52 protein-coding genes, 1 tRNA gene and 1 pseudogene (2 of these 54 only partly in view) are annotated in these 56,046 nt (G+C 63.1%); 28 read left to right on the plus strand and 26 right to left on the minus strand.

Annotation, left to right across the window (positions count from 1 at the left end; genetic code table 11):
* Together DNK59_RS06330 and DNK59_RS06335 are read right to left on the minus strand one after the other, a co-directional pair.
* Nucleotides 1-442, minus strand: the 5' end (the start) of a protein-coding gene (locus DNK59_RS06330; protein WP_110722631.1) for an alpha/beta fold hydrolase. It extends 527 nt beyond the left edge of the window; the window shows 442 of its 969 coding nt (coding positions 1-442); the start codon lies at nt 440-442; its stop codon lies off the left edge, out of view.
* A gap of 48 nt (nt 443-490) precedes the next feature.
* Nucleotides 491-820, minus strand: a complete 330-nt coding sequence (locus tag DNK59_RS06335) for a hypothetical protein (RefSeq protein ID WP_092318731.1) — start codon at nt 818-820, stop codon at nt 491-493.
* Nucleotides 821-942: 122 nt separating this feature from the next.
* On the opposite strand from DNK59_RS06335, the gene DNK59_RS06340 reads away from it, so the two are divergent.
* From DNK59_RS06340 to DNK59_RS06360, 5 genes are all read left to right on the plus strand, one after another.
* Nucleotides 943-1,263 carry an isochorismate lyase gene (locus DNK59_RS06340; RefSeq protein ID WP_110722632.1) on the plus strand — a complete coding sequence of 107 codons (321 nt, stop codon included), beginning with the start codon at nt 943-945 and terminating at the stop codon, nt 1,261-1,263.
* Nucleotides 1,264-1,319: 56 nt separating this feature from the next.
* Nucleotides 1,320-1,901, plus strand: coding sequence for a hypothetical protein (locus DNK59_RS06345; protein ID WP_110722633.1), 582 nt, complete (start codon nt 1,320-1,322; stop codon nt 1,899-1,901).
* A 258-nt stretch (nt 1,902-2,159) separates the two neighbouring features.
* Nucleotides 2,160-2,618 (plus strand): hypothetical protein, encoded by a 459-nt coding sequence (locus tag DNK59_RS06350; protein WP_092318737.1) that lies wholly within the window; start codon nt 2,160-2,162, stop codon nt 2,616-2,618.
* A gap of 212 nt (nt 2,619-2,830) precedes the next feature.
* Nucleotides 2,831-3,871, plus strand: coding sequence for a DMT family transporter (locus DNK59_RS06355; protein ID WP_110722634.1), 1,041 nt, complete (start codon nt 2,831-2,833; stop codon nt 3,869-3,871).
* Nucleotides 3,872-4,166: 295 nt separating this feature from the next.
* On the plus strand, nt 4,167-4,445 hold the full coding sequence (locus tag DNK59_RS06360; RefSeq protein WP_110722635.1) for a hypothetical protein: 279 nt from the start codon (nt 4,167-4,169) through the stop codon (nt 4,443-4,445).
* Between the two features lie 75 nt (nt 4,446-4,520).
* Here DNK59_RS06360 and DNK59_RS06365 read toward each other — a convergent pair whose 3' ends face one another.
* The 5 genes from DNK59_RS06365 to DNK59_RS06385 form a co-directional block, all read right to left on the minus strand.
* Complete coding sequence (locus DNK59_RS06365) at nt 4,521-5,675, minus strand: Fic family protein (RefSeq protein ID WP_092318742.1); 1,155 nt, start codon at nt 5,673-5,675, stop codon at nt 4,521-4,523.
* A 321-nt stretch (nt 5,676-5,996) separates the two neighbouring features.
* Nucleotides 5,997-6,072: transfer RNA gene (locus DNK59_RS06370), tRNA-Phe, on the minus strand.
* A gap of 104 nt (nt 6,073-6,176) precedes the next feature.
* Nucleotides 6,177-6,449 (minus strand): oxidative damage protection protein, encoded by a 273-nt coding sequence (locus DNK59_RS06375; protein WP_047301095.1) that lies wholly within the window; start codon nt 6,447-6,449, stop codon nt 6,177-6,179.
* Nucleotides 6,446-7,513 (minus strand): A/G-specific adenine glycosylase, encoded by a 1,068-nt coding sequence (gene mutY / locus DNK59_RS06380; RefSeq protein WP_110722636.1) that lies wholly within the window; start codon nt 7,511-7,513, stop codon nt 6,446-6,448. Before mutY ends, DNK59_RS06375 begins: the two co-directional genes overlap by 4 nt.
* Nucleotides 7,510-9,735, minus strand: a complete 2,226-nt coding sequence (locus tag DNK59_RS06385; protein WP_110722637.1) for an AsmA family protein — start codon at nt 9,733-9,735, stop codon at nt 7,510-7,512. The genes mutY and DNK59_RS06385 overlap by 4 nt, the downstream gene beginning before the upstream one ends.
* Before the next feature lie 343 nt (nt 9,736-10,078).
* Here DNK59_RS06385 and DNK59_RS06390 point away from each other — a divergent pair, with 343 nt between their 5' ends.
* From DNK59_RS06390 to DNK59_RS06420, 7 genes are all read left to right on the plus strand, one after another.
* Nucleotides 10,079-11,740 carry an OFA family MFS transporter gene (locus DNK59_RS06390; RefSeq protein WP_092318747.1) on the plus strand — a complete coding sequence of 554 codons (1,662 nt, stop codon included), beginning with the start codon at nt 10,079-10,081 and terminating at the stop codon, nt 11,738-11,740.
* Nucleotides 11,741-11,932: 192 nt separating this feature from the next.
* Nucleotides 11,933-12,526 carry an imidazoleglycerol-phosphate dehydratase HisB gene (gene hisB, locus DNK59_RS06395; protein ID WP_011058736.1) on the plus strand — a complete coding sequence of 198 codons (594 nt, stop codon included), beginning with the start codon at nt 11,933-11,935 and terminating at the stop codon, nt 12,524-12,526.
* Complete coding sequence (gene hisH / locus DNK59_RS06400; RefSeq protein WP_092318749.1) at nt 12,526-13,164, plus strand: imidazole glycerol phosphate synthase subunit HisH; 639 nt, start codon at nt 12,526-12,528, stop codon at nt 13,162-13,164. Before hisB ends, hisH begins: the two co-directional genes overlap by 1 nt.
* A complete protein-coding gene (locus tag DNK59_RS06405) occupies nt 13,165-13,428 on the plus strand; it encodes a DUF2164 domain-containing protein (RefSeq protein WP_092318751.1) in 264 nt (87 codons plus the stop codon).
* Between the two features lie 93 nt (nt 13,429-13,521).
* Nucleotides 13,522-14,271, plus strand: coding sequence for a 1-(5-phosphoribosyl)-5-[(5-phosphoribosylamino)methylideneamino]imidazole-4-carboxamide isomerase (gene hisA / locus DNK59_RS06410; protein WP_092318753.1), 750 nt, complete (start codon nt 13,522-13,524; stop codon nt 14,269-14,271).
* 92 nt (nt 14,272-14,363) lie between these two features.
* A complete protein-coding gene (gene hisF / locus DNK59_RS06415; RefSeq protein WP_020299543.1) occupies nt 14,364-15,134 on the plus strand; it encodes an imidazole glycerol phosphate synthase subunit HisF in 771 nt (256 codons plus the stop codon).
* A gap of 63 nt (nt 15,135-15,197) precedes the next feature.
* On the plus strand, nt 15,198-15,953 hold the full coding sequence (locus tag DNK59_RS06420; protein ID WP_110722638.1) for an ABC transporter substrate-binding protein: 756 nt from the start codon (nt 15,198-15,200) through the stop codon (nt 15,951-15,953).
* Nucleotides 15,954-16,043: 90 nt separating this feature from the next.
* On the opposite strand, the gene DNK59_RS06425 is transcribed toward DNK59_RS06420, so the two are convergent.
* From DNK59_RS06425 to gpmI, 5 genes are all read right to left on the minus strand, one after another.
* Nucleotides 16,044-16,850: a divergent polysaccharide deacetylase family protein gene (locus tag DNK59_RS06425; protein ID WP_110722639.1), complete on the minus strand. Its 807-nt coding sequence runs from the start codon at nt 16,848-16,850 to the stop codon at nt 16,044-16,046.
* A gap of 114 nt (nt 16,851-16,964) precedes the next feature.
* Entirely contained in the window at nt 16,965-18,275 is a 1,311-nt protein-coding gene (locus DNK59_RS06430; RefSeq protein WP_060842223.1) for a S41 family peptidase, read from the minus strand.
* 31 nt (nt 18,276-18,306) lie between these two features.
* Nucleotides 18,307-19,593 (minus strand): murein hydrolase activator EnvC, encoded by a 1,287-nt coding sequence (locus DNK59_RS06435; protein ID WP_110722640.1) that lies wholly within the window; start codon nt 19,591-19,593, stop codon nt 18,307-18,309.
* Nucleotides 19,594-19,755: 162 nt separating this feature from the next.
* The gene (locus DNK59_RS06440; RefSeq protein WP_110722641.1) at nt 19,756-20,673 is read right to left on the minus strand and encodes a DUF1460 domain-containing protein; all 918 of its coding nucleotides are present in this window, start codon (nt 20,671-20,673) and stop codon (nt 19,756-19,758) included.
* Between the two features lie 169 nt (nt 20,674-20,842).
* Nucleotides 20,843-22,384: a 2,3-bisphosphoglycerate-independent phosphoglycerate mutase gene (gene gpmI, locus DNK59_RS06445; protein ID WP_110722642.1), complete on the minus strand. Its 1,542-nt coding sequence runs from the start codon at nt 22,382-22,384 to the stop codon at nt 20,843-20,845.
* Nucleotides 22,385-22,550: 166 nt separating this feature from the next.
* Between gpmI and DNK59_RS06450 the strand changes: the two genes are divergently transcribed.
* The 3 genes from DNK59_RS06450 to secB are packed head-to-tail and all read left to right on the plus strand — an operon-like array spanning nt 22,551 to nt 23,740.
* Nucleotides 22,551-22,964, plus strand: coding sequence for a rhodanese-like domain-containing protein (locus DNK59_RS06450; protein WP_047283556.1), 414 nt, complete (start codon nt 22,551-22,553; stop codon nt 22,962-22,964).
* Nucleotides 22,964-23,218 carry a glutaredoxin 3 gene (gene grxC / locus DNK59_RS06455; protein WP_110722643.1) on the plus strand — a complete coding sequence of 85 codons (255 nt, stop codon included), beginning with the start codon at nt 22,964-22,966 and terminating at the stop codon, nt 23,216-23,218. Before DNK59_RS06450 ends, grxC begins: the two co-directional genes overlap by 1 nt.
* Before the next feature lie 42 nt (nt 23,219-23,260).
* Entirely contained in the window at nt 23,261-23,740 is a 480-nt protein-coding gene (gene secB / locus DNK59_RS06460) for a protein-export chaperone SecB (protein WP_092318769.1), read from the plus strand.
* A 70-nt stretch (nt 23,741-23,810) separates the two neighbouring features.
* Here secB and trmL read toward each other — a convergent pair whose 3' ends face one another.
* A complete protein-coding gene (trmL, locus tag DNK59_RS06465; RefSeq protein ID WP_110722644.1) occupies nt 23,811-24,266 on the minus strand; it encodes a tRNA (uridine(34)/cytosine(34)/5-carboxymethylaminomethyluridine(34)-2'-O)-methyltransferase TrmL in 456 nt (151 codons plus the stop codon).
* Between trmL and DNK59_RS06470 the strand changes: the two genes are divergently transcribed.
* Nucleotides 24,265-24,705 (plus strand): hypothetical protein, encoded by a 441-nt coding sequence (locus tag DNK59_RS06470; protein WP_092318773.1) that lies wholly within the window; start codon nt 24,265-24,267, stop codon nt 24,703-24,705. The two genes, trmL and DNK59_RS06470, sit on opposite strands and share 2 nt — an antisense overlap.
* A gap of 691 nt (nt 24,706-25,396) precedes the next feature.
* On the opposite strand, the gene ntrC is transcribed toward DNK59_RS06470, so the two are convergent.
* A complete protein-coding gene (gene ntrC / locus DNK59_RS06475) occupies nt 25,397-26,833 on the minus strand; it encodes a nitrogen regulation protein NR(I) (protein ID WP_110722645.1) in 1,437 nt (478 codons plus the stop codon).
* Nucleotides 26,830-27,915 (minus strand): nitrogen regulation protein NR(II), encoded by a 1,086-nt coding sequence (glnL, locus tag DNK59_RS06480; RefSeq protein WP_060837111.1) that lies wholly within the window; start codon nt 27,913-27,915, stop codon nt 26,830-26,832. The genes ntrC and glnL overlap by 4 nt, the downstream gene beginning before the upstream one ends.
* Nucleotides 27,916-28,278: 363 nt before the next feature.
* Between glnL and DNK59_RS06485 the strand changes: the two genes are divergently transcribed.
* Nucleotides 28,279-29,373: a bifunctional transcriptional activator/DNA repair enzyme AdaA gene (locus DNK59_RS06485; protein ID WP_110722646.1), complete on the plus strand. Its 1,095-nt coding sequence runs from the start codon at nt 28,279-28,281 to the stop codon at nt 29,371-29,373.
* On the opposite strand, the gene DNK59_RS06490 is transcribed toward DNK59_RS06485, so the two are convergent.
* Together DNK59_RS06490 and DNK59_RS06495 are read right to left on the minus strand one after the other, a co-directional pair.
* Complete coding sequence (locus DNK59_RS06490; RefSeq protein ID WP_110722647.1) at nt 29,356-30,777, minus strand: MFS transporter; 1,422 nt, start codon at nt 30,775-30,777, stop codon at nt 29,356-29,358. The genes DNK59_RS06485 and DNK59_RS06490 overlap by 18 nt on opposite strands.
* A gap of 116 nt (nt 30,778-30,893) precedes the next feature.
* Nucleotides 30,894-31,832 (minus strand): LysR family transcriptional regulator, encoded by a 939-nt coding sequence (locus DNK59_RS06495; protein ID WP_110722648.1) that lies wholly within the window; start codon nt 31,830-31,832, stop codon nt 30,894-30,896.
* A 111-nt stretch (nt 31,833-31,943) separates the two neighbouring features.
* Between DNK59_RS06495 and DNK59_RS06500 the strand changes: the two genes are divergently transcribed.
* Nucleotides 31,944-33,665 (plus strand): acyl-CoA dehydrogenase family protein, encoded by a 1,722-nt coding sequence (locus DNK59_RS06500; RefSeq protein WP_110722649.1) that lies wholly within the window; start codon nt 31,944-31,946, stop codon nt 33,663-33,665.
* A 34-nt stretch (nt 33,666-33,699) separates the two neighbouring features.
* Nucleotides 33,700-34,887, plus strand: coding sequence for a CaiB/BaiF CoA-transferase family protein (locus tag DNK59_RS06505; RefSeq protein WP_110722650.1), 1,188 nt, complete (start codon nt 33,700-33,702; stop codon nt 34,885-34,887).
* A 9-nt stretch (nt 34,888-34,896) separates the two neighbouring features.
* On the opposite strand, the gene DNK59_RS06510 is transcribed toward DNK59_RS06505, so the two are convergent.
* The 3 genes from DNK59_RS06510 to glnA all read right to left on the minus strand — a co-directional run bounded on the left by DNK59_RS06510 (nt 34,897) and on the right by glnA (nt 37,420).
* On the minus strand, nt 34,897-35,247 hold the full coding sequence (locus tag DNK59_RS06510) for a hypothetical protein (RefSeq protein WP_256596301.1): 351 nt from the start codon (nt 35,245-35,247) through the stop codon (nt 34,897-34,899).
* Between the two features lie 75 nt (nt 35,248-35,322).
* On the minus strand, nt 35,323-35,877 hold the full coding sequence (locus tag DNK59_RS06515; RefSeq protein WP_092318786.1) for a chorismate mutase: 555 nt from the start codon (nt 35,875-35,877) through the stop codon (nt 35,323-35,325).
* A 136-nt stretch (nt 35,878-36,013) separates the two neighbouring features.
* Entirely contained in the window at nt 36,014-37,420 is a 1,407-nt protein-coding gene (glnA, locus tag DNK59_RS06520; protein WP_016965623.1) for a glutamate--ammonia ligase, read from the minus strand.
* 331 nt (nt 37,421-37,751) lie between these two features.
* On the opposite strand from glnA, the gene thiI reads away from it, so the two are divergent.
* The gene (gene thiI, locus DNK59_RS06530; protein WP_092318790.1) at nt 37,752-39,206 is read left to right on the plus strand and encodes a tRNA uracil 4-sulfurtransferase ThiI; all 1,455 of its coding nucleotides are present in this window, start codon (nt 37,752-37,754) and stop codon (nt 39,204-39,206) included.
* Nucleotides 39,207-39,345: 139 nt separating this feature from the next.
* A complete protein-coding gene (gene typA, locus DNK59_RS06535; protein ID WP_016965621.1) occupies nt 39,346-41,166 on the plus strand; it encodes a translational GTPase TypA in 1,821 nt (606 codons plus the stop codon).
* A 189-nt stretch (nt 41,167-41,355) separates the two neighbouring features.
* On the opposite strand, the gene DNK59_RS06540 is transcribed toward typA, so the two are convergent.
* Entirely contained in the window at nt 41,356-41,799 is a 444-nt protein-coding gene (locus DNK59_RS06540; protein ID WP_173655882.1) for a YkgJ family cysteine cluster protein, read from the minus strand.
* A 267-nt stretch (nt 41,800-42,066) separates the two neighbouring features.
* Here DNK59_RS06540 and DNK59_RS06545 point away from each other — a divergent pair, with 267 nt between their 5' ends.
* From DNK59_RS06545 to DNK59_RS06565, 5 genes are all read left to right on the plus strand, one after another.
* Nucleotides 42,067-44,517: a glycogen/starch/alpha-glucan phosphorylase gene (locus tag DNK59_RS06545; protein WP_110722652.1), complete on the plus strand. Its 2,451-nt coding sequence runs from the start codon at nt 42,067-42,069 to the stop codon at nt 44,515-44,517.
* Between the two features lie 195 nt (nt 44,518-44,712).
* The gene (locus tag DNK59_RS06550) at nt 44,713-48,342 is read left to right on the plus strand and encodes a DUF2339 domain-containing protein (RefSeq protein WP_110722653.1); all 3,630 of its coding nucleotides are present in this window, start codon (nt 44,713-44,715) and stop codon (nt 48,340-48,342) included.
* A complete protein-coding gene (locus tag DNK59_RS06555; protein ID WP_110722654.1) occupies nt 48,339-49,718 on the plus strand; it encodes a DUF3999 domain-containing protein in 1,380 nt (459 codons plus the stop codon). The genes DNK59_RS06550 and DNK59_RS06555 overlap by 4 nt, the downstream gene beginning before the upstream one ends.
* A gap of 161 nt (nt 49,719-49,879) precedes the next feature.
* Complete coding sequence (locus tag DNK59_RS06560; RefSeq protein WP_110722655.1) at nt 49,880-50,890, plus strand: class 1 fructose-bisphosphatase; 1,011 nt, start codon at nt 49,880-49,882, stop codon at nt 50,888-50,890.
* A 3-nt stretch (nt 50,891-50,893) separates the two neighbouring features.
* Nucleotides 50,894-51,496, plus strand: a complete 603-nt coding sequence (locus DNK59_RS06565; protein ID WP_110722656.1) for a DUF924 family protein — start codon at nt 50,894-50,896, stop codon at nt 51,494-51,496.
* 13 nt (nt 51,497-51,509) lie between these two features.
* Here DNK59_RS06565 and DNK59_RS06570 read toward each other — a convergent pair whose 3' ends face one another.
* The 4 genes and pseudogenes from DNK59_RS06570 to DNK59_RS32405 all read right to left on the minus strand — a co-directional run.
* Nucleotides 51,510-51,842: a type II toxin-antitoxin system RelE/ParE family toxin gene (locus DNK59_RS06570; protein ID WP_110722657.1), complete on the minus strand. Its 333-nt coding sequence runs from the start codon at nt 51,840-51,842 to the stop codon at nt 51,510-51,512.
* Complete coding sequence (locus DNK59_RS06575; protein WP_110722658.1) at nt 51,839-52,111, minus strand: type II toxin-antitoxin system Phd/YefM family antitoxin; 273 nt, start codon at nt 52,109-52,111, stop codon at nt 51,839-51,841. The genes DNK59_RS06570 and DNK59_RS06575 overlap by 4 nt, the downstream gene beginning before the upstream one ends.
* 169 nt (nt 52,112-52,280) lie before the next feature.
* On the minus strand, nt 52,281-53,045 hold the full coding sequence (locus DNK59_RS32400; protein WP_371826192.1) for a methyl-accepting chemotaxis protein: 765 nt from the start codon (nt 53,043-53,045) through the stop codon (nt 52,281-52,283).
* Nucleotides 53,046-53,138: 93 nt separating this feature from the next.
* A pseudogene (locus DNK59_RS32405) lies at nt 53,139-54,173 on the minus strand (cache and HAMP domain-containing protein); the annotation flags it as partial.
* 282 nt (nt 54,174-54,455) lie between these two features.
* On the opposite strand from DNK59_RS32405, the gene DNK59_RS06590 reads away from it, so the two are divergent.
* Nucleotides 54,456-54,710: a hypothetical protein gene (locus DNK59_RS06590; protein WP_011058771.1), complete on the plus strand. Its 255-nt coding sequence runs from the start codon at nt 54,456-54,458 to the stop codon at nt 54,708-54,710.
* A 33-nt stretch (nt 54,711-54,743) separates the two neighbouring features.
* Nucleotides 54,744-55,313 carry a lipocalin family protein gene (locus DNK59_RS06595; RefSeq protein WP_092318809.1) on the plus strand — a complete coding sequence of 190 codons (570 nt, stop codon included), beginning with the start codon at nt 54,744-54,746 and terminating at the stop codon, nt 55,311-55,313.
* A gap of 84 nt (nt 55,314-55,397) precedes the next feature.
* Here the strand turns inward: DNK59_RS06595 and DNK59_RS06600 are convergent, their stop codons facing one another.
* A protein-coding gene (locus DNK59_RS06600) for a formimidoylglutamate deiminase (protein ID WP_110722660.1) crosses the window boundary here: on the minus strand, nt 55,398-56,046 show its end. Its footprint extends 716 nt past the window's final position; only the last 649 of its 1,365 coding nucleotides appear in the window; its start codon lies beyond the right edge, outside the window; its stop codon occupies nt 55,398-55,400.

Raw genomic sequence — 56,046 nt, forward strand, 5'->3', positions numbered from 1 at the left:
GGATCGCCCCGGCGGAGGCTGCCAGGCCCACGGCGCAGCCGCCGAAGCTGTGGCCCACCACATCGATCGGCTGCCCGGGAAATTCGCGCCGGGCCCGTTGCAGCATGGCTTCGAAATCCAGCGCGCCCCAATCGGACCAGGACGCCTTGAGCCCCTTGAGCGAGGCCGGACGCGACTCGCCGATGCCGCGATAGTCATAGGTCATCACATCGAAGCCATTGGCGAACAGGTAGTCGGCGAAGCGCAAGTAGTAGCGGCAGCGCACCGAGGTGGCGGCGTTGATGATCACCACCGGCCTGCTCGGATCGGCTTGCGGGTGACGCCAGGCAAAACCGCCAAGCACAAAGCCATCCGCCGCCGGTTCGCTGAAGGTTTCGCTGGGGCCTGGGCGGGCAGCGGCGAGGCGGGTGGCAGGCAGGTCGGGAGGAGACAGCAGGGACATGGGCGCTTGTTCCTGGGCGGCTGCACCGTGCCGGATTGGCATTCGGCATCAGCGATGTTTTTTTTGTGCGCCCATTAATACCCGGCCGATCCACAGCGCGGCAACGGCCAGTGCACCCAGCAACAGGGTGCCGGCGCCTTGCCAGAGCAGCTCGAAATAGAACTGGGTGGGCTGTTGTACCAGGCTGTAGGCGAGTTTCGGTCCGGCGCGGTTGCGGGTGACGATTAGGCCGTCCAATACCGCGCTGACTAGCGTCCAGCCCAACAGGGTCGTTGCTGCCAGCAGCACGCCGCCGAACAGCAGGAATATCCAGGCGCCCCTGCCGGTCTTTGCGGGCGCGGGGTGGGGCAGGCGTACCCGGGTTCTTTTCTGGTTCACGCGAGCAGGTCCTTGGCAGTCGAATGGGCGCGAGTTCGCAACTTTACTCCGATGCGCTGCCATGGGAATAATCCGGACCCGGTCGAAGCCGGGTATCCCTGGACGTCGATGGAGCCTTGAGCATGGAAGTGAAGCAACAGATGAGCCCGGAACAATGCCAGGGCATGGAAGATATCCGCCGGGAGATCGACACCCTGGATCGGGCGGTCATTGCCCTGCTGGGCGCGCGCTTCAAGTACGTGCTGGCGGCCTCGAAGTTCAAGACCTCGGCGGCCACCGTAAGGGCCGAGGAACGCTTCAAGGCGATGCTCGCCACCCGCCGCCAATGGGCCGAGGCCGAAGGCCTGAGCGCGGATGCCATCGAGAAGCTGTACAGCGATCTGGTGCAGCACTTTATTGCCGAGGAGATGAAGCATTGGCAGGCGGCGCAGGCGCCTGCTTGAGCTTGTAGGCCGGCGTATGCTGGCGACCTTTTTTTGATCGATCAGGAACGACAACCATGCAATTTCGCTCACGGACAGGGCTGGCGCTGGCGGCGCTATTGGCAGCGACCGGGCAGGTACAGGCGAGCGAGCCTTCCTCGGTGTATCTGCGTTGCAGCATGACCCCCGAGCAGTACGCCAAGGCCATGGCTGCGCCGCCACGCCCGGCGATTTCCTACAGCGATTGGCAGAAGTGGTTCGACAGCAAGGACATGTACGGCTCGGCCCGGGTCGGTGCCGAGTGGTTGCAGGACTCCGGTGCGAAGAGCCTGCAGGAAGTGGCGCAGATGTGGACGGGAGCGGGCGGTACTTCTCGCTATGACCCACAGACCGGCCGCTGGCAGTTCGCCCTGCTGGAGTTCACCGACAACTATGGCGAGATGATCCAGCTGCTGGCGCCGCTGCGCAGCGTTGCCCCTTACTGCCAGCCCGATTCCGACAGTTTCCTGCTGATCTATTCCTACATCTGGGGTGATGGCGATAACGCCTACCTGACCCTCGATAAGCAGCGCAGCCGATTTGCCGATAAGCCCACCAAGGCCCAGCGTGCCGAGGCCGATGCGGCGCTCAAGGTGTTGATGGACGCCAGTTCGCAGTGACGAAGTGACTGGGCGGGCAAGGTATCCGAGTTGGCGAGCCTAGATTCCTTTGGTTAAAGGCTTCACGCCGAATCGATCTAAACCGCTCTCTGTCGCGGCATACACTGAAAACAGGAGCTGCAAGCGCAAGGCCGCTTGCCTGAGAGAGGCTGGTCATTCAGAGACAGTAGGGGAGACCCAGTCACCGCCATCCTGGGGCTGAAGATATGGCGGTGATGTTCTGTTCACCGGTTCGAGACGAACCCGGGAGTGGTCATCATGAAATCCTTTCCTGTGAGTGTCATATCCGGCGTTGTGGCGGTGTTGTTGTCAGTGACGCCACTTGGCCTGCAGTCCGCCAGCATCAGCAGCGAGCCGATCGATCCGGCCGGCGTGCAGTTGGAGCCGCAACAGCAGAATGGCATCACCTACCTTTGCGGCGGTATCGGCCTGGACGAGTCGCGGGCTATCCAGCTGGTCAAGGGTTACAACCTGCACATGATCTTTTCCGTGGGACCGCAAAACCAATACACCTCGGATATCGATGTGGCGATTCAGAACCTGCAAGGGCGGTCGGTGCTGAACCTGAACCAGGTGGGCCCGTTCGTCTATGTGCAGTTGCCGGCCGGAAAATACCAGGTCGTCACCACTCGCAACGGGCATGCGCAACACAGCATGGTCGATACGCGAATGGCTGCCACGCGTGACCTCAACCTTCACTGGAGTGACGCCTACTGAGTGAAGGCAGGGGTGTTGCCCGGCGTTGAGCGGGGACAATGCCCAATTCCAGGCCTGAAAGACCCTGGATCGAATGATCCAGGGTTTTTTCTATTGGCGGGCAGAAAAGGGGGGGGCATGCGCTGGTCCGTTGCAGGGGATTCACATCATTTCCACACGGGCAGCGCCATCATGCACCACCGCATGCCGCGAGCCTGAAAGGCGATCCGAATATGAATCCGAGTGTTCTCTATGCCTTGGCCGCCGCCGCCTTGTTCGGTGCCAGCACGCCCTTGGCCAAGCTGTTGGGGGTGGGTGTTCCGCCGATGCTCCTGGCTGGGGTTTTGTACCTGGGCAGTGGCCTCGGCCTGGCCATTGTTCGTTTCGCTCGGGATCGAGGTTGGCGACGTTCGGGGCTGACGGTGCGCGAGTGGCCATGGCTGATGGGAGCCATCTTCTTTGGCGGCGTGCTGGCACCGGTTGCCCTGATGTTCGGTTTGACACGAACTGCGGGTGCGACGGCCTCGTTGATGCTCAACCTGGAGTCGGTGCTCACGGCGGTGCTGGCGTGGCTGGTGTTCAAGGAGAACGTCGATCGCCGGATCGTCATCGGCATGCTCGCCATCGTGTTGGGCGGAGTCGTCCTGTCATGGCCGCAGCAGCATGCCGCTACTGATGGCTGGCTGGGGCCGCTGGCCGTGGCCTTCGCCTGCCTGTGCTGGGCCATCGATAACAACCTGACCCGCAAGGTCTCGGCGTCCGATGCGTTGTTCATCGCCGGCAGCAAGGGGGTGGTGGCGGGTGTGGTCAATGCCGGCCTGGCGCTGCTGATCGGTGCGCAACTGCCCGCCGTCGCCACGTTGGGGTCGATACTCCTGGTGGGGTTCCTGGGCTATGGCGTGAGCCTGGTGTTGTTCGTCCTGGCCCTGCGAGGGTTGGGCAGTGCGCGCACTGGGGCCTATTTTTCCACGGCGCCCTTTCTTGGCGCGGCGCTGTCGATTCTGATCCTCGGCGAGTCGGTTTCCCTATGGTTCATGGTGGCGGCGGCACTGATGGCCATCGGCGTCTGGATTCACCTGCTGGAGCATCATGCCCACGAGCATCAGCATGAGCCCCTGACGCACAGCCATTGCCACCGGCACGACGAGCACCACCAGCATCAACATGACTTTGAGTGGGACGGTACGGAGCCCCACAGCCACCCTCATGAGCACGCGCCGATCCGGCATAGCCATGCGCACTTTCCCGATGTTCATCATCGGCACCGGCATTGAGTCGGCTGGTTACTTTCAGTCACCAGGTCAGGGCTTGCGCTGACCCGACCTGCTCTTTACTCTGCGCCGGTCGCTGCCAAATCAGCGGCCGGGTGTAGGAGCCCGAGAGTCGCACCGTGCACAGGCGCCCAGTTCTTCTTGGGCGCTTCTTGCTGCCCTGTGTTTTATGGCGGCTGTGCGCGGGCACGCTTCGGCGTGGCCGGGTTGTGCGACCGGTCTCCTACCCCGCGTACAGCTGCCACCCAGCTTGTAGGAGAGCTTGGGGGGGGCTTCCCTAACGCACGGAGCTACATCAATGAACGGATATATCCCTCTTCCGCACACGCCAGCGGACAACCCCGTCCTGCTGATCAATCCCCATGCGCCGCTGGTCGAACTTCTGGCCTGCGCCGATCAGCGCATACGTGCCCTGCACAAGCTGATGAACAGCCTGTCCTGCATGACCGCGCAAACGGCTGACGCCAGCGACCTGTTCCAGATTGCCGACATCGCCTCGCTGTTGCTCGGCGACGGCGTGGCCCTGCTCGATGTGGCCCAGGGGCAGGCGATGGAACGGGCGGATAAGGCCTTCTGATCGGCGCGGGCAGTGCGCGTGGGTACGGCCAGGATCAGTTTGATTCTGGTCGCCCTCGCAGAGCCTGAGGGCCTTTCATGGCGCCTCAAGCGGTGCCGGTATGAACCCTTGTTCGCGGAGCGCCTTGATCATGCCTCTGATGAGGTAGCTGTTGGAGAAACCGATGGTGTATTGCCGGGCCTTGGCGCTGATGGGCAATAGCATGCCTTGGTCCACCAGTTTCTTGATCTGGTAAGTCCTTTGCCCGGCGGTCAGCTTGGGCAGTGCATGGGCGATGTCGCTCGATTTGACAACGCCCGACTTGATCGTTGTGGCCAGTACGGTTTCTTCCGCTGCCGTGATCCATTGCCGATCCCGGGCAAAGGTAATAGCGGGAGCCAGTATGTGCCGGGCCAGGTGGCGATAGTCGGTGAGGCGGTTGACCTTCTCAAGGTCGTCCCTGATGCCCTCCAGAACGTAGGTGCACCAGGTCTCCAGCCCGGCCTTGGTGCCTGGGTCCGCGGTGGCGAGCATGGCGTAGTAACGTTCCCGGTCATTGAAGAAAACAGCTGTGGGGTTGAGTACGCGGCCACCCGTATCGACGTTGAAGCCATATTTCATCAGCTGTGCATAAGTCAGGAGGCGCACCACGCGGCCGTTGCCGTTGCCAAATGGATGAATCCAGGCAAACCGGTGATGGGTCAGGGCCACTTTCATCAGGTCGTATTTGGGCAGGTCCTCCCGATTGACGAACTCCACCAGCTCTTGCATGTAGCTGGGCACCATCAGGGCGTCGGGAGGCAGGTGTGTGGCCTGAGCGATCTGTACGGGCCCCCGGCGATAGGCTCCAGGCGTCTTGTCGCCCTCTCGCTCCAGGTCCTGGACGGTCATCGCATGCAGCTCTCTGATGGTGAGCTCGGTGATGGGTGTTCCCGGGCCAATGGTTTGCTCGATGTAATCCATGGCTTTTTCGATGTTCGCCACTTCGCGTAGCGGGTCGGTGTCCTGGGCTGTGCCTTCCACCTTGCTCTCGATGTAGTCGGCAAGCGTGGTGTGGTTGCCCTCGATGCGCGCCGAGCCCAGGCTTTCCAGGATGTGGAAGATGGATTTCAGCTGATAGAACACCGCAGGAGGCGTATCGCCTTCCAAGCGCAAGCGCCGAAGGTGCTCAAGCTCGCTGAGCACGTCCACCAGATGGGAGTCGAAGGACGGATTTAGCAGCTCAAGGTCGTGATGGAAGAATGCAGGCATTGTCCAAACATCTCGAAGGCCGGAAAAATTATCTATGATTTTTCTGCTGTAGGCCCTGTTCTATAGGGGTTCCGCTCGAATATCAAAAGATGATTATCTCGAAATGGTTCTTCACTTAAGTGAACGCTTGAGAAAAGCCGAAGCGTGATGCGCTGTGTTGGCGGCGTAATGGTCGTGCGGAGGCCTGGTTGTGCAGGAAAAAAGACCGGGGTGTCGAGCGGGGGGGGAGGGAAGGGCTGAATTGCAGGCAACAAAAAACCCGCACTAGGCGGGTTTTCTGGTTGCTTTCACGTGATGCAAACACCACCTGAAAGCTGAAGGTGGTGCCCAGAGACGGAATCGAACCGCCGACACGGGGATTTTCAATCCCCTGCTCTACCGACTGAGCTATCTGGGCAACGGGGCGCATTAAACGGGTTTTTCAGGGGGGCGTCAAGCAAGTTTTGAAAAAAAGTTTAATTATTACCGCCGCTTACGTTCCGCCCCCGATTTTCCGTGGGTTTACTCCGCCGGCGGCACGTAGCCTTCGGCCTTGGCGTATTCCTCGCCGGAGAAAAATTTGTCCATCTCGCCCTGCAGATATTTGCGGTCTTCGGCATTCATCATGTTCAGGCGCTTTTCGTTGATCAGCAGGGTCTGGTGTTTCTGCCAGTCGGCCCAGGCCTTGGCCGAGACGTGTTCGAAAATGTCCTGGCCCTTGGCGCCCGGGTAGGGGGGGCGTTCCAGGCCCGGCAGTTCTTCCTGGTATTTGCGGCACATTACGGTGCGGGTCATGACGACTCTCCTGCATTCAAGACTTCGGCCGCGCGTTTGAGCAGTGTCTTCACCGGAGCGGCAAGGCCCAGGCGCGGCGGGGTGGCGAGGTTATACCAGAGCCAGTCGGCCTCGGCGACGTGCAGCGCCGACTCTTCGACCCGGACCAGCCAGGGCTCGATGGCCAGTTGGAAGTGGCTGAAGGTGTGGACCAGGCCGGGCATCTGCTGTTGCTGGCCCAGTTCCAGGGAGTGCTGCAGCGCCAGGTGCTGGATGTCTTGCAGGTCGTCCAGTTCCGGCAGGCTCCACAAGCCGCCCCAGAGGCCGCTGGAGGGCCGTCGGTAAAGCAGGATGGCGCCTTCGCGGTTGGCCAGCAGCGGCATCAGGGTGCGCTTCTGCGGCACCTCCTTGCGCGGCTTGGGAATCGGGTAGCGGGTTTCCAGGCCGAGCATGTGGGCTTCGCAGTCGCGCTCCAGGGGGCACAGCAGGCAACTGGGCTTGCTTCGGGTGCAGAGGGTCGCCCCCAGGTCCATCATCGCCTGGGTGTAGTGGTTGACCCGGCTATGGGGCGTGAAACGCTCCGCGGCGGCCCACAACTGCTTGGCCACCTTGGGTTCTCCCGGGTAGCCCTCCTGGGCGGTGAAGCGTGCCAGCACCCGTTTGACGTTGCCGTCGAGGATCGGCGCCCGCAGGCCCATGCTGATGCTGGCAATGGCGCCGGCGGTGGACAGGCCGATGCCCGGCAGTTCGGTGAGTTTCTCCACGTCCCTGGGGAACTCACCGCCGTATTCGGCCATGACGATCTTCGCGGTCTTTTGCAGGTTGCGCGCCCGGGTGTAGTAGCCCAGGCCGGTCCACAGGTGCAGCACTTCGTCTTCCGGAGCCTCGGCCAGGGCCTGCACCGTGGGCAGCGAGGCCATGAAGCGGTCAAAGTAGTTGAGCACGGTGCTGACCTGGGTCTGTTGCAGCATGATCTCCGAGACCCACACCCGATACGGGTTGATGTCCTGCTGCCAGGGCAGGTCATGACGGCCGTGGCGGTCGTACCAGTCCAGCACCGCCGTTGAAAACGCCTCGGCTCTCATCGTTTGAACAGCCCCTTGAGCGCGTTTTTCAGTTCCGGGCTGACCTTGTCACCCAGCTTTTCGTCGATTTTCTGCTGCAACCGCTCACCGGCCAGCTTGGCCGCGACCTGGCCCAGGCCGTCCTTGTCCAGGCGGCAGGCCTTGGCCCCCAGCTCCAGCGGGCCACGGCAGCGCAATGGCAGCTCTATGCCGGTAAAGCGTTCGCCCACTTGGCAGGCCGGGTCCGGGTTGTCGCTGAGGTCGCCCTCGACGACGATGCCGACCCGGTAGTCCATGCCCAGTACCCGCAGGTCGATATCGCCATTGCCGTTGACGCTCAGGCCGGGGATGCGCACTTTCAGGTCCGGGTTGCTGGCCACGCCGTTGCGCAGGGTCAGGTTGCCCTTGAGTTCCTGGAACGGGGTGTCCTTGCCCCGCGGGGTGCTGGTGAGGTTTTTGCGGTTGAGCACGGCGATGCCCTGGCACAGCTGCTGTTCGATATTGGCGTTGAGCAGTACGCCGTTGTTGATGACGAAGCTGGCAGTGCCGTTGATGCTGTCGATCAGTGCTTTCTGGCTGTTGCCGCTGCCACTGAGGTTGCTGTTCAGGGTCACCAGGCCTTTGACCGGAGGCGTCTGGCCCTGGCTTTCGAGGATGCGTTCCACCGGCACCCGGTTGATCTTGGTCTGCAGGTTCAACTGCGGTGTGCTCTGGCGCACATCGAGGTTGCCGCTGGCTTCGAAACTGCCGTTGTACAGCTCGCCGCGCAGGCTGGACAGCTTCAGCAGGCCGCCCTGGCCGCTGGCCTTGAGTGCGGCATTTTGAATCGGCAGTTTGTCCAGGGTCAGCTGGCCGAAGCTCAGGTCGGCGTCGATGTCGAGCTTGCTCAGGCGCTCCACCGGTAGCAGTTTTTCGGTGCTCCAGGCGCCCTTGGTCGGCGAGTTGGGCAGCGGCGTGGTGCCGGCGCCGGCCATGGCGTCGGCTTCGCTGCTCTGCACTTCGGCCTTGCGCGCGGTGGCGGCGCTGTTGGCGGCGGCGGACTTGGGCGGCAGGTAGCGGTCGACATTGAAGGTGTCGGCCTTGAGCTGGGCGCGCAGCGATTGCTTGTCGAAGTCCTCGATCGCCAGGCGGCCGTTGAAGCTGCTGTCGTCGAGCTTCAGGTTCAGGTCTTCCAGGGCCAGGCTGCTGGGCGTGCCTTGCAGGCGGCTGACCAGCTCGACCTTGCTCAGGCTGCCCTCGGCCATGGCTGGCAGGGTCTGGCCGATGCTGTCGACGAATTTCGCCAGGTCGAACTGGGCGATGGAAATCCCGCCGCTGATCTGCGGGGTCTTGTCCAGGTCGTTGACCTTCAGTTCGCCCAGGGCGCGCAGCTGGTTGAGGGAGACTTTGAGGCCGGTCCACTGGCCGACGTTGGCGGCCTTGTCCAACAGCAGTTGGCCCTGGGCGGCGAAGGTCACGGTCTTGCCCTGCAACGGATCACCGGTGGCCTCGCCGGACAGGCGCATGTCCTCGAACTGATAGCGCTGCAGGGCGCGGTCGAAGCGCAGTTCGCCATTGAGTTCGGTGCGCACGCGCACAGCGGGCTGGCTGCTGGCGAGGAAGGCGGTGAGCTTGACCGGAGTGTTGCTGGCTTCGTGAATCGGCCCGGTGCTCAGTTGGATGCTTTCGGCGGTGAACTGCTTGTCAGTCTGTTCATCGTTGTATTCAACCCGGGCGTTGTTCACGGTCAGGCTGTCGATGTCCAGGCGGATCGGCTGTGACGACTTGTCCGGGCTGCTGCCGGGCTGGCTTGCTTCGCCAGTGCTGGTGGCCGGGGTCTCGGCCTGCTTGTCGGCCGGCGCGGCCTTGCCGATATCCTGCCAGTTGCCGTGGCCATCCTTGTTGCGGGTCAGGCGCAGGTTCAGGCCTTCGACCCGTACATCGCTCATCTGCACTTCACGGCGCAGCAGCGGCAGGACGCGCACCGACAGGCCGAGCATCTGCAGGTCGGCAAAGGGCTGGGTCGGGTTGGCCAGGGTGGCCACTCCGGCATCGTGCAGTTCCAGGCCGAGCCAGGGGAACAGGCTCCAGCCGATATCGCCATTGAGCGTCAGCTCGATGTGGGCCTTGTCGCGGGCAATCTGGCGAATCTCGTCTTTGTAGTCGTTGGGATCAAACAGGTGGGTCAGGGCGAAGCCCAGAGCCACGATGATCAGCAACAGCCCGAGAATTACCAGACCCAGGATTTTGCCGAACGCTTTCATGGGCGAGTCCTTTGTATGTCGAATTCAAAATTTAGCCGGGGAGTATAGCGCTCTGAACCTGGCGACTGGTCACCCATTGCGGTCAGAGGTTTTTTCGTTTTGGCGGTGCTCTTTTTGCCTCTGGCCCGGCTTTCGGGCAACGCAGTTGCCGGAAAAAAGGTGAGGTCAGTTTGGTTTTTTAATGTGTCGCAAATGGTAACCTCTCGCGGTTCGTCCGTCCTTCCGCGACTTATTGTCGCGTCTGCAAAAAGGCAGCTTTACTCATAAAACGACCGTGCCCATGGGCCAAGGTCGCCGCAGAGGAGTGGCCGATGAACAATTCTAATAATTGGGGGAAACAACCATGAGCTCCAGCATCGCGTCCGCCAGTTCGGGCGCTCAGCCAGCGTTCTTGTCCAAGGAACGCATCATCGCCAAGCCCGGCTTCAACCGCTGGCTGGTTCCACCGGCCGCTCTGGCCATCCACTTGTGCATCGGCATGGCCTACGGCTTCTCGGTGTTCTGGTTGCCGCTGTCCAAGGCGCTGGGCATCAGCGCGCCGGTGGCGTGCGCACCGGACATGGGCTTCATCGCGCAGATCTTTTCGTCCCAGTGCGACTGGCCGATCTCCATGCTCGGCTGGATCTACACCCTGTTCTTCATCTTCCTCGGCTGTTCGGCGGCGATCTGGGGTGGCTGGCTGGAACATGCCGGGCCGCGCAAGGCCGGTGTGGTTTCGGCGCTGTGCTGGTGCGGCGGCCTGTTGATCTCGGCGCTGGGGGTTTATACCCACCAGATCTGGCTGATGTGGATCGGCTCCGGGGTCATCGGCGGTATCGGTCTGGGCCTGGGCTACATCTCTCCGGTATCGACCCTGATCAAGTGGTTCCCGGACAAGCGCGGCATGGCCACCGGCATGGCGATCATGGGGTTCGGCGGCGGCGCCATGGTCGGCGCGCCCCTGGCGGCGGCGCTGATGAGCCACTTCGCCACCCCGACCAGCGTCGGCGTGTGGCAGAGCTTCCTGGTGATGGCCGCGATCTACTTCGTGTTCATGATCGGCGGCGCCCTGGCGTACCGGGTCCCGCCTACCGGCTGGAAGCCTGAAGGCTGGACCGCGCCGGCGAAGAAAGCCGCCAACGCGATGATCACCCACCGCCATGTGCACGTGAACGTGGCCTGGAAGACCCCGCAGTTCCGCCTGGTCTGGCTGGTGCTGTGCCTTAACGTATCGGCGGGTATCGGCATCCTCGGCATGGCTTCGCCGCTGCTGCAGGAAGTGTTCGCCGGCAAGCTGCTGGGCAATGGCCTGACCTTCAGCCAGCTGGATGCCGGGCAACTGGCGCAGATCGCCGCCATCGCGGCTGGCTTCACCGGTCTGTTGAGCCTGTTCAACATCGGCGGGCGGTTCTTCTGGGCGTCGTTCTCCGACTACCTGGGCCGCAAGAACACCTATTTCGTGTTCTTCGCCCTGGGCTTTGCCCTGTACGCGCTGATTCCGAACCTCGGTCACCTGGGCAATATCGCCCTGTTCGTGGCGGCGTTCTGCATCATCCTGTCGATGTACGGCGGTGGTTTCGCCACGGTGCCGGCCTACCTGGCGGACCTGTTCGGCACGCAGATGGTGGGTGCGATCCACGGTCGCCTGCTGACTGCCTGGGCGGCGGCGGGGGTGCTGGGCCCGGTGCTGGTGAACTACCTGCGCGAGTACCAGCTGAGCATCGGCGTCGAGCGCGCCGCGGCCTATGACATCACCCTGTACATCCTCGCCGGCTTGCTGGTGCTGGGCTTCTTGTGCAACCTGCTGGTGCGTCCGGTGGCCGACAAGTACTTCATGACCGACGAGCAACTGGCGGCCGAACAGGCCCTGGGCCACGACAAGGGCGCCGACAGCAGCGTCGTGCTGGAGTGGAAAGCGTCGTCCGCCAGCCTGCCGCTGGTGGTCGCTGCCTGGCTGGTGGTGGGCATTCCGCTGGCCTGGGGCGTGTGGGTGACTCTGCAGAAGACCGCAGTGCTGTTCCATTAAGGGCTTCGCCGGCAAGCCAGCTCCTGCATAGGAGCCGGCTTGCCGGCGAGCGCATCAGCGCTTGTCATGACAGGTACAGCCCCGTGTTTGTTGGCTGGCGCCCGTCAGGATATTGTCCAGCGTGTTTCTGTTTGGCCGCCGTCGGGCCTATACTATTCGCCTTTTTCGCCCAATGATTTTGCGGAGCTGGTGATGGCCGAACGTAAGGCATCTGTCGAGCGCGACACTCTGGAAACCCAGATCAAAGCCTCGATCAACCTGGATGGCACCGGAAAGGCCCGATTCGATATCGGCGTGCCTTTCCTTGAGCACATGCTGGACCAGATCGCCCGGCACGGGCTGATCGACCTGGACATCGAAAGCAAGGGTGACCTGCATATCGACGACCACCACACCGTGGAGGATGTCGGTATCACCCTCGGCCAGGCGTTCAGCAAGGCCATCGGCGACAAGAAGGGCATCCGTCGCTACGGCCACGCCTATGTGCCGCTGGACGAAGCTCTGTCCCGCGTGGTGATCGACTTCTCCGGCCGTCCCGGCCTGCAGATGCACGTACCCTTCACTCGCGCCACCGTCGGCGGTTTCGACGTTGACCTGTTCCAGGAGTTCTTCCAGGGCTTCGTCAACCACGCCAACGTGACCCTGCACATCGACACCCTGCGCGGCACCAACACGCACCACCAGATCGAGACGGTGTTCAAGGCCTTCGGCCGCGCACTGCGCATGGCGGTGGAACTGGACGAGCGCATGGCCGGCCAGATGCCGTCCACCAAGGGCGTGCTGTAATGCAGACCGTCGCCGTTATCGACTACGGCATGGGCAACCTGCACTCGGTGGCCAAGGCCCTGGAGCACGTGGGTGCCGGCAAGGTACTGATCACCAGCGATGCCAGCGTGATTCGCGAAGCCGATCGGGTGGTGTTTCCCGGTGTGGGCGCGATTCGCGACTGCATGGCCGAGATCCGTCGCCTGGGCTTCGACGCCCTGGTACGTGAAGTCAGCCAGGATCGGCCGTTCCTTGGGATCTGCGTGGGCATGCAAGCCTTGCTCGACCACAGCGAAGAGAACGAGGGCGTTGACTGCATCGGCCTGTTTCCCGGCCAGGTGAAGTTCTTCGGCAAGGGCCTGATCGAGGACGGCGAGCACCTGAAGGTGCCGCATATGGGCTGGAACGAGGTGAAGCAGGCAGTGGATCACCCGCTGTGGCACAACATCGCGGACCGGGCGCGCTTCTACTTCGTGCACAGCTACTACATCAATGCCGGCAACGCGCGGCAGGTGGTGGGCAGCGGGCACTACGGGGTGGACTTTGCCGCGGCGCTGGCCGATGGCTCGCGTTTCGCCGTGCAGTTCCACCCGGAGAAGAGCCACACCCACGGCCTGCAGTTGCTGCAGAACTTCGCCGCCTGGGACGGTCGCTGGTAAATGGCGATCAAGAAATCCAAGCCGCCGATCCTGAGCCTCACTGCCGAACAGGAGAGTGAGGCGACGCACAAGATCAAGCGCTTCATGGAGGAGCGCTTCGAGCTCGACCTGGGCTCGTTCGAGGCGGCGGAGATTCTTGAACTCTTTACCCGGGAAATTGCTCCGCACTATTACAACCGGGCGATTTTCGATGTGCAGACCCACCTCAAAGAGAGGTTCGAAAGCATCGAAAGCGACCTATGGGCATTAGAGAAGAGCAGCTGAAAGCTTCAAGCTGCAAGCTGCAAGAAGTAGACACGCGTGCGCGCTTGCAGCTTATGGCTTGCAGCTTGCAGCTCTTTTGACGAAGGAAAAAGCATGCTGATTATTCCCGCTATCGATCTTAAAGACGGTGCCTGTGTACGTCTGCGTCAGGGCCGTATGGAAGATTCCACGGTGTTCTCCGATGATCCGGTGAGCATGGCTGCCAAGTGGGTCGAAGGGGGTTGCCGTCGTCTGCATCTGGTGGACCTGAACGGTGCCTTCGAAGGCCAGCCGGTCAATGGCGAGGTGGTGACCGCGATTGCCAAGCGCTACCCGAACCTGCCGATCCAGATCGGCGGTGGCATCCGTTCCCTGGAAACCATCGAGCACTACGTCAAGGCCGGCGTGAGCTACGTGATCATCGGCACCAAGGCGGTCAAGGAGCCGGAGTTCGTTGCCGAGGCCTGCCGCGCGTTCCCGGGCAAGGTCATCGTCGGCCTGGATGCCAAGGATGGTTTCGTCGCCACCGACGGCTGGGCTGAAGTCAGCAGCGTGCAGGTGATCGACCTGGCCAAGCGCTTCGAAGCCGACGGCGTGTCCGCCATCGTTTATACCGACATCGCCAAAGACGGCATGATGCAGGGCTGCAACGTGCCGTTCACCGCGGCCTTGGCGGCGGCCACCCGAATCCCGGTGATCGCCTCCGGTGGTATCCACAACCTGGGCGACATCAAGGCCCTGCTGGATGCCAAGGCCCCGGGAATCATCGGTGCCATCACCGGCCGTGCGATTTACGAGGGCACGCTGGATGTGGCGGAAGCCCAGGCCTTTTGTGATGGCTACTCGGCCAGCTGCAAGTCATAAGCTGCAAGCGGCAAGTCAAAGCCCGACTGCGATCGGCTCTGACTGGCCGCTTGTTGCTTGCAGCTTGCAACTCTTAATCGGAGATTAAGCCCATGGCCTTAGCCAAACGCATCATCCCTTGCCTGGACGTGGACAACGGCCGGGTGGTCAAGGGCGTCAAGTTCGAGAACATCCGCGATGCCGGCGATCCGGTGGAAATCGCCCGTCGCTACGATGAGCAGGGTGCCGACGAGATCACCTTCCTCGACATCACCGCCAGCGTCGATGGTCGCGATACCACCTTGCATACCGTCGAGCGCATGGCCAGCCAGGTGTTCATCCCGCTGACCGTGGGCGGTGGCGTGCGCACCGTGCAGGACATCCGCAACCTGCTCAATGCCGGTGCGGACAAGGTTTCGATCAACACCGCGGCGGTGTTCAACCCCGAGTTTGTCGGTGAAGCGGCGCAGCACTTTGGTTCTCAATGCATCGTGGTCGCCATCGACGCGAAGAAAGTCTCGGGCCCGGGCGAAACCCCGCGCTGGGAAATCTTCACCCATGGCGGGCGCAAACCCACAGGGCTGGACGCGGTGGAGTGGGCGAAGAAGATGGAAGGCCTGGGCGCCGGCGAGATCCTGCTCACCAGCATGGATCAGGACGGCATGAAAAACGGCTTCGACCTGGGCGTAACCCGGGCCATCAGCGATGCCCTGGGAATCCCGGTCATCGCCTCCGGCGGCGTCGGCAACCTCCAGCATCTGGCCGACGGCATCCTCGAAGGCCACGCCAGCGCGGTGCTGGCGGCGAGTATTTTCCACTTCGGCGAATACACGGTTCCCGAGGCCAAGGCCTACATGGCGCAGCGCGGGATCGTGGTGCGATAGCCACTGGACAGCATGGCGTGCTCGCGGCACTCTTGAGCACGCCATGGATTCTGGTAACCCGTCATGTTCAAACGTCTTCTTGTGGTTGTCGCCAGCGCGACCTTGCTCCTGAGCACGCTGGCCCGCGCCGCTGAACCCGCCGACACCTCCCTGGTGCTGCTGACGGAAAACTTCCCTCCCTACAACATGGCCAAGAACGGCAAGAACTTCGCGCAAGGCGAGAACATCGACGGCATCGCCGTGGATATCGTCCGCGAAATGTTCAAGCGCGCCGGGATCAATTACAGCCTGACCCTGCGTTTCCCTTGGGAGCGCATCTACAAAATGGCCCTGGAGCAACCGGGTTATGGGGTGTTCGTCATGGCCCGGCTGCCGGAGCGCGAGCCACTGTTCAAGTGGGTCGGTCCCATCGGTCCGGATGACTGGATCATGCTGGCCAAGGCCGGCAGCAAGATCACCCTCGAATCCCTGGAGCAGGCGCGCAAATACAAGATCGGCGCCTACAAGGGTGATGCCATCGCCGAGACGCTGACCAAGCAGGGCCTGGCCCCCCAAGTGGTGCTGCGGGACCAGGACAACGCCAAAAAGCTGGTGGCGGGCCAGATCGACCTCTGGGCCACTGGCGACCCGGCCGGTCGTTACCTGGCCAAGCAGGAAGGCATCAACGGCCTCAAGACCGTGCTGCGCTTCAACAGCGCCGAGCTTTACCTGGCCTTGAACAAGGACGTGTCCGATGAGGTGGTGGCCAAGCTCCAGGCGGCCCTGGACGCGATGCGCGCCGAGGGCCTGGTGGAAGAAATCATGGGCCGTTATCTCTAGATCAGCGGCAAGTTGCAAGCAGCAAGCTACAAGTAGCAGCAGGTCGGCGGCGCTTTGGCTTTGGCTTGCAGCTTGAGGCTTGCCGCTGCCCTATCTGTACCTGCCGTTCTTGCCATGCCCGGCCATGGCTTCGTTGCTGCGCAGGCTGATCATCGACTTGATATCGATCCACTCGATGCCCTGGGCCTTGAGCTTGGGTAGTTCGCGTTCGAGCACCGCCAGGGTCTGTGGATAAGGGTGGCCGATCATTACCGCCGAGCCCTGTTTGTGCGCGAGCTTGATCGCGGTCTGCAACTGTTGGCTGATGGCCGCTTCAGTCCGCTCGTCGTCCAGGAAGACATCCCGGGAAACGCTGGCCAGGCCGATTTTCTGCGCTTGGGCGGCGGCGACGGTCTGGGCGCTGGTGCGGCTGTCGACGAAGAACTTGTGGCGTCGCTGCAAGTCGGCCATCAGCCAGGCCATGGCTTGCGGTTGGGCGGTCATGCGGCTGCCCATGTGGTTGTTGATGCCGCTGGTGTAGGGCACGGCCTGGAAGGCGGCGTCCAGGCGCTTTTGCAGCTCTTCGATGGGCAGCTCGGGGTGCCAGGCGAAGGGGCCGGTGGCCGGGTCCATGGGCATGTGCAGGATGACGATCTTGCCGGCGCTATGAGCCTCGCGGGCGAATTCGGCGGCATGGGGCGTGTCGGGCATGATCGCCGTGGTCACCGGGCCGGGCAGGGCCAGCACGCGGCGGTCGCGAGGCAGGTTCTGGCCGAGGTCGTCGATGATCAGGCTCAGGTAGGCCTTTGGCGCGCTGGCGCTGGGTTCGGCGGCTTGGGGGGCCAGGGGCAAGAGGCTCAGCAGGGCCAGCAGCGTGGTGCGGAGCGAGGGGAACAGAGGTAAGCGGCGGGAAATCATGGGGATCGGAGTCGGGCCTTCAAGGGATGGGCGCCCTGGCGGGCGCTTCGCTGGCAAGCCAGCTCCTACACAAGCCGGCTCCTGTAGGAGCCGGCTTGCCGGCGAAGGGTTCAATCACTTGCCGCGGGTGATGCTCAGCCCTTTGAGCAGGCTCAGGGCCTGGGCCAGCTGGTAGTCGTCATCCTGCGGCATCGGCTTGGCCTTGCTGGCCGAACCGCTCGGCTTGTCGGCGCCGCCGTTGCCGTTGCCCAGGTGACCCTGCAGGTCGGCTTCCTTGAAGTACTCGCCGTCCTGGGCCTCGCTGGTGATCTTGGCGCGGCGCACTTCGATGTCCGGAACGATGCCCTGGGCCTGGATCGAACGCCCGTTGGGGGTGAAGTACAGGGCGGTGGTGATCTTCAGCGCGCGGTCGTTGTTCAGCGGCAGCACAGTCTGCACCGAGCCCTTGCCGAAGCTGGTGGTGCCCATCAGCACCGCGCGTTTCTGGTCCTGCAGGGCGCCGGCGACGATTTCCGAAGCCGAGGCGCTGCCGCCGTTGATCAGCACCACCATCGGCACGGCTTCGCTTTCGTCCTTGCCGGTGGCGGAGAAGCGCAGCTCGGAGTTGGCGATACGGCCCTTGGTGTAGACGATCAGGCCCTTGGTGATGAAGTGGTCGACCACTTCCACCGCCGCCTGCAGCACGCCGCCCGGGTTGTTGCGCAGGTCGAGGATGATGCCGTTGAGCTTCTTGCCGTTGTCCTTGCGCAGCTTGGCCAGGGCCTTGGAGACTTCCTCGCCGGTCTTGACTTGGAACTGGGTGATGCGGATGTAGCCGTAGCCCGACTCCAGCAGCTGGCTCTTCACGCTCTTCACCTGGATGGTGGCGCGGGCCAGGGTCACGTCGAATGGCGTACCGCCGTCGCGCACCAGGGTCAGGGTGATTTTCTGGCCGATCTTGCCGCGCATCTTGTCCACGGCTTCGGTCATGGTCTGGCCGCGGGTCGGCTGGCCGTTGATCTTGACGATCAGGTCGCCGGCCTGGATCCCGGCCTTGGAGGCCGGGGTGTCGTCAATCGGCGACACCACTTTGATAAAGCCGTCTTCGGCACCGACTTCAATGCCCAGGCCACCGAATTCGCCGCTGGTGCTTTCCTGCAGCTCGGCGAAGTCTTCCGGGCCCAAATAGGCCGAGTGTGGGTCGAGGTTGCTGAGCATGCCCTTGATGGCATTCTCCAGCAGGGTCTTGTCGTCCACGGGTTCGACATAGGCTGCCTTGATCCGGTCCATGACCTCGGCAAAGGTGCGCAGTTCTTCCAGCGGCAAAGGCGCCTTGGTGGTCGCGGCGGTCGCTGATTGAGCGGTTTCGGCGGCAAACGCCAGAGGCGCTCCGATCACCAGGGCGATCGTCAGGGCCAGCGAGGTAAGGCGGGACAAATGCAGCATGTCGAACGAACTCCTAATTTAGATGCGGCGCTTATCCTTGCGCGTGGCACCACTGTGCCGGGTCGCTGGGGCGGCCCTGCTGACGAATTGCAAAGTACAGCGCAGGAGTGTCCTGTCCGCCACTATTACCCACGGTGGAGATGGACTCTCCGGCCTTGACCACATCACCGGCTTCCTTGAGCAGGGTCTGGTTGTGCCCGTAGAGACTCAGGTAGCCGTTGCCGTGATCGAGGATCACCAGCAGGCCGGCGCCGCGCAGCCAGTCGGCGAACACCACCCGGCCACCGTGCACGGCGTGCACCTGGCTGCCGGCGGCGGCGCTGATCATCACCCCGTCCCACTTGGAGCGGGAGTCGTCGCCTCGGGTTTCACCAAAGCGCGCCAGCAATCGACCATCAACCGGCCATGGAAGTTTTCCCCGGGCCGCGGCAAATGCTCCGCCAAAGGATGGGCCGGCGCTGGAAACCAGGGCGCCAGGGCTTGATCTTGCGGGCTTGCGCGGCGCGTCGCTGGCTTCGGTCTGGGCCTCACGCAAACGCTTTTTTTCGGCTTCCTGCTGGGCGATCAGCGCTTTCTGGCGCGCTTCCTCTGCCTCGCGGGCCTGGCGGGCCAGGGTTTCTTCAATGGTTTTGAGGACCTTGGCCAGGTCGGCGTGGTCCTGTTCGCGGGCCTTGAGCTTGTCGTCCCGGGCCTTCACGTCGTCATTGAGCTTGGCCAGCGCCAGTTGCCGCTCCTTGCGCACCTTGTCGAGTTCTTCGCGCTGGGTATCGAGGCTGCTTTTCTGCACCAGCAACTGGGCCTGCTGCAGGGAAATGTCCTTTTCCACATTGGCCAGCTGGCGCAGGGTTTCGTTGAAGTTCTTCAACTGCTCCAGGCGCGCCTGGCTCAGGTAGTCGTAGTAGGTCAGGGTGCGGGCGAATTTTTCCGGATTCTGCTGGTTGAGCAGCAGCTTGAGGTATTCCTGGCGCCCGTTCTGGTAGGCCGCGCGGGCCTGGATGGCGATCAGTCGCTGTTGTTCAGTGCGCGCGCTCTGGAGTTTTTTTTTCTCCTCATCGAGTCGCTGCAGCTCGGCTTCGCTTTTCTTCAGCTCTTTCTGCAGGGCTTCGACCTGCTTTTCCAGCTTGCCCATTTCGGTTTCGGTGCCGCGCAGTTCTTTCTGCACCCCGGATTTTTCTTCCTGCAGCTTGCCCAGCAGTTTCTTCAGCTCGGCAATGTCCTGACGCGTGGCGTCCAACTGTTGTTGGGTTTGCGCGCGCTCATCGGCAAAAGCCGGTTGGAGCAGGCAGATCAGAGCAAGGGTAATCAGGGCGCGAAGCATAGAGGCGGGCGACACCAGGGAAAGGGACGGCCTAGTATGCCCGCCCATCGCGGCAAAAAAAACGCCTCAAAGCCAACTGCTTTGCGGCGTTCGTCATAAAAAGCCGTTTCCGGGCGGTTATTGGGCCATTTGCTATCAGCACGCCGCCGATTTCCGGCGTGATCAGCCAGGCGCTTGTGAGTGAGATGGATGCTGCGGCGCCTGAGCGCTGCGCTCCGAGGCCGATGCATGACCTGACAGGTCGGTTTGCCGGGCGCGCAGGACCACGATTCCCGGGACAGCGCGGACGTATTCCATGAACGGCGAGTCGATCACCACGCGCTGGTTCTGCTTCGAGGACGCATTGCGCAGGACGGGCCCCCGGGCGGTTCTGATGAACAACCCGGTGTGGGTGACGTCCAGGCCCGAGAGCGGGGTGTAGATACCGATGTAGTCGCCGGTGCGCAGGTGGCTGAGCACATGCTGGTCAATCCGCGCGCTGGGAATGTAGGTGATGTCGCGTTCGGCCACGGGCAGGCCCGACAGGTAATGGCCGCCATCGGCCTTCTGATTGAGGTGCTTGGCGACGGTCACCGCATCGGCCCCCAGCAGGGCGGTGACGTCATCGGCCAGGGGCTGTCCGGCCTGGGCCCAGTCGCTGAAGAAGTGGCGGCGGTTGAGGAAGTTGATATCGCCGTTGACGTAGCGAATCTGCACCAGGTTGTTGAGGAAGCCGGCTTCATCGTGGGACTGGCGCAATGCCTCGACGTAATCCAGGTAGGTGAAGCAGTCCAGGCCTCTGAAGTCCACCACCAGTTTCTCGGCCTGGGTTGCAGAGCCTTGCAGCTTGTTCGGCGCATAAGGGGTGTGCAGGAACTCCCGCGAGATCAGGTCGTTCATCTGCCCGATGTCGCCAGCCTGCTGCGGGGGCTTGATCTCCAACAGCGCGCGCAATTTGTCGGCGGTCAGCGGATCCATGGCCACCCGGGTGTGCTGCTGTTCCAGCGTACTGACCCTGGGATCTGCCGACTGTTGAGCAGGGGCCTGGCTTGCGCAGCCTGACAGGAGGGAGGCTAGAAGCAGCGTAGCCGTCTTGTGCATGGGGATTCTCTCTGCGGGCATTTCTGATAACGATAATCATTATTCAGTAAGTGGCAGGTGTTTTTCTGGTGCCGCTGCCAGGATCTTGCGCCTTGAGCATGGCAAGGCCGCAATGAAAAACGCCCGATGGACTGCATCGGGCGTTTTCATGCAACGGCGATCTGGCGGTTTAGTGCGCGGGGTCGACCAGGATCGAGGTGCCGGTCATTTCCTCGGGCTGAGGCAGATCCAGCAGCTTGAGCATGGTGGGCGCCACATCCGCCAGCACCCCGCCTTCGCGGACTTTCAGGGCGCGCTTGCCGTAATAGATGAAGGGCACCGGCTCGGTGGTGTGGGCAGTGTGGGCCTGGCCGGTGGAGGCATCGGACATCTGCTCGACGTTGCCGTGGTCCGCAGTGATCAGGGCTTCGCCTCCCACCTTTTCCAGGGCATCGACGATGCGCCCGACGCACAGGTCCAGGCATTCCACGGCTTTCACCGCGGCGGCGAACACACCGCTGTGGCCGACCATGTCGCCGTTGGCGTAGTTGACGATGATCACGTCGTAACGCAGGTTTTCGATGGCGTCGACGATCTTGTCGGTAACTTCCGGAGCGCTCATTTCCGGCTGCAGGTCGTAGGTGGCGACTTTCGGCGACGGGATCAGGATGCGCTCCTCCCCCGGGAACGGCTCTTCACGGCCACCGGAGAAGAAGAAGGTCACGTGGGCGTACTTTTCGGTTTCGGCGATGCGCAGCTGGGTCTTGCCGTTTTTCGCCAAATAGTCGCCCAGTACGTTTTCCAGGCTGCCCGGAGCAAAGGCTGCCGGCGCGGGGATGCTGGCGGCGTACTGGGTGAGCATGACGAAGCCGGCCAGCTTGGGCTGGCGCGGGCGCTCGAATTCCTTGAAGTCGTCCTCGACGAAGACCCGGGTCAGCTCGCGGGCACGGTCGGCGCGGAAGTTCATGAACACCACGGCGTCGCTGTCTTCGACCTTGACCGGCTCGCCGATGGTGGTGGCCTTGACGAATTCGTCGCTCTCTTCACGGGCGTAGGCCGCTTGCAGGCCTTCCTGGGCGGTGGCGGCATTGAACTGGCCCTGGCCGTCGACGATCAGGTTGTAGGCCTGGGCCACGCGGTCCCAGCGATTGTCACGGTCCATGGCGAAGTAGCGGCCGATCAGGCTGGCGATGCGGCCCTTGCCCAGGGTCCTGAAGCTCTCGTCCAGCAGTTCGATGAACGACTGGGCGCTTTTCGGCGGGGTGTCGCGACCGTCGAGGAAGGCGTGCAGGTAGATCTTCTCGGCGCCGCGCTTGAAGGCCAGTTCGGCCATGGCGATCAGGTGATCCTGGTGGCTGTGCACGCCGCCGTCCGACAGCAGGCCGAGGATATGCACGGCCTTGCCGGCGGCCACGGCCTTGTCCACGGCGGCGCAAATGGTTGGGTTGTCGAAGAACTCGCCGTCACGGATGGCCTTGGTCACCCGGGTGAAGTCCTGATACACCACGCGACCGGCACCCAGGTTCATGTGGCCGACCTCGGAGTTGCCCATCTGCCCATCCGGCAGGCCGACGTCCATGCCCGAACCCGAGATCAGGCCGTTGGGCATGCTGGCGCACAAGCGGTCCAGGACCGGCTTCTTGGCCGCATAGACGGCGTTGGATTCGTGGCTCTCGCTGTGACCGAAGCCATCCAGAATCATCAGGACCAAAGGTTTAGGCGTGGTAGTCATGGCGTCCACTCGTGGCTGGATAGGAAAGAGTTGAAAAAAGGAGGTGTTGAAAAACGGAGTGGCAGTTTAAAGCGAAGTTCCGGTGGCGTCACCGCCGGGCGGGGTTTGGCCGACCTTGAGGGCTGTGTATACTGGCCGACATTTTAACGCCCTGGAACCTCCTTAGATGGTTGCTCACCTGATTCAATTCGCCACTGAACACTACTTGCTCGTCGGCGCCTTCGCCATCCTGCTGGCTCTGTTGATCGCTCATGAATTGAGCCGCGGTGGCCGCAGCCTCAGCACCCGTGAACTGACCGCGCTGGTCAACAGCGAGCAGGGCGTGGTGATCGATATTCGTCCGTCCAAGGACTACGCCGCCGGCCATATCGTCGGCGCGCTGAACATTCCCCAGGACAAGCTGGCCGCCCGTGTTGGCGAGCTGGAGAAGCACAAGGCCAAGACCATCATCCTGGTGGACGCCCAAGGCCAGCACGCCGGCACCCACGCCCGTGAGCTGCTGAAGTCCGGTTTCACCGCCGCCAAGCTGTCCGGTGGTGTAGCCAGCTGGAAAGCCGACAACCTGCCATTGGTGAAGTAATGCCCAAGGTCATCGTCTACTCCAGTGATTACTGCCCTTACTGCTCGCGGGCCAAGCATCTGTTGGCGAGCAAAGGCGTAGCCTTCGAAGAGATCAAGGTCGATGGCAAACCGCAGGTACGCGCCGACATGGCCCAGAAGGCCGGACGCACCTCCGTGCCACAGATCTGGATCGGCGCCACCCACGTAGGTGGTTGTGATGATTTGTTTGCCCTGGAGCGCGCCGGCAAGCTCGACGCGCTGCTGGCGGCCTGAAACTCCTAACCCTATAGACCCAAGAGTGAAGAAGGATCTGAGATGACTGACCAACAGAACACTGCTGCCGAAGACGAAAGCGCACCGCAATTCTCCCTGCAGCGCATCTACGTGCGTGACCTGTCCTTCGAAGCGCCGAAAAGCCCGGCCATCTTCCGCCAGCAGTGGGAGCCAAGCGTCGCCCTGGACCTCAACACCCGTCAGAAAGCCCTGGAAGCCGATTTCCACGAAGTGGTGCTGACCCTGTCCGTGACCGTGAAGAACGGTGACGAAGTGGCCTTCATCGCTGAAGTGCAACAGGCCGGTATCTTCCTGATCAAGAACCTGGACGAGGCTTCCATGAGCCACACCCTGGGTGCCTTCTGCCCGAACATCCTGTTCCCTTACGCCCGTGAGGCGCTGGACAGCCTGGTGACCCGTGGTTCGTTCCCGGCCCTGATGCTGGCCCCGGTGAACTTCGACGCGCTGTACGCCCAGGAACTGCAACGCCTGCAGTCCGCTGGCGAAAACACTGTTCAATAAGAACGTCGCCCGAGCATGAAAAAAGCGCCTGTAATGGCGCTTTTTTCATGCTCGGGTGAAACCCCGGGCCTTACTTGAACCCCAGTTGCCGCCAGCCTTCATAGACCGCCACGGCCACGGTGTTGGACAGGTTCAGGCTGCGGCAGCCTTCGCGCATGGGCAGGCGCAGGCGTTGCTCGCCGGGCAGGGCGTCCAGCACGTCCGCCGGCAGGCCACGGCTCTCGGGGCCGAACAGGAAGGCGTCGCCCTCCTTGAAGCTGGCGTCATGGAAGGGCCGCGAGCCCTTGGTGGTGAAGGCGAACAGGCGTGGCTGGCCAAGGCTTTGCAGGCAACTGGCGAGGTCGGCGTGGCGTTGCAGGGTGGCGTATTCGTGATAGTCGAGGCCGGCGCGACGCAGGCGCTTGTCGTCCATTTCGAAACCCAGCGGCTCGATCAAATGCAGGTGGCAGCCGCTGTTGGCGCACAGCCTGATAACGTTGCCGGTATTCGGCGGAATTTCTGGTTGAAAGAGGATGACGTGAAACATGCACGGCTCCGAAGAGAAAGACAGGCTGCATTCTACGCCTGAAGAAGACCCGCGACCGAAGCTAATGCCGAAGGTATTCGGCTCCCTGGCGATTGTCGGAATGATGGTGGGGCTGATGATCGGTCGACTGACCCAGCCCGACCCGGTCGAGTTGCAACAGGTCGAGGTGGCCGCCGATGGCTTGGTGGTCTGGTTCAACCAGGAACCCAAGGTTCACGGCGAACATATCGATGGCACCATCGCCCTGCTGTTCGATGCGCAAGGACGGGCGCAGAACGGTCAGTTGCAGGTCAATCAGAAGACGGTGAACTGGCGGGTGCGGCTGGCGGACCAGGGCTTGCTGCTGAACCTGGTGGCTGCCCGGCCGCTGCGGGGCGAGTGGAGCGCCAGCCAGGTGGACGGGCGCTGGCGCCTGGCGATCCACCTGCGGGAGGAATAAAAGAGGGAAACCCCGGCCTGCCTGTACCAAGGCCCCCAAAAGCGGGAGGGGCTGATCGCCCGTTTGGGGCGATGAGTCCCGGTGTAAAGAAGGGGATTCCCGGCCTGCCTGTACCAGGGTCCCCGAAAGGGTTGTGGGCACGTCGCTCGGAGCGTGATGAGCCCGGTGTTAAAGAGGGAAGCCCCAGCCTGCCTGTACCGAGGTTCCCGAAAGCGTGGCCCGTCGCTATGAGCGTGATGGGCCGGGTGTTAAAGAGGGAATCCCCGGCCTGCCTGTACCGAGGTTCCCGAAAGCGTGGCCCGTCGCTATGAGCGTGATGGGCCGGTTGTTAAAGAGGGGAATCCCCGGCCTGCCTGTACCAAGGTCCCCGAAACTGGGTAGTGACTGGGTTAATGCAGGGCGCGTGCCAGTTTTGGCGCAATCCGCGCGTGTTGCGGTGAAAAAAGTCGAAAGCCCCGTAATCCGGGGCTTTTGCGTTTTCGACCTGGGGCTTTTCAGAGGTGAGGCCCGGGTTGTGCCCGGGCCCGATGGCGCTGCACCGCGCCTTGGGGCAGTGCATGCAGCCCATCCTGGTGCACGCACGTCATGGTCGTAGGAGCCGGCTTGCCGGCGAAAGCGCCGCTCAGCGCTCTGCAAGGCTCAAGGGCCTTTTCGCTGGCAAGCCAGCTCCTGCATGCTGCGGGTTGGGGCTTCAGCCCTCTTCGCTTTCGTCCTCGTCGCCACCGTCGACCTTCATCCCCAGTTCCTTGATCTTGCGGGTCAGGGTGTTGCGGCCCCAGCCCAGCAGTACGGCGGCGTCGCGGCGGCGGCCGGCGGTGTGCTTGAGGGCGGTTTCGATCATGATCCGCTCGAAACTCGGCACCGCGCTGTCCAAAAGGTTCGACTGGCCGCGGGCCAGGGCCTGATCAGCCCACTGGCGCAGAGCCTGTTCCCAGTTGGTCACCGGCGCCGAATCCTGGGGCAGGCTCAGCAGCTCCGGCGGCAGGTCGCTGATATGCACTTCGCGCCCCGAAGCCATCACCGTGATCCAGCGGCAGGTGTTCTCCAGCTGGCGCACGTTGCCCGGCCACGGCAGGTTCTTCAGGTACTCCTCGGTTTCGTTCTTCAGCAGCTTGGGTTCCACCGCCAGTTCCTGGGCGGCGCGGCTGAGGAAGTGCTTGGCCAGGGTCGGGATGTCTTCGCGACGGTCCGACAGGCGCGGGATGTGGATGCGGATCACGTTGAGGCGGTGGAACAGGTCCTCACGGAACTTGCCGGCCTGTACCAGGGTTTCCAGGTTCTGGTGGGTGGCGGCGATGATCCGCACATCGACCTTGACCGGGGTATGGCCGCCGACCCGGTAGAACTCGCCATCGGCCAGAACCCGCAGCAGGCGAGTCTGGGTGTCAGCCGGCATGTCGCCGATCTCGTCGAGGAACAGGGTGCCGCCGTCGGCCTGTTCGAAGCGTCCGCGGCGCAGGTTGGCGGCGCCGGTGAAGGCGCCTTTTTCATGGCCGAACAGCTCGGATTCCATCAAGTCCTTGGGGATAGCGGCCATGTTCAGGGCGATGAAAGGCGATGCCGCCCGCGGGCTGTGGCGATGCAGGGCATGGGCCACCAGTTCCTTGCCGGTGCCGGATTCGCCATTGATCAGCACGGTGATGTTGGAGTGGCTCAGGCGACCGATGGCGCGGAACACCTCCTGCATCGCCGGCGCTTCGCCGATGATTTCCGGGGTACGGGCCAGGGTCGGCGCCACTTCCAGGCCCTGCTGCTCCTGGGCATGCTGGTTGGCGCGCTTGACCAGCGACACCGCCTCATCCACATCGAACGGCTTGGGCAGGTACTCGAAGGCGCCGCCCTGGTAGGAGGCGACAGCGCTATCCAGGTCCGAGTGCGCGGTCATGATGATCACCGGCAGGCGCGGGTGCAGCTCGCGAATCCGCGCCAGCAGGTCCAGGCCGCTGGCACCGGGCATGCGGATATCGGAAATGATCACGTCCGGCTGCTGGCGCGCCAGGCGGCTCATTACGCCGTCAGCGCTGTCGAAGCTCTGGGTGGTCATGCCTTCCTGCTGCAGGGCCTTTTCCAGGACCCAACGGATAGAACGGTCGTCATCGACGATCCACACGGTTTCACTACGGCTCATGTCGATGGGGCTCCTTGTTCCAGAGGCAGAAAGATCGAGAAGGTGGTGTGGCCGGGATGGCTGTCACATTCGATCAGGCCCTGGTGCTGGCTGATGATGTTCTGGGTAATGGCCAGGCCCAGCCCGGTACCGTCCGGGCGGCCGCTGACCATGGGGAAGAAGAGGGTGTCCTGCAGCTCGGCGGGAATGCCCGGGCCGTTGTCGATGATCTCGATCTTGGTCACCAGGCGATGGCGCACATGACCGATGGTGAACTGGCGCATGGTGCGGCTGCGCAAGGTGATGCGCCCCAGGCGCATCTCGTTCTGGCTGCTGATGGCCTGCATGGCGTTGCGCACGATGTTGAGCACCGCCTGGATCATCTGCTCGCGGTCGATCAGGACGTCGGGAATGCTCGGGTCGTAATCGCGCACCAGGGTGATGCAGCCCTGGCTTTCGGCTTCCACCAGGCTGCTGACCCGCTCCAGCACCTCGTGGATGTTGGTCAGGGCCAGCGATGGCAGCTTGTTCGAGCCGAGCATGCGGTCCACCAGGTTCCGCAGGCGGTCGGCCTCTTCGATGATGACGTTGGTGTAGTCCTTGAGGCTTTCCTCGGGCAGTTCCCGGGCCAGCAACTGGGCGGCGCCGCGAATCCCGCCCAGGGGGTTCTTGATTTCGTGGGCCAGGCCGCGCACCAGCATCTTGCTGGTTTCCTGCTTGGACAGTTGGGCCTCTTCCTTGGTGATGCGCAGCAGCCGGTCCCGAGGGTGGACCTCCAGCAGCAGCAAGGTATCGCCGTTGCTGAGGATCGGCGTCACCGCATAGTCGACGGTCAGGGTCTGGCCGGTCAGGGCGGTGAGCATGGCTTCGCGCTTGGTAAACGGATGCGCCTGTTCCACCGCCTGGCGCAGGGAGCTCAGGGCCTCGGCGGATTCGGTGAACAGCTCGCTGATGAATTGCCCATGGCTGCGCTGGCCGCTGATGGCCAGGAGCATCTCCGCCGCCGGGTTCATGTACTCAAGGCGCAGGTCGGCGTTGAGCAGAATGGTGGCGGTGGTCAGGTTGTCCAGAAGCAGGCGGTGCAGTGGGTCGCTGATGGTCATTCGGACCTCTTTTGGAGCAGGGCGAGCCGGAGCTGGTCCGGGATCGCGCGCGGGGTTAAAGCGCTGATGTGGAGAAAATGCAAAAACCAAACCAAGGCTCCGAAAAGAAGCGTTCGCGGCCTGAAACAGGCGTTTGAAGCCCGCTTACGTGGCGCTTTGCCAGCTTTGCCGGGTATTTTCGAACCAAAATGGGCTGGGAATGGTCTGTGGGTGCACGGTATTGCACCAATATAGTGCATGAGTCTGCGGGGCGCTTGGCGGCTGCACGGATCGATGAGAATCAACGCCCGTTTTTCAGCGGCAGCGCACAGAGCGCGGGTTTAGAGTGCTCGAACCCGACGCTTCAAGGTTCAGGATGCGGCCATGGAAAACGCCACTCTGCTGTTTCAGCTCCCCGATGACGAGACCCTGTATCAGGCCCTTCTGGACCGCGACCCGGCCTATGAGGGCTTTGCCTACGTCGGGGTCAAAAGCACGGGGGTGTTCTGCCGCCTGACCTGTGCCGCGCGCAAGCCCAAGCGCGAGAACACGGTGTTCTTCAGCTCGATCAAGGGCTGTGTCGAAGCGGGATTCCGTGCCTGTCTGCGTTGTCGGCCGTTGGAGCGGGCCGGGGTGCAGGAGCCCTGGGTACAGACCCTGCTGGAGCAACTGCACAGCGATCCCGAACGCCGCTGGTACGAAGATGATCTGACCCGGCTGGGGCTGGACCCGTCCACCGTGCGTCGCGCCTTCAAGCGCTACTTCGGAGTGACTTTCCTGGAAATGGCCCGCCTGCGGCGCATGGGCCAGGGCATGCAGCAGCTGGCTGGCGGAGAGTCGGTGATCGACGCGCAGATCAGTGCCGGCTTCGATTCCGACAGCGGCTTCCGGCGGGCCTTCCGTCGTCTGGCGGGCCAGCCACCATCGAGCCTGCGGGGGCGCGAGCTGCTCAAGGCCGATTGGCTGCAAACCCCGATCGGCGTGATGCTGGCGGTGGCCGATGCCCAGGTCCTGCATCTGCTGGAGTTCTTCGATCGCCCGGCGCTGGCCACTGAGCTGCAGGCCCTGCAAAAACGCAGTGGTTCGAGCATAGGTTTCGGGCGCTTTGCCCCGATCGATCTGATCGAGGCCGAGTTGCGGCGCTACTTTGCCGGGGAGGCGCTGAGCTTCACCACGCCGCTGGCCATGAACGCCTCGGCTTTTACTCGCACGGTCTGGTGGGCGTTGCGTGATATTCCCCCGGGGAGCACCTGCAGCTACGCCGAGGTGGCGAGCCGGATCGGCTCGCCCTCAGCGGTACGCGCGGTGGCCCGGGCCAACGGCGCCAATCAGATCGCCATCGTCATTGCCTGTCACCGAGTGATCGGCAGTGACGGCGCCCTCACCGGCTATGGCGGCGGCCTGTGGCGCAAGCGCTGGCTGCTGGAGCATGAGCGGCGCTTGCGCCCTCTGTCGGGTGAGTCAGCGAGCGGGCTGTAACGGGCTTGCGGGAGTGGCAGCAGGTGGAAGGTTATCCACAGGCAACTGGGCCGAACGCTGGTTGTCCGCTTCTCGCGCCAGTTCGTCGGCATCCGCCTGTTCCGCCGTGGACAGCTCGGCGGCGTTGTGACCGATGCGCTTGAGCAGGGCCAGCATGCACAGCAGCGAAACCAGGGCGTAGCAGGCCGAGGCGATGGCCACGCCGATGATGCTGCCGGTGCCGTTGAGGATGCTTTGCGCCAGCACTGGAGTGGCGCCGCCGACCAGCAGCGAGCACAGCTGGTAGGAGATCGACAGCCCGCTGTAGCGCACCCGTGTCGGAAAGGCCCGGGCCAGGATGCCGCCCACCGCGCCGTAGAACATCGAATGCGGCACCGTGGCCAGGCACATGCCGAGCACGGCGATCCAGTAGTTGCCGGTCTCCACGGCGAAGAACATCGCCGGCATCAGCAACAGTTCCGGTACCACCATCAGCACCATGGCCTTGCGCATGTCCATGCGCGAAACCAGCACCGCTCCCAGGGGTTGGGTGATGAACTGCACCACCAGGGCGATGACGATCACGCTGAGGAAGCTGCTCTGGGTGTAGCCCAGCTCCTTGGTGGCCCAGGACAGGGCAAAGGTGCTCTTGAAGTAGGTGACGTGGATGATCGGCAGCACTCCGGCGCCCAGCAGCACCAAGCGCCAGTGGTCGCGCAGCACGTCGAGAATCGGCAGCTTGACGGTCTTCTTCTGCGCCATCAGGCGCTGCATGTCATCGGATTCTTCGAGCTTGAGGCGGATGACCATGCCGACGATCACCAGCAGCGCCGAGAGCAGGAACGGAATGCGCCAGCCCCAGAGCAGGAAGTCCGGTGTCGGCAGGGCGCTGAGGCCGAAGAACACCAGGGTCGCCAGCAGGTTGCCGGCGGGCGAGCCTTGCTGGGCAAAGGCGGCGTACAGGATGCCCTTGCCCTTGGGCGCGCTTTCGCTGGCGATCAGGACCGCCCCGCCCCATTCGCCACCCACCGCGATGCCCTGGATGATGCGCAGGGCCACCAGGGCGATCGGTGCCCAGACACCTATCTGCAGGTAGCCGGGCAGCAGGCCGATGCAGGTGGTGGCCACGCCCATCATGATCAGGGTGATCACCAGGGTGGTCTTGCGGCCGATCTTGTCGCCCATGTGGCCGAAGATGATGCCGCCGATGGGGCGGGCGACAAAACCCGCCCACAGGGTCAGGAAGGACAGCAGGGTGGCCGTGCCCGGGGGCAGGTCGGCGGGAAAGAAGATTTTGCCGAACACCAGGGCGGCGGCGATTCCATAGGCGTAGAAGTCATACCATTCGATGGTGGTGCCGATGAACGAGGCAATGCCCGCCTTGCGGGCTTTCTTGTGGGCGGCAGCTTCCAGGGTGGCGCTCATGTGCAACTCCTGCTTGTTATTGTTATGGGCGCCCAGGCGGGGCGCGTGGGCGTCATGCAAGGCCCGACCGCTGGGAGCCTATACAGGCAGGAATCGAAAAATATAATGATTAAATCTTATGGTTTGATACGTGATTTCGTATCGCCGGGGTCTGCCCATGGGCCCGTTGCGGTGGCTTGCAGCAAGGATCTGAACAGGGCCAGGAAACTGTCTGCGGCAGCCGAGGGTTGGTCCGCCAGATGGATGGCCAGGATCTCCGAAGGCGCTCCCCGACCTTCAATCTCGCAGTAACTCACCCCCGGTTGGCCGAGCAGGGCCAGGGTCTGGGGCACCAGCGCCACGCCCATCTCATGGGCCACCATCGTCACCACGGTTTGCCAGAGCCTTGTTTCGTGGCGGATCCGCGGGCTGAATCCGGCGGCCACGCAGCGGGCGATGATCAGGTCGTGGTAGTGGGGCGATGCCTCCCGTGGAAACAGGATGAAATCATCATTGGCCAGTTGCTTGAGGTCGACCCGCGTCTGCCCGGCCAGGGGGTGGTTCTGCGGCAGGCAGCAAAGGAAGGGTTCGGCCAGCAGTGTCGCGCTGCGGATGCCGGCGGCGAAGGTGCCACCGTGAACGAAGCCGATGTCGATCTGTCCGCGCTGCAGGGCCTGGGCCTGACTGGCGCTGTTCATCTCCATCAGCACGATCTCGGTGTCCGGGTGATCGCGCTCGAAGGCCTTGACCGCCTGGGGCAGGCCGCGGTGCAGGATCGAGTTGACGAAGCCCACGCTCAGGCGTCCGCTGAAGCCTTCCGCCGAGCGCTGGGTCAGGCGCCGCGCCTGGTCGGCCCGCAGCAGCAGGTAGCGCGCTTCGCCCAGCAGCACCTGGCCGGCATTGGTCAGGCTCACGGACTTGTTGTTGCGGTTGAGCAACTGGATGTCCAGTTGCCCCTCCAGCTTCTTGATGTCGAAACTCAGCGCTGGTTGTGAAATGCACAGGCGCTCCGCGGCACGCCCGAAATGCAGCTCCTCGGCCACGGCGACGAAGTAGCGCAGCTGTTTGAGGTCCACGATGGTTTCGCCCCCTTCGATATGGTTTTCTTATCGTAGTTGATGGATTTTGTATTAGATACTTATCGATGGCGACTCTAGTCTCGGCCTACAAAAACCAGGAGACGCGCCATGACCGCCAAGCCTTGCCCCCTCGAAGACCGCCTGAACATTCCCGACAGCCGTGGCATCAACCTGTTTGCCTGCGACGCCGGCCTGGCCGCGTTGCTTCAGGTGTATCTGCCGCCAGCGGTCTATCAGCAATGGCTGCCGACCCTGCAGCAGCTGGGCGCCCGGGCCGGTGGCGAGCTGGACGTGCTGGCCTTGAGCGCCGACAAGCACCCGCCGGTGTTGCAGCCCCGCACCCGCCGTGGCGAGAACCTGCAAAGCATTGCCAAGCACCCGGACTATGTCGCACTGGAACGGGTGGCCTACGCCGAGCTGGGCCTGGCCTCGATGAGCCACCGCCCTGACGGCCCGCTGCCGCTGGTCAAGTACGCCCTGACCTACCTGTTCGTCCAGGCCGAGTTCGGCCTGTGCTGCCCGGTGAGCATGACCGACTCCCTGGCCCGCACCCTGCGCAAGTTTGGTGCCCCCGAGCTGGTGCAGCGCTACCTGCCGCAGTTGCAGTCCCAGGATTTCGACGAGCTGTTCCAGGGGGCGATGTTCATGACCGAGCAGGCCGCCGGTTCCGATGTCTCGCGCACCGAAACCCGTGCCCGGCTGGAAGACGGTCAATGGCGGCTGTATGGCGAAAAATGGTTCTGCTCCAACCCGGATGCCGACCTGGCCATGGTCCTGGCGCGCCCGGACCATGCGCCCTCGGGCATGGCCGGGGTGACCCTGTTCCTGCTGCCGAAGGTGCTGCCCGATGGTTCGCGCAACGCCTATCGAATCCAGCGCTTGAAGGACAAGCTGGGCAGCCGCTCCATGGCCAGCGGCGAGATCACCCTGGAAGGTGCCACGGCCTACCTGATCGGTGACGTCGGCCGCGGCTTTCAACAGATGGCCGACATGATCAACATGTCGCGCCTGTCCAATGGCGTGCGTGCGGCGGGGCTGATGCGCCGGGCCCTGAGTGAGGCGTTGTACATCGCCCGCCAGCGTCGGGCCTTCGGCAAGCATCTGATCGACATGCCGCTGATGCAGCGCCAGTTGCTGAAGATGATGCTGCCCACCGAGCAGGCGCGCTCGATGTTCATGCAGATCGCCACCTTGCTGCCCCGGGCCGATGGTGGCGACGAGACAGCGCGCCAGTGCGTGCGGATTCTCACGCCGCTGATCAAGTTCCGCGCCTGCCGTGATGCCCGGCGGGTGACCGGCGATGCCATGGAGGTACGGGGCGGGGTTGGGTACATCGAGGAATGGAGCGATGCCCGGCTGGTGCGTGATGCCCATCTGGGATCGATCTGGGAAGGCACCAGCAACATCGTTGCCCTGGACATTGCCCGGGCGGTGACCCGCGAGCAGGCGCTGGAGCCGCTACAGGGCTACCTGGCCGGACTGCTGGCCGAAGCCGACCTGCCGCCAGCCAGTCGCCAGCTGTTCGACTCGGCCCTGCGGCGTGCGGTCACCTGTTTCCACAGGGTGGCGCAGCAGCGCCTGGATGAGCAGGTGCGGCAGGCCGGCAGCGTCCTCTATCACCTGACCAGCGCGATCTTCATGGCCTGGGAAGCGGCGCGCCAGGCCGGGGATTTTCGACGCCTGGCCCTGGCCCATCTGGTGTTGACGCACAAGGTGCTGCCGCGGGACCCCTTGAGCCTGGAGCCGGCCATCGATGCCCAGCTGCTGGCGCGGCTGGCCAATGAAGGCCCGCTGTCGCAAGCCGAGGCGATGCAACTGCTATCGGCCTGAAGGGTCGCCCACTGCCACTTTCCGGAGTACCCACATGAAGCACGCCCAAGGGACCCTGTCGGGCCTGAAAATCATCGATCTCAGCCGTGTGCTGGGTGGTCCTTACTGTTCCCAGGCCCTGGCCGATCATGGCGCCGAGGTGATCAAGCTGGAGCCGTTGAGCGGCGACGAAACCCGTGGCTGGGGGCCGCCGTTCGAAGGTGACGACGCCTCGTACTTTCGCGGTATCAACCGCAACAAGCAGGGGATTGCGGTCGACCTGTCGCGCCCCGAGGGCCTGGAACTGCTGATGCAGTTGCTCGAAGGCGCCGACGTGCTGATCGAGAACTTCAAGCCGGGCACCCTGCAGCGGTGGGGCATAGGTTACGAGGAGGTGCTGAGCCAGCGCTTTCCGGGGTTGATCCACTGCGGGATTTCCGGTTTTGGCGCCGATGGCCCGTTGGGTGGCCTGCCCGGTTACGACGCGGTGATTCAGGCCATGGCTGGCTTGATGAGTGTCAACGGCGAAGGTGAGGGCGGGCCGCTACGCATCGGCCTGCCGATCGTCGATATGGTCACCGGGCTGAATGCCCTGGCGGGGATTCTCCTGGCCCTCAACGAGCGCCAGCGCAGCGGCCTCGGGCAGTCCCTGGACATCTCCTTGTATGACTGCGGCGTGTCCCTGCTGCACCCCCACCTGGCGAACTACTTCGCCTCTGGCAAGACCCCGAAGCGCACGGGAAATGCCCACCCCAACATTGCCCCCTACGACAGCTATTGCACTGCCGGCGAACCGATCTTCCTTGCGGTGGGCAATGATCGGCAGTTCGCCAGGCTGTGCCAGGAGCTGGGGGCCGACGAGTTGCTGCAAGACCCGCTGTTTGCCAACAACGGCCAGCGTTCGGTTAATCGCCACGCCTTGAAGCAGGAGCTGGAGCGGCATCTGGCCGCTCACGATGGGGCCGAGCTGGCGCCGCGCTTGATTGGCTTGGGGGTGCCGTGCGGCTCGATCGCCACGGTGGATCAGGTGGTGGCTCATCCTCATACCCGACATCGCGGCCTGCTGGTGGAACTCGATGATTACCGCGGCATAGGTTCACCGGTGAAGCTCTCGCGAACGCCGGCCAGCTATCGCACTGCGCCACCCAGGTTGGGCCAGGACACCCGCGCGGTGCTGCAGGGATTGGGACTGGATGAGCCGACGATTGCCAAACTGCTGGCCAGTGGCGTGGTGCGCGGCTGAGGCCCCTGATCAGCGACGGTGGGCGCGCAGCAGGGTGAAGGTGATGCTCGAGCTCTGTTGCAGCACCCGCGTGCCCTCAAGGATCTGCACCGCCAGGCGATGTTGGCCACGGTCGATGTTCACCAGCGCCATCTCGTGGCCCCGGCTGGTGGCGCCATAGGCCTGATCGTCCAGCAGCAGGCGCAGACGATGCTGGGGTTGCAGGTCCGGGGCCAATAGCACCCGTACATTGAAGCTACCGTTGTTGGCCCGCAGCGCGCCGTGTTCGGGCACGCCGAGCACCTGCAATTGCGCATAGGGCTCTGCGCGGGCGGGCAGGGCTGTTATCCACAGCAGGCAAAAGGCAGCAATGCGCATCATGCTGGGTCCGCTCGTTGAAGGGCTGCGGTTGAAAGGCTCCAGCATAGGGCGCGACCGGGCATGGCGCGGGCGTGGTTAACCTTTGAACACACATAACTCGGCGGTGGCGCGGACCATCGCCAGCTGCCGCAACGGCTCGTTGCTGGCGGCCTGATTGGCCCGGGCCAGCCATTGCGGGCATTGCGGGTCGGTCTGGTACGGGGCGAAGTCGGCCAGTTGTTGCAGCAGGCGTTTTTGTAACTGATCGAGTCGTGGGCGGATCTGTCCGGCCAGATCCTGGCGCGGGGTGTCCGGTGCCTGGCCTTGCAGGTGCCAGCTGGACAGCCTGGCGTACTGCAGCAGTTTGTTGGCCTCGATCTGGGCGGCGAAGAACTGCCCGACCGTTTCTTCACTCAGGTGATAGGTGGCGGCCTGGGCCGTGGCACCGGCAATCACCTGCTGTTCCCGAGGGCGGTCCTCCACCGCCTTGTGGCTGTCCCATTTGCTCAGGGCCACCTGATCGGCAATCGTCAGGCGCTCGCTGATGCTTTGCAGCAGAGGGGCAAGGGTGGGCGGGGCATCATTGGCGCAGGCTGCGCCGGTGAACAGGCTGCAAGTCAGGGCGAAGCACAGAGTGAGGCGCGAAGTCATGGGCGGGCTCGGCTTATAGATGAAGGACGGCGCCCATGATGCACGCAACTAACTCGGACGGGGTAAAGGCGCGGGCATAAAAAAGGCCTCCCGAAGGAGGCCTCTTGTTCACGCGGCTTGCGCCGACGCTAGCGGATCAGCAGCTGTAGTACAGCTCGTACTCCAGTGGGTGCACGAAGGTACGGACCTTGATCTCTTCTTCGCTTTTCAGGGCGATGTAGGCGTCGATGAAGTCGTCGCTGAAAACGCCGCCTTTGGTCAGGAACGCACGACCTTTGTCCAGCTCTTCCAGGGCTTCCTTCAGGCTGCCGCAAACCTGTGGGATCTCTTTGGCCTCTTCAGGCGGCAGGTCATACAGGTTTTTGTCAGCAGCGTCGCCAGGGTGGATCTTGTTCTGGATACCGTCCAGGCCGGCCATCAGCAGGGCGGCGAAGGCCAGGTACGGGTTGGCAGCCGGGTCCGGGAAACGCGCTTCGATACGGCGGGCTTTAGGGCTCGACACGTAAGGAATGCGGATCGAAGCGGAACGGTTGCGCGCCGAGTAGGCCAGCATCACCGGAGCTTCGAAGCCTGGCACCAGACGCTTGTAGGAGTTGGTGGCCGGGTTGGTGAAGCCGTTCAGGGCCTTACCGTGCTTGATGATGCCGCCGATGAAGTACAGGGCGGTATCGGACAGGCCGGCATAGCCTTCGCCAGCGAAGGTGTTCTTGCCGTCTTTCCAGATCGACATGTGGACGTGCATGCCCGAACCGTTGTCGCCGTACAGTGGCTTGGGCATGAAGGTGGCGGTACGACCGTAGGCGTCGGCCACGTTGTGCACCACGTATTTCAGGGTCTGGGTTTCGTCGGCCTTCTTCACCAGGGTGTTGAACTTGACGCCGATTTCGTTCTGGCCGGCAGTCGCCACTTCGTGGTGGTGAACTTCAACGGTCAGGCCCATTTCTTCCAGTGCGTTGCACATGGAGGTACGGATTTCGTGGTCGTGGTCGAACGGTGGAACCGGGAAGTAGCCGCCCTTGACGCCTGGACGGTGGCCCTTGTTGCCGCCTTCGATGTCCTGGTCGGACATCCACGAACCTTGCTCGGAGTAGATCTTGAACATCGAGCCGGAGATGTCGGACTTGAATTTCACCTGGTCGAAGATGAAGAACTCAGGTTCTGGACCGGCGAATACGGTGTCGCCGATACCGGTGGCCTTCAGGTGCTCTTCAGCGCGCTTGGCGATGGCCCGTGGGTCGCGATCGTAACCTTGCATGCTCGAAGGTTCGATGATGTCGCACACCAGGATCAGGGTCGGCTCTTCTGTGAACGGATCCAGCACGGCGGTTTCGTCGTCCGGCATCAGGATCATGTCGGAGGCTTCGATGCCTTTCCAGCCAGCGATGGAGGAACCGTCGAACATCTTGCCGGATTCGAAGAAGTCTTCATCCAGCGCATCACGGGCCGGCATGGTCACGTGATGTTGAGTGCCCTTGGTGTCAGTGAAGCGCAGATCAATCCATTTGACGTCATGATCTTTGATGAGTTGAACCGACTTCGACATAGTGTCCTCCGGGTGGCTTCGGGCTTGGTGTTGGAGTGCCCTTAGAATGTGGGTGATGCCGGCGCGAATACTCTGCCATGGCAACCTGCCTCACAAGGGAGCAAATTGCATGCCAGTGCCCTGCGATGGGTTTTCTGCCCCAAAATCAGGCTTTGTGCGGCGTATTTGGCTAAATCTCGGCGTGTGGCGCACTGCAATGTAGCGCCTCGCTTGATAAATGACCTGTTTTGGTGCGCTGAAAACCTTCTGCACATTAATTGGTTAAACCTTGAGCAATTTCCGCTATAATCCGCGCCCCCCTTTTTCGGCTGGCCCAGCGCGCACAGTTTTCATGAAACTAATCGTTAAAGTTTTCCCGGAAATCACCATCAAGAGCCGCCCGGTACGGATGCGTTTCATCCGTCAGCTGGCCAAGAACATCCGTGCCGTGCTCCGCGATCTGGATCCGGCGGTGGTGGTCAATGGTGTGTGGGACAACCTTGAGCTGGAAACCACTCTCAGCGAGCCCAAGGCCCTGAAGGAGTTGACCGAGCGCCTCTGCTGCATGCCCGGTATCGCGCACTTCCTGCAGGTCGACGAATACCCGCTGGGCGACTTCGACGACATGGTCGCCAAGTGCAAGCAGCACTTCGGCGAGGCCTTGCCCGGGAAGATTTTCTCCGTGCGCTGCAAGCGTGCCGGCAAGCATGAATTCAGCTCCATGGACGTGGAAAAGTACGTCGGCAGCCAGCTGCGTCGGCAGTGCGGCGCCGCCGGAATTTCCCTGAAAGAGCCGGAAATTGAAGTGCGGATGGAAATTCGCGACCAACGGTTGTTCGTGATCCACAGCCAGCACAACGGCATCGGCGGCTACCCGCTGGGCGCCCTGGAACAGACCCTGGTGCTGATGTCCGGCGGTTTCGATTCCACGGTGGCGGCCTACCAGATCATGCGCCGCGGCCTGATGGGGCATTTCTGCTTCTTCAACCTGGGCGGGCGTGCCCACGAATTGGGCGTGATGGAAGTCGCGCACTATATATGGAAGAAGTACGGCAGCTCCCAGCGCGTGCTGTTCGTCAGCGTGCCGTTCGAGGAAGTGCTCGGGGAAATTCTCGGCAAAGTCGACAACAGTCATATGGGCGTCATTTTGAAGCGTATGATGTTGCGTGCCGCCTCGAGCATCGCCGACCGCCTGCACATCGATGCACTGGTGACCGGCGAGGCGATTTCCCAGGTGTCCAGCCAGACCCTGCCGAACCTGTCGGTGATCGACTGCGTGACCGAGAAGCTGGTGCTGCGTCCGCTGATCGCCAGCCACAAGCAGGACATCATCGACCTGGCCGAAGAGATCGGCACCGCCGACTTCGCCAAGCACATGCCGGAGTACTGCGGGGTCATCTCGGTGAACCCCAAGACCCATGCCAAGCGCCATCGCGTCGAGCATGAAGAGAAAGAATTCGATATGGCGGTGCTCGAGCGTGCGATCGAGCGGGCCAAACTGGTGCCGATCGATCGGGTGATCGACGAGTTGGGCCAGGATTTGCAGATTGAAGAAGTCAGCGAGGCGCTGGCCGGTCAGATCGTCATCGACATCCGTCACCCGGATGCCCAGGAAGACGACCCGCTGGAGCTCCCTGGCATCGAAGTACAAGCGCTGCCGTTCTATGCATTGAATGCCCGCTTCAAGGAACTGGACCCTACGCGCCAGTACCTGCTGTATTGCGACAAAGGCGTCATGAGTCGCCTGCATGCTCACCATCTGCTCAGTGAGGGACATGCCAATGTGCGCGTTTATAGACCGAGCTAAGTGCCCGGGGATGTTCGCCTGTGGCTTGCGTCACCGGCCCCCCGACGCCGCCGTCCAGCTGTAACGGCCAGGCCTGACTCTATTGTTAATCGCTGCCAGCATTTGTCAGCACACCGAATCCTCTGATCGAGATACACAAGTGATCGAAAATCTACGCAACATCGCCATCATTGCCCACGTTGACCATGGTAAGACCACCCTGGTAGACAAACTCCTGCGTCAATCCGGCACCCTGGAGCGCAACGAGCTCAACGACGAGCGCGTGATGGACTCCAACGACCAGGAAAAAGAACGCGGCATTACCATTCTGGCGAAAAACACCGCCATCAACTGGAACGGCTACCACATCAACATCGTGGACACCCCGGGCCACGCCGACTTCGGCGGCGAAGTTGAGCGCGTCATGTCCATGGTCGACTCCGTGCTGCTGCTGGTCGACGCCCAAGACGGCCCTATGCCGCAAACCCGTTTCGTGACCAAGAAGGCTTTCGAAGCCGGCCTGCGTCCAATCGTGGTGATCAACAAGGTCGACCGTCCGGGCGCGCGTCCTGACTGGGTTCTGGACCAGATCTTCGACCTGTTCGACAACCTGGGTGCCACCGAAGAACAGCTGGACTTCAAAGTCGTCTACGCCTCGGCCCTGAACGGCATCGCCGGTCTGGACCACACCGACATGGCCGAAGACATGACCCCGCTGTACCAGTCGATCGTCGACAACGTACCCGCGCCAGCCGTTGACCGTGACGGTCCGTTCCAGATGCAGATCTCCGCTCTGGACTACAACAGCTTCCTGGGTGTGATCGGCGTTGGCCGTATCGCCCGTGGTCGCGTCAAGCCGAACACCCCGGTTGTGGCCATCGACGTCGACGGCAAGCGCCGCAACGGTCGTATCCTCAAGCTGATGGGTCACCACGGCCTGCACCGCGTGGACGTTGAAGAAGCTGCTGCCGGCGACATCGTCTGCATCAGCGGTTTCGACGAGCTGTTCATCTCCGACACCCTGTGCGACCCGACCGCTGTTGAAGCGATGAAGCCGCTGACCGTCGACGAGCCGACCGTTTCCATGACCTTCCAGGTCAACGACTCGCCATTCTGCGGTAAGGAAGGCAAGTTCGTGACCAGCCGTAACATCAAGGAGCGTCTGGACAAGGAGCTGCTGTACAACGTTGCCCTGCGCGTTGAAGAAGGCGACTCGGCCGATAAGTTCAAGGTATCCGGCCGTGGTGAGCTGCACCTGTCGGTACTGATCGAAACCATGCGTCGCGAAGGCTTCGAGATGGGCGTTGGCCGTCCTGAAGTGATCATCCGTGAAGTGGATGGCGTGAAGCAGGAACCGTTCGAAAACGTCACCATCGACATCCCTGAAGAATCCCAGGGCAAGGTCATGGAAGAAATGGGCCTGCGTAAGGGCGACCTGAGCAACATGGTTCCGGATGGCAAGGGCCGTGTACGCCTGGAATACAACATTCCAGCCCGTGGTCTGATCGGTTTCCGTAACCAGTTCCTGACCCTGACCAACGGTGCAGGCATCCTGACCTCGATCTTCGACCGTTACGCTCCGATGAAGTCCGGCCACATGTCCGGTCGTCAGAACGGCGTACTGGTATCGGTAGAAACCGGCAAGGCCCTGACCTACTCCCTGGAAACCCTGCAGGCGCGCGGCAAGCTGTTCGTCGAGCACGGCCAGGAGATCTACAACGGTCAGATCGTTGGTCTGAACAGCCGTGACAACGACCTGGGTGTGAACCCAACCAAAGGCAAGAAGCTCGACAACATGCGTGCTTCGGGCAAAGACGAAACCATCGCCCTGGTTCCACCTGTTCGCTTCACCCTGGAACAGGCTCTGGAATTCATCCAGGACGATGAATTGTGCGAAGTGACTCCTAAGTCCATCCGTCTTCGCAAGAAGATCCTGGACGAAGGCGAGCGTACCCGCGCTGCCAAGAAAGCCAAGAACTGAGTCTTTAGTTCCGGCTGAATGAAAACGCCCCCGGTCTTGCGACCGGGGGCGTTTTTTTTCGCCTCAAGAAACCCCGTGTCTGGATTGCCGCTGCCGTGTCCGCAAGGCTGCGACCGATAGCGTGGTGCTCGTCAATCCAGGCGCTGTCCTGGCTGCTGGCAGCCGATCGCAGCGCCGCTGTCGCAGGGCTTAGAAGCGTTCCAGGGTCCGACTGCTGGTGTTGGTCGGGCGCTCCAGGGGCTTGGGCTTGTAGGCGCAGTAGCCCGGACGCGGGCCGATCTTCGGATGGTTGCGGCAGGTGTCCGGACGCTTGTCATAAATGGTGCACAGGCGGCTTTTACGATCCAGATACAGGCAGTCGTTGTTGCTCATGCGCTGCAACGTGAAGATTTCCGACTTCTGGTTGTAGCGCTCGACGATGCCTTCTTTCTGCAGGCGCTTGGCGATGTTCTTCGCCGGCTCACCGCGCTCGAATTCATCGACGATGCCGATGCGGATCAGGTCCTTGATCTTCACTTCCACCGGCAGGGTGCAGCAGCTGGACATGCAGGAGCCGCACATGGGCGCGGAGTATTTGGCCCAGGTATCGAGACGATCGATTTCCGCGGCGGCGATCAGGTTGGACTTCATCAAGGTGGTGGTTCCGGCATGTTCCAGGGCGCGCGATCATACCGGGACTGGTGGATTTTTGAACGACTTTGGGTCGGATTTTTCTTAATGGTCGTCGGATTTATACCTGGCGGCACGGCATCTGCATCTTTTTTCCTGCAGGCGCCGAAGACTCCCCCCCTTGAGCCGAGCCATTTGCAGCAGCGCCGAACCGGAGCCTTTGCCTCGTGTCAGACCGACTAGGCTCAGACCATTCCATGCTCACTGTGTATCTCGTCAGAGGTCGTATCGATGACTCAGGAACCCCTAGCTCGTGACGCTGAGGTGGCGGCTTTTCGCGAAGCCGTCTTGACCAAACTCACCTACGCGGTCGGCAAAGATCCGGACCACGCCTTCGACCACGACTGGTTCGAGGCCATTGCCCTGGCTGCGCGGGACCACATGGTCGACCACTGGATGGATCACACGCGACAGATCTATCGCAAGGGCCAGAAGCGGGTGTACTACCTGTCCCTGGAGTTCCTCATCGGCCGGCTCTTGTTCGACAGCCTGAGCAATCTCGGCCTGCTGGACGTGGCCCGCGAAGCCCTCACCGACCTTGGCGTGGACCTGGAGCGGATCCGCCTGCTGGAGCCCGATGCGGCCCTGGGCAACGGCGGCCTGGGGCGCCTGGCGGCGTGCTTCATGGAAAGCATGTCGACCCTGGGTATAGCCGGTCACGGCTATGGCATTCGTTACGAGCACGGCCTGTTTCGCCAGGCCATTGTCGACGGCTGGCAGCAGGAGCAGACCGAACACTGGCTGGATTTTGGCAACCCCTGGGAGTTCGAGCGCCCCGAGGTGATCTATTCCATCGGCTTTGGCGGCAGCGTCGACAGTGTGACCGACGCGGCGGGCAACACGCGCCAGGTCTGGTGGCCGGCGGAGACGGTGCGCGCGGTGGCCTATGACACCCCGGTGGTGGGCTGGCGCGGAGCCAGCGTCAATACCCTGCGCCTGTGGCGGGCCCGGGCCATGGAAGACCTGCACCTGGAGCGCTTCAACGCCGGCGATCACTTGGGGGCGGTGGCGGAAGTGGCTCGCGCCGAGAGCATCTCCCGGGTGCTGTACCCGGCCGACAGCACCGAGGCTGGCCAGGAATTGCGCCTGCGCCAGGAATACTTCTTCGTCTCGGCGTCGCTGCAGGACCTGCTGCGGCGCCACAAGAACATGCACGATTCGGTGCTCAGCCTTGGCGAGCACGCGGCGATCCAGCTCAATGACACCCATCCGTCGATCGCCGTGGCCGAGTTGATGCGCCAATTGGTCGACCTGCATGGCATCGCCTGGGACGCGGCGTGGCAGATCACCGTGGACACCCTGGCCTACACCAACCACACCCTGCTGCCCGAGGCCCTGGAAACCTGGCCGGTGGGGCTGATGGAGCGCATGCTGCCGCGGCACATGCAGATCATCTACCTGATCAACGCCCAGCACATCGATGCCCTGCGGGCCAAGGGCCTGCACGATTTCGACGTCCTGCGGGCGGTGTCGCTGATCGAGGAGGACAACGGCCGCCGGGTGCGCATGGGCAACCTGGCGTTCCTCGGCTCCCACAGCGTCAACGGCGTGTCCGGCCTGCATACCCAATTGATGCGCAGCACGGTGTTCTCCGAGTTGCACAAGCTGTACCCCGAGCGGATCAACAACAAGACCAACGGCATCACCTTTCGCCGCTGGCTGTACCAGGCCAACCCGCCCCTTACCGAAATGCTGGTGGACGCCCTGGGCCCCGAGTTGCTGGACAACCCCGAGCAGTTGCTGCTCGGGCTGGAGCCCTTTGCCGAGAAGCCGGCCTTTCGCAAGCAGTTCGCCGAGCAGCGCCTGCACAGCAAGCGCGCCCTGGCCGCGCTCATCCACGAGCGCCTTGGGATCGCGATCAACCCGGCGGCGCTGTTCGATGTGCAGGTCAAGCGCATCCATGAGTACAAGCGCCAGTTGCTCAACCTACTGCACACCGTGGCGCTGTATCAGGCGATCCGCGCCGAGCCGGAAACCGACTGGGTGCCGCGGGTGAAGATCTTCGCCGGCAAGGCGGCGGCCAGCTATCACCAGGCCAAACTGATCATCAAGCTGACCAACGACATCGCCCGCACGGTGAACAGCGATCCGACCGTGCGCGGTCTGCTCAAGGTGGTGTTCCTGCCCAACTACAACGTCAGCCTGGCGGAAAGCATCATTCCCGCCGCCGACCTGTCGGAGCAGATTTCCACTGCAGGCTTCGAGGCTTCGGGCACCAGCAACATGAAGTTCGGCCTCAACGGCGCCCTGACCATCGGCACCCTGGACGGCGCCAACGTCGAGATGTGCGAGCAGGTCGGTGCCGAACACATGTTCATCTTCGGCCTCAGCGCCCAGCAGGTGGAGGCGCGCAAGCGCAATGGCGAATTCAGCGCGGTGCCGGACATCGCCGCCTCGCATCGGCTCAACGATGTGCTGCAGGCGATTCGCGGCGGGGTGTTCTCTCCGGACGATCCGTCGCGCTACAGCGGGCTGATCGATTCGCTGATCGACTATGACCGGTTCCTGGTCTGCGCCGATTTCGACGCCTACTGGGACGCCCAGGCCCGGGTCGAAGCGCGCTGGCACGATTCCGGCGAATGGTGGCGCTCGGCGGTGCTCAATACCGCGCGCATGGGCTGGTTTTCTTCGGACCGGACCATCCGCGAATACGCCACGCAGATCTGGAAGGCCCTGGACTGAGGGGGGCGGGAAAATCCGCGAACTGTGCACAAGGCCCAACGTTTGTTGGGCCGGGTCGATATACTGAGCGGCGTTTTTATCTCCCGGATGGTGTCTTTTGGGTCGCGTTCGGCTTCCAATCGGGGAGAAATCTTCGCCGGTAGCCTCAACACCGCCGTACCCGTCCGTCAGTGGACCGCTTAGGGATATCGACACATGCAATGGATGTTCATGCTGCTGGGTGCCGTGCTGGGCTGGATCGTCGACCAGTCCATCAGCGATGCCCTGATTGGCGCGTTACTGGGTCTGGTGCTTGGCCTGGCCATTCGTTTCGGTGCCCTGCAGCGACAGGTGCTCGACCAGCACCGTGAGCTGGAGCAGGCGAAAAACACTCTGGCCACCCTGGGCCAGCGCCTGGCCCTGCTGGAAACCCCCGGTGGCGCTGCCCAGGCGTTTGCCGAAACCCAGGTCAGCAGCCCGCCTGCCGAGGCAAGCAGCGGCTTGAGCGCCGCGCCGGAGCTGCAGGACCTGCCCGAATTCATTCTTGACGAAGTCCGGCCCGTGGACCCGGCACCGGCGGCTGCCGAGCTGGTCTGGGAGTTGCCTGCCGCGGCGCGTGCCGAGGCGGCAGTCGAAGCCAGCCCGCCGCTGCCGGAGTCGGTCTGGCAACCCCAGGCGCCGGCCCGAGAGCCGGCCGTGGCGCAGCCTCGGGAGCCGAACCTGATCGAGCGCGCCATCAGCGGGGCGCGCAACTGGCTGTTCGGCGGCAACACCGTGCTGCGGGTCGGCGTGGTGCTGTTGTTCCTCGGCCTGGCCTTCCTGCTGCGCTACGCCACCGAAGGCATGGTGGTGCCCATCGAGCTGCGCTATGCCGGTGTCGCGGCCAGCTCCCTGGGCCTGCTGGGGTTGGGCTGGTGGTTGCGGCGGCGCAACAGCAACTACGCCCTGATGCTGCAGGGCACCGGCATCGCCGTGCTCTACCTGACGGTGTTCGCCGCCATGCGCCTGCACCCGTTGCTCGACCCTTCCGCGGCCCTGGGCCTGCTGGTGGCGGTCACGCTGTTTTCGGCGGTTCTGGCCATCACCCAGGATGCCCTGGGGCTGGCGGCCGCTGCGGCCCTTGGCGGTTTCGCCGCGCCGATCCTGACCTCCACCGGTGCCGGCAGCCATGTGGCGCTGTTCAGCTACTTCGCGCTGCTCAATGCCGGCATTCTGGGCATTGCCTGGTTCAAGGCCTGGCGCCTGCTCAACCTGATCGGCTTTGTCGGCACCTTCGGCATCGGCTTTGCCTGGGGCCTGCGCTCCTATACGCCAGAGCTGCTGTGGAGCACCGAACCCTTCCTGATCCTGTTCTTTGTCATGTACCTGGCCATCGGCCTGCTGTTCACCCGGCGCAAGCTGCTGGATATGCGCGATGCGCCGACGGACGACAGCCGCCAGGCGCTGCTGCACTGGTCCGCGCGCAAGGGCGATTACGTCGATGGCAGCCTGCTGTTCGGCCCGCCGCTGGTGGGCTTTGGCCTGCAACTGGCGTTGGTCCAGCACTTGGAGTTCGCCGCCTCCTTCAGTGCCCTGGCCCTGGGTCTGATCTACATGGTCCTGGCACGGCTGCTGATGGGCGGTCGCGCTCTGTTGCTCGGTGAAACCTGCCTGGCCCTGGGGGTGATTTTCGCCACCCTGGCCATTCCTTTGGGCCTGGATGCGCGTTGGACGTCCGCGGCCTGGGCCGTGGAGGGCGCGGGAGTCTTCTGGCTCGGCCTGCGTCAGCAACGGCCTCTGGCCCGGGCTTTTGCCCTGTTGCTGCAAGTGGGTTCGGCCCTGGCCTTCCTCAGTGAGCTGCAGCCTGGCGACAGCAGCTTGCTGGCCGGCGCGCCTTTGGGGGCATTGCTGCTGGGAGGCGCATTGCTGTTCAGCTTCGACCAGTTGCGACGGGCAGAGCAGGCTCGGGTCGCCAGTTGGGAGCAGGGCACTGCGCCGATCCTGGCAGTCGCCGGACTGGGTTTTCTGTATCTGCTGGCACCGCTGTTCTTCTTCACTCAGGGCACGGCCATCAGTTGGGCACTGGCCGGGCTGGCGACGCTGTTCGTCGGCCTGCGCCTGCAATTGCGGACCTTCCTGTTCACGGCCTTTGCCGTGCAGCTGTTGGGTGGTGGGCTGTTCCTGATGCGCCTGCAAGGCGCGGACGGCGATGCCGGCGCGGTATTGAGCGCCGGCTGGAGCGGCCTGATGAGTGCCTCGCTGATTGGCCTGACCCTGATCGGTGGCATGCTCCTGGCCGCGCGCAACGACATGGTGCGCCATGACCCGCGCCTGCTGCGGGGCTTGTCGGTGGTGCTGCTGGCCGGGCTGATGATGATCAACCTGGCGGTGCTGTTCGTGTTGCCCTGGCGTACCGCCAGCGGCGTCTGGGCCGCCAGTGGCCTGTTGATCATCTGGCTCAGCCTGTATCTGCAGCAGCGCGCCAGTTTTGCCTTTGGCCTGCTGTTGCAGGTGATCGGCGGCAGCACGTTCCTGCTGGCCGGCACGGACGGGTTCTTCAGTGGCGTGGTCGAGGGCGTGCGGCCGTTGGCCAATGGCGACTTCTGGACGCCGATGGTCCTGGCCCTGGCGGCATTGCTCGGGGCGTGGCGCTTGCAGCGGGGCAATCACGGCTCGGCCTTCGACGCCTTGAGCCTGGGGCATCTGTCCGATCTGCTGCTGGCCTGGGGCGTGTGCTGGTGGGCATTTACCTGGTTCAAGGAAGTGCTGCGTTTCGCCCCGGCACATTGGCAGGCCAGCCTGTTGTTGCTGATCACCGCCCTCAGCGTGCTGCTCTGTGCGCTGTTGGCTCCGCGCCTGCGGTGGAAGTCCCTGGGATTGGTGTGCAGCCTGTTGATACCAGCGGGGGCCCTGGTGCTGCTGGCTTCCTGGACGTCGCGCTATCACCCGGCGGCGGATCTGGGCTGGCTGGCCTGGAGCCTGTTGTTCGTCGTGCACTTCCTCAGTGTGCGGCGCCTGGAGGCCTGGCTGCCGGCGCGGGTCTTGAGCATTGCCCATGTGCTGGGTTGCTGGTTGCTGATCGGCGTGCTGGCGCTGGAGCTGCGCTTTGGCTTGCTGCTGTTGTCCGAGCAGTACAACGCCTGGCGCTGGCTGGGCTGGGCGATCCTGCCGAGCCTGTACCTGGTGGCGATGGCCGCGCCGCGAACCTGGCCGTGGCCGGTCAGGGCGCATGCCCGTGAATATCGCCTGTATGCCGCGCTGCCCCTGGCGCTGCTGATGCTGGGCTGGTTCTGGCTGGCCAATACCTTCAGCGATGGCCGCGCCGAACCGCTGCCGTACCTGCCGCTGCTCAACCCCCTGGAGCTGGGGCTGCTGTTTGCCCTGTTCGGCGTCTACGTCTGGTCGCGCAGTGCGCTGCAGGACCTGGCGATCCGCGCCGATTACGCCGAGCGTGGCACGCAGCTGCTGGCGGGGATTTCCCTGTTCGCCTTCTTTACCGTGCTGGTGATGCGCGCCGCCCATCACTGGAGCGGCGTGCCGTTCCAGGCGGATGCCTTGCTTGAGTCGATGATGGTCCAGGCCGGGCTGTCCATCGTCTGGACCCTGATTGCCCTGGGCCTGATGATCGGCGGGCACCTGCGCCATCGTCGCGAAGTCTGGCTGATCGGCGCGGTGCTGATCGCCGTGGTGGTGGCCAAGCTGTTCCTGGTGGAGTTGAGCAACCGAGGCGGGCTGGCGCGGATCGTCTCGTTCATCGGGGTGGGGGGACTGCTGCTGGTGGTGGGCTATTTCGCGCCGTTGCCGCCCAAGCGCGCCGAGGCCGAATCCGCGCCCGGAAAACCGTTGGATGAAGGAGTGTCATCGTGAGTTCGAAGCTGAGCCTGGGCTGGTTGGGCGTTGTGAGCCTGTGTGTGGCGCTGTCCGCCGTGGCCCAGGACAAGCCGGGGGACTTCAAGTCCCAGGCTCCCTTGACCCTGAGTGGCGAGGGCCCCTGGTATCGCCTGGAACTGCCGCTGGACGTGCTGTTGCATGCCAGCCAGGCCGATCTGCGGGATGTTCGGGTGTTCAATGCTGCCGGCGAGCCGCAGGCTTATGCCCTGGCTCGTCAACAGGCACAGACCCGCGAGCAGCAGAACCTCACCGAGGTGAAGTGGTTCCCGCTCTATAGTTCGGCGCAAGCCGGCGACAGCAGCCCCAGTGTGCGGGTGCAATCCGGCGCCAACGGCACTCTGGTGGAGGTGCAACCGGCCACGCAGTTGGAGGCGGGCGAGGAAGTGCTGCGCGGCTGGCTGCTGGATGCCAGTGGCATCAAGGCCCCGCTGCAGCAACTGCTGCTGGACTGGACCAGCGAGCGCGATGGTTTCCAGCGTTTCAGCATCGAGGCCAGCGACGACCTGCAGCACTGGCAATCCTGGGGCGACGGCCAGGTGGCGCGCCTGTCATTTGCCGACGAGCGGATCGAGCAGCATGAAGTGGCCCTGCCCGGGCAGTCGGCGCGCTACCTGCGCCTGCTGTGGAATACCCCGCAATCGGCGCCGGTGCTGACCTCGGCGCAACTGCAGAGCAGCAGCACCAGCAGCCTGCCGTCGCCGCTGGTGTGGTCCCAGCCCCTGCGCGGGACCTCCGCCAAGGCGGGTGAATACACCTGGCAACTGCCCATGGGGCTGAATGTCGAGCGGGTGCGGATCGATCTCAAGGAGGCCAACACGCTGGCACCGGCGACCCTGTATGGCCGCCGTGACAGCAGCCTGCCCTGGCAGACCCTGAACAACGGCCTGCTGTACCGCCTGACTCAGAATGGCCAGGACGTGCAGCAGAACGAACTGCAAGTGCCGGGGCAGACCGTGCAACAGTTGAAACTGACGGTGGACGAGCGTGGCGGCGGCCTGGGGGGCGAGGCGCCGACCCTGGCGTTTGCCGTGCGCGGTACGCAACTGGTGTTCCTGGCCCGTGGCGCCGGGCCTTACACGCTGGCGCTGGGCAACCCGAGCGCGGTGGCGGCCAACCTGCCGCTGACCACGCTGATTCCCGATTACAGTCCGCAGCGCCTCAAGGAGCTGGGCCAGGCCAAGGTCGAGGGCGCGGCGCCATTGACGCCAGCCACCGCCACGGCAGCCGCCGGCGCCGTGGCCGCCGGGCCGGACTGGAAGAAGATCGGCCTGTGGGCCGTGCTGCTGCTGGGCGTGCTGGCCCTGGCCGGGATGGCCGTGAGCCTGCTGCGCAAACCGGCAGCCAAATCCTGATCACTGTGGCGGGGGCCAGTGCCCTCGCGACAAATCCGCCTACGCTGAAAAGCAGTGCCTGAACTCTATCTGCCAGTTCCCTGTCTGAGAGGAGGAAATGCGCCCCGACTCGCGTTAAACTGCGCGGGTTTTCAACCTCCCCCATTCCTCCGGAGCCGTCCATGTCCCGCGTTACCCTGAGTCGCTATTTGATTGAGCAGACCCGCAGCAACAATACTCCTGCCGATCTGCGCTTCCTGATCGAAGTGGTGGCGCGTGCTTGCAAGGAGATCAGCCACGCCGTGTCCAAAGGCGCCCTGGGCGGTGTCCTGGGCAGCATGGGCACGGAAAACGTGCAGGGCGAAGTGCAGAAGAAGCTCGATGTGATCTCCAACGAGATTCTTCTTGAAGCCAACGAATGGGGCGGTCACCTGGCCGGCATGGCGTCCGAGGAAATGGACAATGCCTACCAGATTCCCGGCAAGTACCCGAAGGGCGCCTACCTGCTGGTATTCGACCCGCTGGACGGTTCGTCGAACATCGACATCAACGCCCCGGTCGGCACCATCTTCTCCGTGCTGCGCTGCCCGAACGAGTACCTGAGCCAGAACGAAGCCTTGAACGAAAAGGCCTTCCTGCAGCCGGGCACCCAGCAGGTCGCTGCCGGTTACGCCATCTACGGTCCGCAGACCATGCTGATCCTGACCCTGGGCCACGGCGTCAAGGGCTTCACCCTGGATCGTGAGATGGGCAGCTTCGTGCTGACCCACGAAGACATCAAGATTCCGGAATCCACCCAGGAATTCGCCATCAACATGTCCAACGAGCGCCACTGGGAAGCTCCGGTCAAGCGCTACGTGGAAGAGCTGCTGGCCGGTGATACCGGTCCGCTGAAAAAGAACTACAACATGCGCTGGGTCGCGGCCATGGTCGCCGACGTGCACCGTATCCTGACCCGTGGCGGCCTGTTCATGTACCCACGGGACAGCCGCGAGCCGGAGAAACCGGGCAAGCTGCGCCTGATGTACGAGGCCAATCCGATGTCCTTCCTCATCGAGCAGGCCGGTGGTGCTTCCACCGACGGTCACCAGCGCATCCTCGACATCAAGCCCGAAGGCCTGCACCAGCGTGTGGCGGTATTCCTCGGTTCGAAAGAAGAAGTGGCTCGCGTGACCGGCTACCACAAGGAGTAAGACATGGCCGCGCCCTGGCAGCCTCTGCTTGATTGGTGGTTCGGCTCAGCCGAAAAGCCGGCAGAGATTGTCGCTGCCAAGGGCCGGCTGTGGTTTGGCAAACGCGACAGCCAGGACCTCGAAGCGCGCCAGCGCTTTGCTGGCCTGGTGGAGCAGGCACTGGCCGGCGAATTGGCCGAGTGGACGCAAAGTCCGCAAGGTTGGCTGGCTCTGGTGCTGCTGCTCGATCAGTTGCCGCGCATGATCTACCGCGACACCCCCAAGGCTTTCTCTGGCGACGCCCGTGCCCAGGCACTGGTGGCGCAAGGCATTGCCGCGGATTTTGACCGGCGCCTGCCGCCCATGCAGCGTTGCTTCATCTACCTGGTGTTCGAGCATTGCGAGCACCTGGCGGTGCAGAACGAAGGGGTTTCGCGCTTTGCCGCCCTTCACGACGAACAGCCCGAGGACGATCGTCCGGTATTCGCCGATCACCTGGACTATGCCGAGCGGCACCAGAAAGTCATTGCCCGCTTCGGGCGCTTTCCCCATCGCAATGCCATCCTGGGCCGTGAATCCACTGCCGAAGAGCTGGCTTTCCTGCGCGAGCCTGGTTCGCGTTTCTGACGGACGGCAAGCATTACTTGTCCGCTCGCAACAGGCGCCTCATCAGCAATGACTGCAGGTCTTTGCGCGTATCGGCAATGATGTGGATAAAGACGGTGTTCTCCCGCACTTCGTCGATCACCCGGTTCATGCCGCAAAGTACCTGGCGATAGTGGCGCAGATTGAGCTGCTGAATTTCGTCAGGTACCACGCCAGCGTAGGGCGAGGTCGCCAGTTGAGCCGCGGTGGATTTCAGGTGCTGGAGGGTGCTGTGCCAGGCTTGGGGAGAGAATCGACTGATCAGGTAGTGTCTGAGCTCTTTCAGGTCATGTTCTGCCGAATGCAGAATGACCACCTTGAATCTCATTGCGGGTCGTCCCGCTCCAGGTCGGCAAACACCTGCTCTGCATCACGGAACTGGCCGGCTTCAATCTCCCGGTTGCCCAAGGCCAGAAGTTTCAACATGGCCAGGGTCGCTTCCTGTTCCTCAAAGCTCTGTACATCCATAACCACCAGCTTGGCTTCGCCATTCTGGGTAATAACCAGAGGCTCGCGGCTTTCCGTCAGTTGCTTGACGATCTCGGCGGTGTGGCTTTTCAGGTAACTGATGGGCTTGACCTGGGATGAAAGCTTCAAGGGGCGGGCTCGACTGGAAAGGCAGGCCTGAGTTTAGTCTTAATCCAGTTCTGTTGGGGGCGTGCAGACCAGCGACTGTATTGCCGAATGTCCGCAATCGAATGATTTCGCCGGCAAGCTGGCTCCTACGCAATAGTGGTAGGAGCCGGCTTGCCGGCGAAGCTGCTGCTCAGATACGGAAGCTGCCCACCAGATGCTGCAGGCGCTTGGCCTGTTGTTCCAGGTCGGCGCAGGCGCGCAGGGTGGCTTGCAGGTTTTCCACCCCTTCCTGATTCAGGGTGTTGATCTCGGTGATGTCGACATTGATCGACTCCACTACCGCAGTCTGTTCCTCGGTGGCGGTGGCTACCGACTGGTTCATGCCGTCGATCTCGCCGATGCGCTGGGTCACGCTGCCCAGGCGCTCGCCGGCCTGGTTGGCGATGCCGACGCTGCTTTCGCTTTCGCGCTGGCTCTCGGTCATGGTGCCCACCGCTTCACGGGCACCGACCTGCAGTTCCTCGATCATTTTCTGCACTTGCTGCGCCGAATCCTGGGTGCGGTGCGCCAGGTTGCGCACTTCGTCCGCCACCACCGCGAAGCCGCGCCCGGCCTCACCGGCGCGAGCCGCTTCAATGGCGGCGTTGAGCGCCAGCAGATTGGTCTGCTGAGAGATGCTGGTGATCACTTCAAGGATCTGCCCGATGTTCACCGTATTGCTGTTGAGCGTCTCGATGTTGTCGCAGGAGCTGCTGATCTTCGCCGACAGCTGATGCATGGCGGCGATGGTCTGGTCCACCACTTGCTGGCCGTCTTGCGCCAGGCTGCGGGCCTCGCTGGAGTGCTGCGAGGCGAGGGCAGCGTTCTGGGCGATTTCCTGGGCGGCGGCGCCCAGCTGGTTGATGGCCGCGGCCACGCTGCTGGTGCGCGAAGCCTGTTGGTCGGAGTTGAACATCGACGAGTTGGAGGCGGCGACCACGCGCAGGGCCACTTCGTTGACCTGACCGGTGGCCGAGGACACCTCGCGGATCGAACTGTGGATGCGTTCGACGAAACGGTTGAACGACAGCCCCAGGGTGCCGAATTCATCGTGGCCATGGATCACCAGGCGTTTGGTCAGGTCGCCTTCGCCTTCGGCGATGTCGTGCATGGCCCGGCCCATCACGTGCAGCGGCTGCATCAGCATGCGGATCAGCATGCCCAGCAGGCTGATGATGATTACCACCGCAATCAGCATGGCGATGATCGCCGAGGTGCGAAACTCACTGAGCACGGCGAAGGCGGTGTCCTTGTCCAGCACCAGGGCCACGTACCAGTCGGCCGAGGGCACGCCGTTGACGTGGGTGAAGGAGATCAGCTGGGTCTTGCCATTGAGCTGCACTTCCTTGAGGCCGGGGCTGATGGTCGGGGCACCCGCGGGATAGGCCTCGGCGAGACTCTTGAGTACCAGCTTGCTGTCGGGGTGGATGAGGATCTTGCCGTCGGCGCTGACGATGAAGGCCTGGCCATGACCGCCGAAGTTCAGCGAGTTGATGATGGCGCTGATGCTCGACAGATCGATGTCGGCGCCGGCCACGCCGATCATCTGGTTCTGGTGCTGTACCGGGGTGGCCACGGTGATCACCAGCTTGCCGGACGAAGCGGCGATGTAGGGCTCGGTGACGATGGTCCGTTGCGCGCCCGTGGCCGCCTTGTACCAGCCACGGGCGCGGGGATCGTAGTCGGCGGCGCGATTGCCGGCCGGCACCGAAAACATCACGCCGTCCTGACCGCCGAAGTAGCTGAGCTGGAAGTTGCCGGTGTAGGCGGGCAGGCCGACGCTGCGTTTCAGGCTCTCGGCGCCACTGCCGTCCACGGCGATCTGCTGGGCCAGTGACTGCAGGAGCTGGATGCGGCTTTCCAGCCAGGTCTGGATATTGCTGGTGGTCAGGCTGCCCAGTTCCTGCATGGTTGATTCGGTGCTATTGCGCAGGGCTTCGCGCTGTCGGTAGTCGTTGAACAGAATAAAACAGGCGAACGCGACGGCCACCACCAGGGCGGCGGCGAGCAGGATCTTGTGGCTGAACTTCATGTTTCTGGTCATTAAGTGAACTACCGCGATGGGCTGGTCAACGAGGGGGCGTCAATTTGCCACAGTGGAGGGCTTTACGCTGCAGTTATGTCGACTGGCCATCAAGGAAGATGAGGAGCAGGCGGGGAAAACCGACGAACTGCAGGGCTGGGTGAAAAGGTGCTTGATTTGCCGGGAAAATGCCCCGCCCGCCGGGCAAGAAATACCCGGCCGCGCGGGGAACCAGAAGGGGGTTTTCTCTTCTAAGCTTCTGGTTGGCTGACAGGCCTTCCTCCCTTCGTCCAGGAGTTCACCATGTCCCTGCGTTCTCTCGCTCTGTTGTCCTTCTGCGTGCTGCTGGCCGCGTGCAGCAAGGTCAATCAGGAAAACTATTCCAAACTCTCGGCGGGCATGCCCAAGGCCGAGGTCGAACAACTTCTGGGTAAGCCGACCGACTGTTCGGGCGCGCTGGGTATGTCCAGTTGCACCTGGGGCGACAAGAACAGCTTTATCAGCGTGCAGTATGCCGGTGACAAGGTTCTGATGTTTTCCGGGCAAGGCCTGAAGTAAGAACCGGGGCTTTGGGCCCACGGGAGAAAAATAATGATGCGTTTTGTTTTCACTCTTCTGGTCGGCCTGCTCTTGGCCGGCTGCGCCACGTCCCGGGACGATTCGCTGGCGCCCAAGACCGTCAACCACGTCGATCTCAAGCGTTACCAGGGGACCTGGTACGAGCTGGCGCGGTTGCCGATGTATTTCCAGCGTAACTGTGCGCAATCCGAGGCGCGTTACACCCTGTTGCCCGAGGGCAACGTGGCCGTGCTCAATCGTTGCCTGACCCCGGAGTGGAAGTGGGAAGAGGCCCGTGGCACCGCCACGCCTCAAGTGACGGGCAAGACCGACAAGCTGTGGGTGCAGTTCGATAACTGGTTCTCGCGGCTGCTGCCGGGAGCGACCAAGGGCGACTACTGGGTGCTGTATGTCAGCGATGACTACAAGACCGCGATTGTCGGCAACCCGAACCGGCGCTACCTGTGGTTGCTGTCGCGCACGCCCGAGGTCAACGAAACGGTGCGAGAAGAGTTGCTGAGCAAGGCGCGTCAGCAGGGCTATGACACTACGCGACTGATCTGGCGAGTGTCGGACTCGGCCATGGCCAAGACCTCGAAATAGATTCATCCCCTGTAGCAGCCGACTTGCCGGCGAAGGCGCTCGCATGGGCGCTTTCGCCGGCAAGCCGGCTCCTGGGCGTATGGGTCAGTTGAGCAGGTCGCGCAGTACCTGGGTGAAGGCCCGGCTACTGTCTTCTTCGGCGGCGTGATGCCCGTCGCGCACCACCCATTGTCCACCCACCATCACATCCCGCACCTGACGGTCGCCACCGGCGAACAGCCAACGGTTGAGAATGCCGTCGCCCTCGGCCGTGGCCAGGTAGGGGTCATTGCCATCCAGCACCAGCCAGTCGGCGCGCTTGCCCACGGCCAGGGCGCCAATGCCTTGCCCCAGGGCCTGGGCGCCGCCATCCAGCGCGGCGTCGTACAAGGTCCGGCCAACCATGGGCTGGTCGGCGCGGTACAGGCGGTTGCGCCGTTGATCCCGCAGGCGCTGGCCGTATTCCAGCCAGCGCAGTTCTTCCACCACGCTCAGCGATACATGGCTGTCGGAACCGATGCCCAGGCGACCGCCCTGGGCGAGGAAATCCACGGCCGGGAAGATGCCGTCCCCCAGGTTGGCTTCGGTGGTCAGGCACAGGCCGGCAATCGCCCGGCTTTTGGCCATGAGGCTGACTTCTTCCGGGTTGGCGTGAGTGGCGTGGACCAGGCACCAGCGCTGATCCACCGCGACGTTTTCGTACAGCCATTGCAGGGGGCGGCGTCCGCTCCAGGCCAGGCAGTCGTCAACTTCC

It is taken from the genome of Pseudomonas sp. TKO26, from assembly GCF_003225665.1.
Lineage (GTDB): Bacteria > Pseudomonadota > Gammaproteobacteria > Pseudomonadales > Pseudomonadaceae > Aquipseudomonas > Aquipseudomonas saponiphila.

Coding starts and splice junctions, on each gene's coding strand:
- DNK59_RS06545 (WP_110722652.1), top strand. CDS start 42,067: ATGACTCAGGAACCCCTAGCTCGTGACGCTGAGGTGGCGGCTTTTCGC.
- DNK59_RS06430 (WP_060842223.1), bottom strand. CDS start 18,275: ATGCTGCATTTGTCCCGCCTTACCTCGCTGGCCCTGACGATCGCCCTG.
- DNK59_RS06490 (WP_110722647.1), bottom strand. CDS start 30,777: ATGAGCGCCACCCTGGAAGCTGCCGCCCACAAGAAAGCCCGCAAGGCG.
- DNK59_RS06550 (WP_110722653.1), top strand. CDS start 44,713: ATGCAATGGATGTTCATGCTGCTGGGTGCCGTGCTGGGCTGGATCGTC.
- mutY (WP_110722636.1), bottom strand. CDS start 7,513: ATGAGAGCCGAGGCGTTTTCAACGGCGGTGCTGGACTGGTACGACCGC.
- DNK59_RS06345 (WP_110722633.1), top strand. CDS start 1,320: ATGCAATTTCGCTCACGGACAGGGCTGGCGCTGGCGGCGCTATTGGCA.
- DNK59_RS06405 (WP_092318751.1), top strand. CDS start 13,165: ATGGCGATCAAGAAATCCAAGCCGCCGATCCTGAGCCTCACTGCCGAA.
- hisA (WP_092318753.1), top strand. CDS start 13,522: ATGCTGATTATTCCCGCTATCGATCTTAAAGACGGTGCCTGTGTACGT.
- hisF (WP_020299543.1), top strand. CDS start 14,364: ATGGCCTTAGCCAAACGCATCATCCCTTGCCTGGACGTGGACAACGGC.
- DNK59_RS06450 (WP_047283556.1), top strand. CDS start 22,551: ATGGTTGCTCACCTGATTCAATTCGCCACTGAACACTACTTGCTCGTC.
- DNK59_RS06565 (WP_110722656.1), top strand. CDS start 50,894: ATGGCCGCGCCCTGGCAGCCTCTGCTTGATTGGTGGTTCGGCTCAGCC.
- trmL (WP_110722644.1), bottom strand. CDS start 24,266: ATGTTTCACGTCATCCTCTTTCAACCAGAAATTCCGCCGAATACCGGC.
- DNK59_RS06390 (WP_092318747.1), top strand. CDS start 10,079: ATGAGCTCCAGCATCGCGTCCGCCAGTTCGGGCGCTCAGCCAGCGTTC.
- DNK59_RS06470 (WP_092318773.1), top strand. CDS start 24,265: ATGCACGGCTCCGAAGAGAAAGACAGGCTGCATTCTACGCCTGAAGAA.
- ntrC (WP_110722645.1), bottom strand. CDS start 26,833: ATGAGCCGTAGTGAAACCGTGTGGATCGTCGATGACGACCGTTCTATC.
- hisH (WP_092318749.1), top strand. CDS start 12,526: ATGCAGACCGTCGCCGTTATCGACTACGGCATGGGCAACCTGCACTCG.
- DNK59_RS06590 (WP_011058771.1), top strand. CDS start 54,456: ATGTCCCTGCGTTCTCTCGCTCTGTTGTCCTTCTGCGTGCTGCTGGCC.
- DNK59_RS06595 (WP_092318809.1), top strand. CDS start 54,744: ATGATGCGTTTTGTTTTCACTCTTCTGGTCGGCCTGCTCTTGGCCGGC.
- DNK59_RS06560 (WP_110722655.1), top strand. CDS start 49,880: ATGTCCCGCGTTACCCTGAGTCGCTATTTGATTGAGCAGACCCGCAGC.
- DNK59_RS06515 (WP_092318786.1), bottom strand. CDS start 35,877: ATGACTTCGCGCCTCACTCTGTGCTTCGCCCTGACTTGCAGCCTGTTC.
- DNK59_RS06360 (WP_110722635.1), top strand. CDS start 4,167: ATGAACGGATATATCCCTCTTCCGCACACGCCAGCGGACAACCCCGTC.
- grxC (WP_110722643.1), top strand. CDS start 22,964: ATGCCCAAGGTCATCGTCTACTCCAGTGATTACTGCCCTTACTGCTCG.
- DNK59_RS06355 (WP_110722634.1), top strand. CDS start 2,831: ATGAATCCGAGTGTTCTCTATGCCTTGGCCGCCGCCGCCTTGTTCGGT.
- DNK59_RS06570 (WP_110722657.1), bottom strand. CDS start 51,842: ATGAGATTCAAGGTGGTCATTCTGCATTCGGCAGAACATGACCTGAAA.
- secB (WP_092318769.1), top strand. CDS start 23,261: ATGACTGACCAACAGAACACTGCTGCCGAAGACGAAAGCGCACCGCAA.
- glnL (WP_060837111.1), bottom strand. CDS start 27,915: ATGACCATCAGCGACCCACTGCACCGCCTGCTTCTGGACAACCTGACC.
- glnA (WP_016965623.1), bottom strand. CDS start 37,420: ATGTCGAAGTCGGTTCAACTCATCAAAGATCATGACGTCAAATGGATT.
- thiI (WP_092318790.1), top strand. CDS start 37,752: ATGAAACTAATCGTTAAAGTTTTCCCGGAAATCACCATCAAGAGCCGC.
- DNK59_RS06435 (WP_110722640.1), bottom strand. CDS start 19,593: ATGCTTCGCGCCCTGATTACCCTTGCTCTGATCTGCCTGCTCCAACCG.
- DNK59_RS06350 (WP_092318737.1), top strand. CDS start 2,160: ATGAAATCCTTTCCTGTGAGTGTCATATCCGGCGTTGTGGCGGTGTTG.
- DNK59_RS06365 (WP_092318742.1), bottom strand. CDS start 5,675: ATGCCTGCATTCTTCCATCACGACCTTGAGCTGCTAAATCCGTCCTTC.
- DNK59_RS06485 (WP_110722646.1), top strand. CDS start 28,279: ATGGAAAACGCCACTCTGCTGTTTCAGCTCCCCGATGACGAGACCCTG.
- DNK59_RS06510 (WP_256596301.1), bottom strand. CDS start 35,247: ATGATGCGCATTGCTGCCTTTTGCCTGCTGTGGATAACAGCCCTGCCC.
- DNK59_RS06340 (WP_110722632.1), top strand. CDS start 943: ATGGAAGTGAAGCAACAGATGAGCCCGGAACAATGCCAGGGCATGGAA.
- DNK59_RS06375 (WP_047301095.1), bottom strand. CDS start 6,449: ATGACCCGCACCGTAATGTGCCGCAAATACCAGGAAGAACTGCCGGGC.
- DNK59_RS06440 (WP_110722641.1), bottom strand. CDS start 20,673: ATGCACAAGACGGCTACGCTGCTTCTAGCCTCCCTCCTGTCAGGCTGC.
- gpmI (WP_110722642.1), bottom strand. CDS start 22,384: ATGACTACCACGCCTAAACCTTTGGTCCTGATGATTCTGGATGGCTTC.
- hisB (WP_011058736.1), top strand. CDS start 11,933: ATGGCCGAACGTAAGGCATCTGTCGAGCGCGACACTCTGGAAACCCAG.
- DNK59_RS06385 (WP_110722637.1), bottom strand. CDS start 9,735: ATGAAAGCGTTCGGCAAAATCCTGGGTCTGGTAATTCTCGGGCTGTTG.
- DNK59_RS06425 (WP_110722639.1), bottom strand. CDS start 16,850: ATGATTTCCCGCCGCTTACCTCTGTTCCCCTCGCTCCGCACCACGCTG.
- DNK59_RS06420 (WP_110722638.1), top strand. CDS start 15,198: ATGTTCAAACGTCTTCTTGTGGTTGTCGCCAGCGCGACCTTGCTCCTG.
- DNK59_RS32400 (WP_371826192.1), bottom strand. CDS start 53,045: ATGTTCAACTCCGACCAACAGGCTTCGCGCACCAGCAGCGTGGCCGCG.
- DNK59_RS06505 (WP_110722650.1), top strand. CDS start 33,700: ATGAAGCACGCCCAAGGGACCCTGTCGGGCCTGAAAATCATCGATCTC.
- DNK59_RS06500 (WP_110722649.1), top strand. CDS start 31,944: ATGACCGCCAAGCCTTGCCCCCTCGAAGACCGCCTGAACATTCCCGAC.